Genomic DNA, 57,671 nt, shown 5'->3' with positions numbered 1-57,671 from the left:
TCTGGGTTGGTAACTCGCTATTTTGATGTGTACGAAAGTACCACACCTACTCAACATCAAGCTTTCCTAAGCCAAACAATTCAATACGAAAACACAGTTGATAAGTGGGGAGAGTTCCGTTCGATATTGTTGCCGTATACAACTGAAAGTGGCCGCACTATTTTAATTTGTGCCGATATTAATCTTGCCGAAGTTAAAAACGCAACGTTAAACAGTTTGTACTTTGCACTTATTTCTGGCGTTTACTTTTTAGGATTATCCTTTTTGTACGGCTTAGCTTATGTTTATAAAATGCGCAGCGCTTTAACTTTAGATCCTGCTAGTGGTTTTGCTAATCATGCAGCTTTGTCTGAATTGTTAAAAAAAGCGCGTGGGCAAATGAGTTTGGCTGTTATTGGTTGTAAAGATTTAGCCGATATCGGCAGTTTTTATGGCCAAGATGTATTAGATGCTTGCGTGAGCAATTTATTACAGCAGTTATCGGATAGTTTAGGTAAAGAATACAAATACTTTAGGTTCTCGCCAACCAAGGTAGTTGTGGTCGCCAACAAAGAAATCGCTTATGAAGATGTGTTAGCGTGTTTGACCGAGTTGAATGTTGGTTCGCCGATTTTAGATTCTCCACTCATTTATACCAAAATACATATAGGTTGCGACAATGGTTTGAGTAGCCAAGTGTTGGAAAATGCATTGTTGGCCGAAACCATAGCGCGTAGTGAAGACCTGATGCTACAGTGTTATTCCAGCGCGTTTAACGAGCTCAAATCTAAATATCAATACAACATTGTTATGAGTGCTGAAATTAGCCAAGCATTTACTGAAAATAGGTTTGTGCCATTTTTCCAGCCAATTATAAGTGTGGAGTCTGGTGCAATTGTTAAGTATGAAGCATTGGCTAGGCTAAAAGACAAACAAGGAAATTTTGTACCGCCATTCAAATTTTTACCTGTTATTTATCGCAGCCGTTTGGATAGAGAGTTGGTGAAAACTATGTTTTTGCAATGCGCACAGCGCTTCAATCAGACAAATGTGTGTTGGAGCATCAATATGTCGGCGGCAGATATGATGGACCCAGCTTTGTGTCACTGGCTTTTAGAGCAGCTAGAGTTATATTCTAATCCTAAAAACATTACCTTTGAGTTGTTGGAAACCGAAGGGGTAGACGACTATGCCAGTATTAAAGTCTATATCAATAAATACCAAGCGGCAGGCGTTAAGATATTTATTGATGATTTTGGTGTAGGTTATTCAAATATTTCACACTTTTTGAAACTTAATGTTGATGGTTTGAAAATTGACGGCTCTTTAATTGAGCGTATTTGTGAAGACAAAGACATTCGCCTTTTTATTGAGCACATAGTGCAATTTGCAAATTCTGTCGGTTTTGAAGTGGTTGCAGAATATATAGAAAACGAACAAATTTTAGCTGAAGTAGCTGGACTTGGTGTGCACATGGCACAAGGTTATCACTTCAGTGCGCCAGTTGAGCATATTGAGTTGGATGTAGCAGCTGCGTAATTTTTGCTTTATCGGCTGGCGAAAACTGGAAAAATATTTAGACATAAACCAAACTAATATATCCATGCTGCTTGGGTATAAATCGCGAATGAGTCAGTAGTCCATTCTCATATTGAGTTTAAGAAAAGGATTAGGACTATGTTTAAATATCCACAAATAATTTTACTTTCTTCTGTAGTTTTACTCTCTGCTTGTAAATTAGATATATCTTCAGATGACGATGATGGTACAGGTGGTGATCCTATTGTTACTTTACCAACTGAGTTAATGGATGTGGTTGCAAACATGCAATTTACTCATGCTAACTCAGGCGCGCCATACAATTTAGATCAACTTGCTGATTTCACTTTTTCTAGTTCAGGTACTTTGTTTATTGATACTGATCCAGATGCAGCAAATGGTGATGAGTTACAACTAGACGATGTGGCTATGGTCGGCAGCGAGTATGTGTGGATGGATGAGCAAAACGGTTTCAACTATGCTGTGAGTCTAACCGCAACAGGCATCCACGAAATTAATGTATCAAGTTCGGCTGGTGTGTTTTTAGGCCAGTTCACTCATTATGTTGAACCTGGTTCAGACTTACCAAATGCAGATTTAGTGATCAAATATGCTGGAACCTACAACGTGGTTGCTAGTTCTGGCACACATTCACGCGGTACTGTCACAATAGGCACTGACCTAAGTGTTGATTTTGATACCGGCGTTGCTTTTACTGAAGATGATATCCAAAATATTTCGGATCGCACTTTTATTCAAGATGAACCTAGAGTGCAGTTAAGTTATGGGGCTGATGATGACGCAGATGTAATTAATCTGTATTTAAACGCTGATCTTACTGCGGTTATTCAAATTCAATATCGCAATCGCAATCAGTCGATTGATGTGCGGGCGGATGTTCAATAAAAATTCTTCTAGGATTAAGCTTATTTTCTTGCACCATGCGGGTCTTATTCTGTATGGTGCAAACATGCCGCGGTTTCAATGGATCTATCCATGCAAAATGATTTGTTTTATCAAAACCTACCAGAGTTCTCCCTGTTTAATGAATTTGCTGAAATAAACCATTATCACTCTATTCCCGACGATTGGTTTGTCGTGATCACTGACGTTATTAATTCAACCGCTGCGATTGAGCAAGGAAAATATCGCCAAGTAAATGCCTTAGGTGTGGCCTCTATTGTTGCCATTATGAATAGTATTAAACCACTTAAAGTACCCTATGTATTTGGTGGTGATGGAGCAAGTGCCTGTGTGCCTTCATCTGTTTTAGCCAAGGTGAAGCAAGCTTTGCAAGCTACAGTTAAGCTAGCCAAGGCGCAATTTGGTTTAGAAATTAGAACGGGCATAGTGCCTGTTGCAGATATTCGCGCCAAAGGTAAAGATATTCGAGTTGCTAAGTTCAAACCTAAAGCGCACTTTTCTCAGGCAATGTTTGATGGCAATGGTTTGTCGTTAGCTGACAGTTTAATTAAGCAGCTAAATTCACCTTATCTGTTAACCCCAGATGAGCAAGAAGGCGAAACAGAACAGTCGTTGTTTGAAGGTTTTGAATGTCGTTGGAATGAGATACCCAGTCGTTCAAAAGAGCATGTTGCTTTGTTAGTGCAGGCTTTGCCGGATGCACAGTTTTCGTCGGATCAAATTTATCAAATTGTGTTGATGGCGATTAACGGCTGTTATGGTGATGAGCTGGCTTATCACCCAATTACCCCTGAACAGATGACATTGTCATCCAGCTTTGCCGACTTGCAGAACGAAGCGAAAATTCGTGGTGGTTTTGTTGGCCAATTAGAAAAGTACAAATACTTAGCTAAGTTAAAGCTGCTACGCCATGTTGGTAATTATTTAATGAAAAATAAAGTTAAAACCGATGCAACGGATTGGGGCGTATACAAACAAAGATTGGTCGACAATACTGATTTTCAAAAATTTGATGATATGTTGCGCATGGTCATTTCTGGCAATGCGGAGCAGCGCAATGCTTTGCAAAATCAACTTAAACAACTGCAGCAAAGCGGTTTGTTAGTTTATGGTATACATGCTGCACCTAGCGCTTTAATTACTTGTATGGTGAATGATTACAACCATGACCATGTACATTTTTTAGATACCACTCAAGGTGGTTATGCTATGGCAGCAAAACAACTTAAAAGTCAGTTAGCCGCTTTAAATGCAGAGCAATTGGCGCTAAACTCTAATTAGTTTGGACGAAAGGCGAATATTAATTTGTTATGCGATTGGCTAATTTAAAATCAAAATTGCTGGCTTGTTTTGCTTTACTAACTATGTTGGTAGGCCAAGTTGCAGCTGTTGATATGCAAAATTGCCAAATGCATATGTCGCCAAGTGTAACCCTAGATAAACCCGCAGCTAACCATCAAACTTCAGAACATCAAGGCCACGATCATGCGATGCATGCTGAGCATGATATGCAGATGATGGAAGATACACATCAAGCTGCGGATAGCAGTGCGCATGACTGTTGTAAAACGGCTAAAGCTGAATGCCAATGTCCGCACCAGATTTGTCATAATGCAGGTATCATTTTAACCGAATTGGCAATTGACCATGTTGCGGCCACACCAAACAAAATTACTAAATCTTTCGAATCCTTTATCTCACAACCCTCTGCAAGTTTATATCGCCCACCGATAACTCTATAACCTAGGATAGATCTATCCAAAATTTTCTTAAACTGCCAAGCATCTAGTGTGTTTGTGCTGTGTGTCATTTAAATATGCGATTTTTAAAATGGTTAACAAGTTATTTATTTATCCAGTTCATCTACTGTTTTTATTAGGTTTTACTTTTGTATCAGCGGCTTATGCGAATCAAATTGACTATGCTTCTGCTAACCAACAAGCAAAATTAGCAGCTGAGCCAAAAAACAGTCTCACTTCTATTCATCAACATAAATTGTCATTAGACGCTTTAATTACAAAAGCCATTCAACAAGACTTATGGCTTAAAAGTAATCAATTATCAGAACAGGCCGCTAATGCACAAAGTATCGCGGTTGATAATTGGGCCGACCCAAATTTTTCGCTAGCTTTAGCGAATGTGCCAATTGATAGTTTGTCGCTTAACCAAGAGGGCATGACTCAGGTTAAGTTTGGCGTTAGTCAAATGTTGCCACGAGGCGACTCACAACACATTCAGCACCAGCAGTGGCAAAATGTTGCTGCACAGCACCCAATTCAGCGCCAGCTCCGCCAGTTGCAACTTACCCAGCAAATTAGTTTACTTTGGCTTGAATACACACTGGCACAACAAATTGAGCAGCGCATTAATCAAGACCAAGTATTGTTTGAACAAATGGTTGAATTAGCCAAAGCGCGTTATGCCAGTGCAATAGGGCAAACCCGTCAACAAGACATTATTCGCGCTGAATTAGAGTTATCACAGTTGCATGAAAAACGTTTATTGCAGCAACAAAAACAACAAAATATACAGGCGCAATTAGCTCAATGGCTGCCAGATATTTTTAGCTATCAGGTCGACACTACTGCAGCTGAAATTGTATTAAACCAACCTGACATCAGCACAAGTTGGCGCTTTCAGCAAATGCCAGTAATTAAAAAATTGATGCAGCATCCACAAGTGCAATTATTAGATAATCAATTTAAAAGCCGCGAATTGGATGTGCAGTTAAGCGAACAAGCTTATAAACCGCACTGGATGGTCAATGCCAGTTATGCGTACCGTGCCGATGGTGTACAAATGGATAGAGCGGACTTTGTTTCAGTGGGCGTGAGTTTTGATTGGCCAATTTTTGCCAGCAATAAACAAGATCAAAACAACAAAGCCGCCATAGCTAAAGCTGAAGCGGTAAAAACCGATAAACAACTCTTGTTACAAACCATGTATGGACAAGCATTAGCAGCAGCTGAATCTTATTTGCTATTACAGCAGCGCCATCAGCTCTATCAAGACACCTTACTCGACCAAAGCAAACAGCAAGCACAAGCTGCTATTACCGCATATACAAATGATGACGGTGACTTTGCTGAAGTAGTGCGAGCTCGCATTGGCGAACTCAATACGCATATTCAAAGTTTGCAATTACATACCCAAAAGCTGCAAAAAGTGGTGCAGCTTAATTATTTTTTCCCAGTGCACTCAATTCAGGAGGCTAACTAATGGCTAGCATCTTTTCTCGACCGTTTTTATTTGGCCTTATTTTAGGTGGGCTTGCTGCATTTTTGCTTGCTGCTATTGTTATGCAAACTAGGTCTGCAACACATTCAGATATGGCTCAAACCTCAAGTGCTGAAACAAGCACTGAGAAAAAGCCTTTGTATTGGGTAGCACCTATGGATGCAAATTATCGCCGTGACAAACCGGGTAAATCCCCTATGGGCATGGATTTAGTCCCAGTATATGAAGAAAACGCCAACAGCCAATTTGGCGAAGGGGTTGTGAGTATCTCGCCCGAAGTGGTGAATAATTTAGCCGTTAAAACCACCCAAGCTAAGTTGGATGTTTTAACTTTACCCATTACTGCATCCGCTGTGGTGGAATATGACCAAAATTCAATTGTGCATGTACACCCCAGAGTAGAAGGTTGGTTAGACAAACTTTATGTTAAAGCACAAGGTGAACCAGTTGAAAAAGGCCAGCCGCTTTATACTTTGTATTCGCCGCAATTGGTTAATGCCCAAGAAGAATATTTAATTGCGTTAAAACGTGGGCAAAACCCATTAATAAAAGCTGCTAAAGAGCGTTTGCTTGCATTGCAATTGCCAAAAAAACTCATCGAAAAGCTGAATAACACTCAAGCTGTGCAAGCTTATATTACCTTTAGTGCGCCGCAAACAGGTGTGGTTAATCAACTGCCCATTCGCGAAGGGTTTTATGTACAGCCGGGTACCACTATCATGAGCATAGCGACCTTAGATAAGGTATGGGTAGAAGCGCAATTTTCAGCGAAACAGAGTCCATTGGTTAAAAATAATCTAGCCATTAACTTTGTTGCCGATGCACTACCACAGCAGCAATTTAGTGGGCTTGTTGATTATATTTACCCGCAAGTGGATGAAAAAACGCGTTTAGTTCGCGCGCGTATTGTATTGGATAATGTTAAACATCAATTAAAAGCGGGCATGTACGGCAAGGTAGCAGCTCAAATAAAGAGTGAACAAGCGCAAATTTTGTTGCCTTTACAAGCAGTCATTCAAACCGGAAAACAAAATCGTGTTGTGCTTGAATTAGCCAAAGGTCAGTTTAAGTCGGTCGAAGTAGAGTTAGGGCATCAATCAAATCAGTTTGTTGAAGTTTTATCTGGTGTAATGGAGGGAGATAAAGTTGTTACTTCCGCACAGTTTTTATTGGATTCTGAATCTAGTAAAAGCTCTGACTTTTTACGTATGCAGCCTAGTGAAAATGAGCATTCGGCTCACTCTATGCCAGCTGAACAACAGGTTGCTCACCAAGCCGTGCAATCGGCAACTGTTATGGGCGTGATTAACTCAATAGATGCTCAAAGCCGAATATTAAATATCAGCCGCGATGCAATTGAAAAATGGAACAGGCCGCCAGCAACTATGGATTTTAGGGCAGCCGACTCGATAGATTTAGACCAATTTAACTCTGGTATGTCAGTGCATTTTAATTTTGAAATTCACGATGATTTTATTATCACCAGTATGATGGCAATGGATGTTATGCAGCATGGAGGCCACTAATGATTAGCGCAATTATCCATTGGTCAGTACACAATCGATTTTTAGTGCTGTTATGTACCTTTATTATTGTTGGTGCTGGGATATTTTCATTAAAAAACACTCCAGTTGATGCTATCCCTGATTTATCTGATGTTCAGGTTATCGTTAAAACCACTTATCCGGGGCAGTCACCGCAAGTTGTGCAAGACCAAATAACCTTTCCGTTAACCTCGGCATTTTTAGCAGTGCCGGGGGCAAAAACAGTTAGGGGGTATTCATTTTTTGGCGACTCGTATGTATACATCATTTTTGATGATGACACTGATTTATACTGGGCGCGCAGCCGCGTGCTGGAATATTTAAGCCAAGTTGCACCCAATTTACCCGACAGCGCCAAAGCGCAACTAGGACCAGATGCCACAGGTGTTGGTTGGATTTATTTATATGCCCTGCAAGATAAAACTGGCCAACATGATTTAGCTGAGCTGCGCTCAATTCAAGATTGGTTCTTAAAATACGAATTACAAACAGTTGCTGGTGTTGCCGAAGTTGCGCCAATTGGCGGCATGGTTAAACAGTACCAAGTAGAAGTAGATCCAATCAAACTCGCCAATTATGGTATTCCGCTACAACATGTGCAAATGGCAATAAAACGTGGCAATGGTGAAACAGGTGCTTCAGTTATTGAAATGGCTGAAGCCGAATACATGGTCACCACCACAGGTTACATTCAATCAATTGATGATTTAAAAGCTATTCCATTAGGCATAAACAGCGATGGCCGTCAGTTAACCATTGCAGATGTGGCCAATGTGCAGTTTGGCCCTCAAATGCGCCGCGGTATTGCCGAGCTAAATGGTGAAGGTGAAGTGGTTGGCGGTGTTGTTGTGATGCGTTTTGGCGAAAATGCACAAAAAACCATTGAAGGGGTAAAAGCCAAACTTGCCTCGTTAGAAAAAAGTTTACCCACTGGCGTTGAGCTTGTACCTGTGTACGACAGGTCGCAACTTATCAATAATGCAGTGGATAATTTATGGCACAAACTGATGGAAGAGCTGGCTGTAGTTGCCATTATCTGTGCGGTATTTTTATTCCATTTGCGCTCGTCTATTGTGGCTGTTATCAGTTTACCTTTGGGCATTTTGGTTGCTTTTATCATTATGTATTTTCAAGGTATTAACGCTAATATCATGTCGCTAGGTGGTATTGCGATCGCGATTGGTGCTATGACAGACGGCGCAATCGTTATGATTGAAAATATGCACAAACATATGGAAAAAACGCCGCTAACAGAACACAACCGCTGGCAAATTGTCGCGCAATCAGCCAGTGAAGTAGGGCCTGCACTATTTTTTAGTTTATTGATTATCACGGTCAGTTTTCTGCCAGTGTTTATTTTAGAAGCACAAGAAGGCCGGTTATTTGCGCCATTGGCTTACACCAAAACCTATGCAATGGCTGCAGCCGCTGGTTTGGCGATCACCCTTATTCCCGTGTTAATGGGGTATTTTGTGCGCGGTAAAATATTGCCAGAAAAGAAAAATCCACTAAACCGCTTACTTATAGCAGTATACATGCCGGTATTAAAACGAGTGGTCACTTATCCTAAAACTACTTTGTTGTTAGCGCTGGTCGTGACTGTGGTTGGTTTTTATCCCATCAATAAAATTGGCAGTGAGTTTATGCCACCTTTAGATGAAGGTGATTTAATGTATATGCCAACTACATATCCGGGCATTTCAATTGGTAAAGCAAGGCAAGTTTTACAACAAACCGACAAGCTTATTCGCACCATACCTGAGGTACAAAACGTTTTTGGCAAAATAGGGCGGGCGGAAACTGCGACTGATCCTGCACCACTGACTATGATCGAAACCTTTATTCAGCTTAAACCTCGTAGCGAATGGCGAGCTGGCATGACCACGGATAAATTGATAAAAGAGCTTGATCAAGTGGTTAAATTACCGGGTTTAACTAATGCTTGGGTGATGCCTATTAAAACCCGTATAGATATGTTAGCCACAGGTATTAAGACCCCTGTCGGGATTAAAGTCGCAGGACCTGAGCTTGAAAAAATTCAACAAATAGGCCAACAAATAGAGCAAATTCTAAAACCTGTTGCAGGCACAGCATCTGTTTATTCGGAGCGAGTTGCGGGTGGCCGATATTTAAAATTGGATATTCGCCGCCATGATGCTGCGCGTTATGGCTTGAATATTCAAGATGTGCAGCAAATTGTTGCTAGTGCAATTGGTGGGATGAACTTAAGCTACAGCGTAGAAGGGCAAGAACGTTATCCTATTAATTTGCGTTTACCGCAGGATTATCGCGACTCTCCCTATCAACTGGCGAATATGCCAATTGTCACTGAGCAAGGCAAACAACTGCTTTTATCTGATATTGCAGATATTAAAGTTGAAGATGGCCCACCTGGGATAAAAAGCGAAAACGCTCGTATAAATGGTTGGACATTTATTGATATAGAAAACATAGATATTGGCAGTTATGTTAACCATGCGCAGCAAGTATTAGCCGAGCAACTTAAATTACCTGCAGGTTATTCGATAACTTGGGCTGGCCAATACGAGTATATGCAGCGTGCACAGCAAAAACTCAGTTATGTATTGCCGCTTACGCTTGGCATTATCATAGTCTTGTTGTACCTCAATTTTAGAAATGTCACAGATGTATTATTGATAATAGGTACTTTACCTATGGCTATGATAGGCGGCTTATGGCTGCTGTATTTAGAAGGTTTTAACTTTTCTATTGCGGTTGGCGTTGGTTTTATCGCACTTGCTGGGGTGGCTGTGGAAATCGGCGTCATTATGCTCGTTTACTTAAATCAAGCTGTTGCACAGCTAAAACAAGATACAGCCACTGTATCTGCCGAGCAATTTCAACAAGCTGTTATGCAAGGTGCAGGCTTGCGAGTTCGTCCAGTAATGATGACAGTTGCGACCATAGTTATTGGTTTAATTCCTATTTTATATGGAACTGGTACAGGCTCAGAGGTGATGAGTCGCATTGCCGCACCTATGGTTGGTGGCATGACTAGCGCAGTTATCTTGGCTTTATTGGTATTGCCAGCTGCTTATACTTTGGTTAAACAAAAATCCTTGACCTGTGTGTAACACGCAGGTCTAAGCTGATGTTAGTTTAAAAGTTACAAGTGTATTAGGAGTGACTATGTTACAGGTTAACGAACTAGCGAAAGCACTAAATACGACGGCGGATACAGTCAGGTATTACGCACGTTTAGGCTTAATAACAGCGACAAAATCAGCCAATGGCTACAAATTGTTTAATAGTGAGCAGCAGGCGAGGTTGCGCTTTATTTTATCGGCACGGCAATTAGGATTTTCGGTAGCTGACATCAGCGATATTTTAGATAAAGCCGATTGTGGTCAGTCGGCTTGTCCGACTGTGCGCAAACTTATCGAGCAACGTTTGCATGAAGTTGAAGAAAAAATTAAGCAGATGCAGCAATTGCATCAAAAAATGACGCTGGCGCTGGAGAGCTGGCAAGACCAACAAGATCAATTACCTGATAGTGAACATATTTGTCATCTAATTGGTTCGTTTCAACAATAAACCAAGGGGCGGATGATGACTAAATACAATTTAGCAATTGATGGTGCGTCTTGCGCTTCTTGCGTTAATAAAATTGAAACCACGCTGAATAAACAAGCAGGTGTTGTACAAGCAAAAATGAATTTTGCTGATCGCACAGTTGAAGTTGAAGCTAGTAGCCATGTTGATGAGTTAATTAAGGCTGTCACCCAACTTGGTTACGGCGCGAAATTAATTGCTAGTGAAAACCAAGCTGAACAGCTTGCACAAAATCAGCAGCAAGCCATTGATGAATATAGAAAGAAATATATACAAGCGGCTACTGCTTTGGCATTTGGTACTGGTTTAATGCTGTACGAATGGTTTGGTGGCAGTATGCAAATAACCAATATCTTTGAACAAACAATGTGGTTAGTTGTTGCTGTGACTATTGCGTTAGTCATGTTTATCTCAGGCAAACATTTCTACCTAAGTGCTTGGCAAAACCTCAAGCATAAACAGGCCAATATGCACACCTTAGTTTCGTTAGGCACTTTAACGGCTTGGGGTTATTCATTTTTAGTTGTCGTTTTGCCAGAGCTTTTTCCGTCAAATGCTAGATTTATGTATTTTGAAGCGGCTGTGGTGATATTGGGTTTAGTTAACTTAGGTTTAGCTTTAGAGCTAAAAGCACGCAGTAATGCATCTGATGCCATTAGCCAACTGATTCAATTGCAGAGTAAAACTGCTTGGGTTGAAATAAATGGCAAAACGCAAGCCATAGCACTCGAGCAGGTAAAACAGGGCGACTGTGTTTTGGTTAAACCCGGCGAAAAAATACCTGTTGATGGTGAAGTGCAAAGTGGTGCTAGTTATGTCGATGAATCTATGTTAACTGGCGAGCCAATCGCAGTCAGTAAAATGGCTGGTGATAAGTTAGTTGCTGGCAGTATTAACCAAACAGGTACGCTTAAATTTATTGCCAAACGGGTCGGGCAAGACACTTTACTTGCACAAATTATTGCAACAGTAAAACAAGCACAAAACACCAAACCTCAAATAAGTCGGCTGGTGGACAAAATAGCCAGCGTATTTGTACCCGTGGTGATGTTAATCGCTGTTATCAGCGGTATTGTTTGGTGGCTGCTAGGGCCTGAGCCCCAGCTAGCATATGCTCTAGTGATAACAACCTCGGTATTAATCATTGCTTGCCCCTGTGCTTTAGGTTTGGCGACGCCAATGTCGATTATGGTGGGGGTAGGGCGCGCGGCTAAATTAGGTGTCTTGTATAAAAATGGTGACGCTATTGAGCGTGCTGGTAAAATAACCACTTTAGTTTTAGATAAAACAGGTACCATTACCCAAGGCAAGCCTGAAGTTAGCCAAGTACATTTTATTAAAAGCGACTGTGATACAGATGATTTACAGCGTATTGCTAGCGTTGAGGCTTTATCCGAACATCCATTAGCCCAAGCTATGGTTAATTATTTAACCGGCGAATATGCAGTTAAACCAATAGACGTCAGTGAATTTTCTGCAACTGTTGGCAAAGGTGTGGTCGGTATATGTCAGGGCAAGCAGGTGTTAATTGGTAATATTAGTTGGTTGCAAAATAATGGGGTAGCAACTGACTCCCTTCTTTTGTCTGAGGAGATTCAACAACAAGCAAATACGCTGGTTTATGTCGCGATAAATAAGAAATTGCACAGCGTATTTTGTATAGAAGATAAAATTAGGGACGATAGTTTAATAAGCATTCAAAGCTTGCAGCAACGGGGTATAGATATTGTGATGTTAACTGGCGACAACCGAGCCGTTGCCAATAAAGTTGCGAGCTCTTTGGGGATTAACCTGGTTTATGCAGAATTAAGCCCAGTCGACAAACGCGATAAAATCGCCCAAATTAAACAAACTAAGCCAGAGTCAATTGTTGCTATGGTGGGTGATGGTATCAACGACGCGCCTGCTTTGGCTACGGCTGATATTGGTTTTGCTATGGGGCAAGGTACAGACATCGCCATGCAAAGTGCCGATATAGTGTTGATGCACGGCTCACTAAGCACAGTGATAGAGGCAATTGATGTTAGCCAAGCCACTTATACAAACATCAAACAAAATTTATTTGCGGCATTTGCCTATAACAGCGCGGCAATACCGATTGCTGCAGGTGTGTTATACCCAAGTTTAGGCTTTATCTTAAACCCAATGATAGCTGGGCTTGCAATGGCTTTGTCGTCGGTAACTGTGGTGTTAAATGCCAATAGATTGAGGGTGAAGAGCTAGATTAAAATTTTTGTAAAGAGCACAGGTTTTTCTATTGAATATGCTAAAATCGCCGCAATTTTTTGTAGCAAACCTTTCTCTTTGTTGGAGCATATGTAAGTGGAAAACACCTGTGCAAATATGAGTCGATTTGAAATTATTCAAGATCGTTTTGAGCAGTTAAAAAGCAATAAAGCTTTTGAAATTTTTGTTATATCCGTAATCGTTATTTCTGCGCTTCTGATAGGCGCAAAAACTTATCCATTGCCAGACAGCGTAATCCAATTAACCAACTGGTTAGATTATTTTATAACGGTATTTTTCTTAATTGAAATCAGTATTCGTTTTATTGCCGATAAAAACAAAAAACGTTTCTTTACCTCGTTTTGGAACTGCTTCGACACACTCATTGTATTCGTCAGCTTAATTCCGGTTGATAACTCAGAAATGGCGGTCATAGGTCGGTTAATTCGGGTATTCCGCGTTTTACGTATGGTGTCGATAATTCCCGAATTACGCATCTTATTAACCTCGTTAGTAAAAGCATTACCGCAATTGGGTTATGTTATGTTGCTAATGTTTATTATCTTTTATATATACGCAGCCGTTGGCAGCACTTTGTTTGCCAACATTAATCCAGTTTTATGGGGCGATATCACTATCGCGCTATTAACTCTGTTCAGGGTTATGACTTTTGAAGACTGGACTGATGTAATGTACGAAACTATGGAGGTTTATCCACTCAGCTGGATATATTATTTAACCTTTATCTTTTTATCTGCTTTCGCCTTTTTGAATATGGTGATTGGTATAGTAGTTAGCGTGATGGAGCAAGAGCATGCCAAAGCGCGAGCAGAAAAATACAAAGAGCAAGGCAAAGTTGAACCAACATTAGATGATGTGCAAAGTGAATTACGCATAGTTAAAGAGATGTTGCAGCAACATATACAAGCGCAAAATAAGTCTTCATAATGCGTAGAAATGGTTGGGTATTTGCGGAGGTACCCAACCCCAAATAAATCGATGAGCTTTAGTTGTTATGTGGTTAAAAACCTTAAATAAAATATTTTGTTGTAGCCTGATTTTTTTTGCATTTTTAGGTAAAACGTTTGCATCTGAAAACTGTATCAGTTGCCATAAAGATGTCGCGGATAGCTGGTTAAAGTCCGATCATGCTAAAGCAATGGATATCGTCAGCGACAAAACTGTGTTGGGCGATTTTAACAATGCAAAACTCAGCTATTTTCAACAAAATGTTGAATTTTTTAAAGCTAACAACAAATTCAAAGCAAAAATTACCGACCGATCGACCACGCCAGCAAAAATCACTGAATACCAAATAGATTACGTGTTTGGCCATTATCCATTGCAGCAATATTTAGTCGACATGCCCGACGGCAAAAAGCAGGTTTTTCCATTTACATGGGATAGCCGCAGTAAAGAAGAGGGGGGTCAGCGTTGGTATCACATCCATAGTCAAGAGTATATTCAAGAGCAAGATAGATTGCATTGGTTGCAGCCATTACAAAACTGGAATGGTATGTGCGCTGACTGTCACTCAGATGGATTGAAACGTAACTACAATCCGGTAAATGATGGCTTTGAGAGTACATGGGACAATATAAATATTGGTTGTGTTTCCTGCCATACAGTAGATGCTAAACATGCTGATGATAACTACCAAAGTACTAAAAAAATTGATGGTGTATGGCAGTTTGCAACTGAAGCTAAAATTGCTCAGTGGCATAGTTTAAATGGCAAACCAAGAGACAATCAGTTTATGGATGATTGTTATGCGTGCCATGCACTTCGTAGTCCACTAACCGATGGAATTACGGCTAACAATCCGTTTTTAGACCAATTCTTGCCAGAATTTTTAGTACCACCTTTGTATTATGCTGATGGACAAATTAAAGAAGAAGTTTATGTGCATGGCTCCTTCAAACAAAGCAAAATGTTTGAAGCTGGAGTGAATTGTATCGATTGTCACGACCCGCATACCTATAAAATAAAATCAGATAGCAATGGTTTGTGTTTACAATGTCATGAAGTGAATACCTACAATGTGGAGCTGCATCATAAACACCCTATAGGTAGCGAAGGGGCAGAGTGTGTCAGTTGCCATATGCCAACCACGACTTATATGGGTGTAGATGCTAGGCGCGATCATAGTTTTAGCATTCCGCGACCACATTTGTCAGATGCATTTGCAACACCTAATGCTTGTGTGAGTTGCCATGCAAAGGATGCTGATGGACAAAATAAAACTAACAAATGGGCCGAGAACCAGATAAAAAAATGGTACGGACACAATGCCAAAACACCAGCCGAACTTGTGCAATATATGCAAATTCATGCAGGTCAACCAAGCAGTTTAGACCAACACCTAACCTTGGCTGCTAATTTAGAATTGGATGTTATGAAGCGTGCGACTTTGCTTCGTATGTTGGCTTATTATTTTCCACAAGTAACAGCCAAGCAACTGACTCCTTTTGTTAAAAATGATGATCCGTTAATTCGCATTGCCGCAGCTCAAGTTGCTAGTTTAGTACCAGCTACTGAACGCACGCCACTTATTCAACCTTTGTTGCAAGATAAATTAAAAGCGGTAAGAGTTGCAGCAGCACAAGCTCTGATCGATGCAAAAGTTGACGGAAAAACCTTTAAACAAGCATTTGATGAATACAATCAGTTTATGCAAATAAACAGTTGGCGGGCTGAAGGTAGGCTCAATTATGCCAATGATTTATATCGCCAAGGTGAAGTGAATAAAGCGCTTGAACAGTTTAAACGCACCACAGAAATAGAGCCATATTTTGCTCCTGCTTACGTTAATTTAGCGGATATTTATCGTAATATGCAGCAAGACCCTATGGTTGAAAAAGTGCTTAAACAAGGCTTAACACATAATCCTAATTCGGCCGATATCCACTATAGTTATGCACTGCATTTAATTCGCATTAAACAATACCAACAAGCGCTTACACATGCAGAGCAGGCTTATACTAATTCATTTAATCCAAGCCAATATTTGTATACCTACACTTTATTGATGGATAACTTGGGACAAACCAATCAAGCGTTACAAAAATTGTGGCAGCACAAAAATGATTTAGCGGCAAATCGAGATTTAAAAGATTTAGCTTTATACATGGCACAAAAGCTCAACAACCGCATGATGTATCAGAGAATTAACGCTTTATAAGTCACTCTGACTAGCCATATAAACAAATTGAACTAATCTTAATTTAGGTTAGTTCAATTGTGTTTATTTGATGGTGAAACGGCAACGCGTAGGGTTAATTATTAGTGAGATAGTCCGCAACAACAACATGCGGATTTTCAAATCCTTAAAACAAGAATGTTTGGCCAACAAGGCTTTGTTGGTTGCGTTTGAAGGCAGGTGTTTAACCTCGTTGAGTTATGGTCATCAGCAGCAAAATTTTATTTATAGGTTTGTCTCAAAAAACTCAGTTGATGGGCTAATTGTAACAACCGCAGCGGCGCCAGATGAATATCCAACAGATTTGTATCAAAAACACTTTTTAACACCGCTCGACAACAATGTGGTTAATTATTATTTCGACCGCACTCTTTGCCACACAATTCGCCTGCGTAGTGAAAATGGTTCAGCTGAGTTGGCCGAACATTTAATTAGTGTTCATGGCTACAAAAAATTTGCGCTAATGCGTGGCCCACTCAATTCTGATGAAGCGACGCGTCGTTTTGAAGCATCTAAACAAGTATTAGAAAAACACAACTTGTTTGCACAAGCACAAATATATCAACTCAGTTGGAATTCAACCGAAGCTCTCAATGTTGCCAAACAGATATTTGCTCAAGATTGTTTACCCGATGCGATTATTTTTCCAAACGATGAATCAGCGATTGCGGTACTAGATTACATCAATAATTTTAAACCTGAATTAGTTGGTAAAATTGCTGTTGTTGGCTTTGATAACTCAACCAATGCAAAACTAGTTTCGCCGCAACTGACCACAGTGGAGCATCCGCATGAAAAAATGTCGGCTGATGCTGTGCGGTTATTAAAAGAGGGCGATCCAAACAAACCTCAGCTAATTCTGCACGATACACCACTTATTTATCGCCAGTCTTGTGGCTGTCATTATCAAAGTAAAGTCGAAAGTTCTTCGCAAAAACTCTTCACTGAAGACTTTAATTTATACGACAATACTCAGTCTTTGAGCTATCAAGATTTTTTCGCCAAACTCACTACTGCACTGCAGTTTAGAGGCATATCAGGCTGTTATATAAGTTGTTATTTAGATGATGCATTTGAAGTAACTGAAACAACCGAGCCACCGCAGTACTCTGAACTTATTTATTGTTATCACAAAGGGCAAAGAAAAGAGTTTGAATCGCGCTGTATGTTTCCAACATTAGAATTATTGCCAAGTGAGCAATTTTCTAGTGATGAATTTTCTTGTTTGGTTGTACGTAATCTGTTTTATGCCAGCAGCCACTTTGGATTTGTTGTATTTGATATGGAGCAGGGGCGTTTACAAGACTTACAAGAAATTAGTGTAAATATTGCGACTACATTAAACACTATTCGTATTCTCGAAAAAATGCAGAAAATGGCACATAAAAATGAATATTTATTGGATGTGCTGCAGCAAAAAAATGCCCAATTAGCCACGCATAATAAATCTTTGCAGCGCATGTCTACTATAGATGATATGACGCAAGTGCATAACCGCAGAGGCTTTTACCAAAATTTTGATTACCTGTTTAAGCACTCAGACGCGAATCAATTTACCTTTTTTTACGCAGACTTAGACAACTTAAAATCCATTAATGACACCTTAAGCCATGCAGCCGGTGACAGTGCAATAAAACTCGCCGCAGACAGTTTAAAACATGTATTTAGAGATGCAGATATAGTTGCGCGTATGGGCGGTGATGAATTTGTAATAGCCGCCGACATAGACGCATTTACCGCACAAAATATTATTAATCGGCTGCAACAAAAATTGGAAGCGATAAACCAGCAACAAAATTTAGCCTTTCATTTTGGCATTAGCATTGGTTATTACAGCTTTGCGCGAGACGATTTTGTTGATATAGATTATGCGATAAAACGCGCTGATGAAGTGCTGTACGACAACAAACGTAAACGCAAAGCAAAATATGCTAAGCGTAAAAGTTGAACTTGGTTTTTAGCAGGTTTTTTGTTAGAAACAGGGTTAGTGTTAGACTTTATGCAAAATTAAAATAGGGTTAAAGGAAATGAAAAAATTTATAACAAGTATGCTATTGGTAAATGGTATCTTATTTTCTGCGACAGTAGTACAGGCTGCACCTAGCCAAGGATATACAGCTACTCAGCAGTTAGGCACTTGTCTGGTTGATTCTCTCAATGGGCGCGAGCGTAAAGATTTAGCCAAATGGATATTTTTTGCTATGTCAGCTCACCCAGAAATTATGCCGTTTTCGAAAATTACTGATAAAGATCACGATAGTTCGAATCAATTCGTTGGTGGTTTAATAACGCGTTTATTAACCAGTGACTGCCCAGCACAAGCTAAAGCTGCACTTAAAGAAAGTGGCTCGTTGGCAATTGAAGGTGCGTTTAGATTAGTTGGTGAAGTTGCGATGCAAGAGCTTATGAGTAATCAAAACGTATCACAGACCATTGGGGCATTTGAGAAATACCTCGACCAAGCAAAAATTGCGCAGTTGAGTCAGTAATTTACTCGTGTTTTAAAGTATGTGATATTTTAACCACCAAGCTTGTTGGATTACTCAGGTTATTGGACTGCTATGCCTTTGATATTTAATTTTTTAAAATACCTTAGGTACCATAAAAGGAATTTATCTTATGTGGTGCTTTTCCTTATATTAGAGAGTTTAGCAGGCATTTTGACGCCACTTCTTGCTGGAAAGTTTTCCGCAGCAATGTTGGACGGGCTGCATTTTTTTGGGTTGCAATATTCTGAGATCGCGATTTTGTGGATCGCTTTGTTTTTTATTCAAGCTATATTTCGTTTTATCTCAACCTATCGGAGTAACTTTGTTGGAGCTGAAGTTCTAACGGATTTAAGCTGTCGTTTATACGATCATATTCAACACTTGCCCATCAGTTATTTTGCTGAAAATAAAAAAGGCGCAACACTCTCTTTACTGAGTAACGATGCGGCAATTGTGGCAAATTTTCTAACTGGTGTAATAACCACTAGTATTCCAATTGTGCTGATTGGTGGTGGTTGTTTAATACTGATGGCATCGATAAATATAACAGTGACCTTGTTGATAGCCGCTATGGTGCCAGTGTTTTTTCTGTTAGTTAAATTGTTGGCGCGATATTTAAAACCTTTAAGCGAAAACGTGTTGGAACGTCAGTCGAGCGCAATGGCGATTGCATCCGAAAACATATCGAGCATTCAGCTAATTAAAGCTTTTGCTAGAGAGCAGTACGAGTCCGCTAAATACAGAAACAATGCATACGCCTTGCAGTCGCTTAGGCAAAAACAACTCAAAACTCAGGCCGTATTATCTCCTTTGGTTCAATTTTTATTCTCTGCAGGTATTTTAGTGACTGTATTGGTTTGTGCCATTGGCTACAAACAGGGATTAATCACTATCCCTGAGTTAGTGACTTTATTGATGTATGGTTTGTTATTTTCTCGCCCTGTTAGCGCATTAGCCAATATGTATGGGCAAACTATTCAGGCGTTAGCTGCGATGAGGCGTATCGACAATATATTTGCGATTGAAAAGGAGTATGCTCAAGATGAAGATAATGATGAGTTAGTTGATGTCAGTGACATAGCCAATTTTGATATCCGTTTAGAAAATCTTACCTTTGCTTTTTCCCCGCAACAAAAACTCTATTCACAAGTAAATCTGTCTGTTCCATACAAGACGACGATAATTATAAAAGGCAACAATGGCACAGGAAAATCCACCTTGTTAAACTTGTTGCTAAGGTTTCTGCAACCTACTAACGGAAATATCTATGTTGGCGACACCAATATAAATGTGGCTAGTTTGCCTAGTTTAAGGCGCTGTATAGGCTATGTTCCACAGAATGTAAGTCTGTGTGACGGAAGCATATTTGAAAATATTTGTTATGGCTTACCGCAGGCGAGTATGGAGCAGGTAATACAAGCGAGTATAGAGGCAGGTGCGCATGACTTTATCCAACAATTACCTGAGCAATATCAAACACGTGTTGGTGAAGGTGGCACCAAATTATCTGGTGGGCAAAAACAGAAAATAGCCTTGGCACGTGCTTTGTTACTAAAACCTAAAATATTATTATTAGATGAGCCCACTTCTATGTTAGATGAGCACAGCAGGCAATTATATGTGCAAAAACTAGCAAAAATTTTTCAGCAGTACACTGTTATTATGGTGACGCATGCTAATGAGTTTGATAATTTAGCTAAGGTTATATACCGTATACATGAGCAAAAACTGCTGGTGGAAGTAGACAACTCAGCTTAAGCGAGGGTATTTATGGATAAAAGCAAGGCATTCACATTATCAACTAGCGCATTGTTTCAAAGTGTCGATGATGAAATGGTGATCTTAGATTCTGTGTCTGGGCAATATTATACGTTAAATGATGTTGGCACTTTTATTATTGATGCGGTTAATGCCGGTTTACCATTCGGCGAAATTATTCAATTAGCAATTCGAACTTATGATGTCTCAGAGCAAGAGTTTACAGTTGATTGTACTGAGATCATTGAAGAAATGCTGCATCATGGTTTAGTAGTACCAGCTTAGATGCGGCTAACCAGTTTAAACTCGTACCTTTTTACCATATTAAACAACTTCGGCTTATTGTTTGAAATTTGGCTCACCTATCTAATTGTTGATTTTAGAGTGAGTAACACTTCGTTTAACCGCTGGCGTAGCTGGCTTGATTGCGATAGAGCCAAGTTACAGAATGCATTGAGTGAGCAAGCTATTCGCCAAATTATAGAGTTATCCGAAAAGGTCGGGCGCAACCATTATAAAAAAATGAATTGTTTACGGCGTAGCTTGACACAGAAGTTGTTATTGGAGAAAAGGGGAGTCAGTAGCGAATTAAAATTAGGTGTCAGATTAGAAAATAGCAACTTAGCTGCGCATGCTTGGCTAGTCTGCGGTGAAATTTGCCTGAATGATACTGCGGAAAACATTAAAAGCTACCAGGTACTCGACTTAGGCGATATGAGCTTGAAACCATTGCTGAGTTAAAATTGCGTAGAGCATATCAACATTTAGTGCCGGTTTTTCACTGTGAAGTACCTTATCAAATTCGCGCAAAATCGTTTTATTACATATGAGCCCTAAATCTTGCAACCCTGGATGTGATAATAGCCGATATATTTCAGCAGCATTCGAACGAATGATATTGGCAAAGTGTTGATCAAAAGTGGTTTTGTGAAGGTTCCAGCAAACCTGCTCCGGCAACCAATCTGACATAGATTGTCTTAGGAGCCATTTCGGATAAGCACCACGTATCAGCATTTTTTGTGGTATAGCAAAACTAAATTCAATTAAATCTTGATCAAAAAATGGGTGTTGTACGTCAATCCCATGCTGATTTGCAATGCTTTGGTATGAGCGCATTGAATTATAGGTTGAGGTGGTTTTGATGCTTTGGTAGCGGTAGTATTTGTCAGGCTGACAGAGGTAATTAAATGGGTTGGCTTTTCGGGCGTCCTGTGTTCGTTTTTTCGCACTCTCCGACAGCCAACTAGGCAGGGGCAATTTTGCGTGCGTTTGCTTAGGTCCTCTAATTAATTGCAATAAGTCGGATAGGCTGGGTTTTATAAAGACATTTTTTAAAGCGGCTGCTTTGCTATAACTTAAAGTATCGCAGGCCTTTAATACTTCACGGACAACTTTTAAGTCGCCTTTGAATAATCGGCTTCTGTAAGTTGCACTATGGCCCCAACATACTTCGTCACCACCATTACCGGTTAATAACAGTGAGCAATCTAAAGCTTTTAATGCTTTAATTTCCTCTATGTATTTAGGTGACAAGACAATACCTGGGTTGTTAAAAGAACAGGGATACAACTGGGCAAAGGTAAGAGATTGGTATTTGTCGAGCTCTACAAAAATGTTTGAATTAGTTGTTAATCTTTTTAACATCGCTTGAATGTTATCTATTTCATTGCAGGATGCTGTATTTTTGTAAGTGTGAGACACGCAGTAGTGTTGCTTTGAATACCTTTGGCTTAGTTGATTGGCAATGGCACTAATAGATGTTGAATCTAACCCTCCACTCAATTGACTGGCAACAACTTGATGTTGATTGAGTCGACTCTCAACACTTTTGTTTAATAGCTCATAAAATTGTTCGGCGTATTGTTCGTCACTATTGAAGCTGAGTTGTTTAGCCGGATCAATATCCCATAACTTAGTGATATCTGTGCTTGTTATGGTGGATGACTGGTTATAACTAATACAGACTTCATGGCCGTTCGGAACTGTTGCGATTTGCTCGAACATTGAGCACATAGGATCTGGTTGGCCACTAAGCCAAAGTGCTACCGAGTCGATATTGAGCTGTTGCTTATTTATAGCTGCTAGGGCGGTGAGGCGTGCGCAATTACTACTTATATTTATGGTGTCTCGCTCAATAACGTAAAACAGCTGATTGGCGTTAAAACTGTCAATACCTACTCGCAGTTCTTTATTATTGTCATCCAAGATAAAGTAGATGAAATTACCTTTAATTAGCGAAGATATGTTTGAACCTAGCGCTAGATAAAGCTGGTGGAAAAATTGGTTAATGTCTTCATAAGCTAAGTTATATTTTGCAGAGAGTTCATCAATATTATCGATTCTTCCAGTGATAAAGGTGGCAACTGCAGGTGGGTTACAAATTTTCGCGTGTGCAGCTATATAACTATTTGCAACCAATTTTTGATTGTCGCTATCAAGTAAAATTGAACCATCTTGGGTCGTTATTTTATTGTTCTGTTGGTCATTTAGGTTGATTACAGCAAAAAAGAGTTCTTCCATGTGTTTTACCCCTGTTGAGCGTCATTTAACTTTACAGTAATTATGACTCCAAGCAAATTTTAGACTGGATAGCTTCATTAATATTTTATATTTGTTAAATACTTGTTTTTTAGGTGTTTCTAATAAGTTTTATTTGCTCTATTTGGTGCATTTTGCGCCATTTTGGCCGTTGATTTTTAATGACTTTTGGCCATTCGTCAGCTTTTTTTACATGGATTTCTTGCATGTTGTTACTTTTACAATTTGTAATGTCTTAAGTGTTTGACTTTATTGTACTAAAGGTTTCTGGCTCAAAATTTGCTGATTAACTTTTGCACGAATTCTTCACAGCGGTTACGGATTTAAGCAATCAACTAGGGGATAGCGATATGTTTAAGAAATGGGCCTTGGGAATGTTATTGATGTCATCAAGTTTGACATCAAACGCAGCATTAATGTCTTTTGATACCACGTTAACTGGTGCTGATATGGCCGGTTTGGAAGTTGTGGCGACGTTTAATGATCTAACAACTGAAACATTAGAGTGGCAAACTATTTCCACTATATTAGGGACTAGTGGTAACGACATAATTGACCACGAAGGTTATGTCGGTGGTGTTTCAGGTGCTAACTGGAGTTTAACCCAACAGGGCTACACTGGAGGGAACTTTGACGGTGCAGGTGGCTTCTTTGGTGCTTGGTCGTTTGTTGACTCTAGCCAACTAGGTATCACTAAATTAGAAATATTTTCTAATGACACCAATATCTTTTTTGATACGAGCTTTTTAACCGATTTAAGTGACGACTCAAACGGTAGTGGGCAAGGACGAGAGTTCATTGCTTATAAAGACGGTGCGGAATTTTTCGGTTACTCATTGTCGTATGGCGATAATCTGGTTGACGAATTATACGGCAGCCTAACATTGGATTTAACCACCCCAGGCACTTCGTTTAACTTCCTAATTGATACTGATAAGTTGATTGACGTACCAGAGCCAAGCTCACTTGTTACGCTAGTGTCTGCAGTAATAGGCTTAATGGTTATTCGAAGACGCAAGATTGTAGGTAAGGAGTAAACTCATGAAAACATTAGCGCAAGCAAATACGCACGCAAACGAATTGAAACCGTATAAAAAGCCAGAACTTAAAAATCCAGGCTCTTTAGCAGAATTGACGCAAGGTTTTGCCGGCAGTATTCCTGATGAACAGGGTGGACATACTAAGCGTAATCCATTCCAAGGCTAATACTTTAGCCATGGGAGTTACGTTTGGTCATGGAGTCGATATATAGTACTCCCCTGCACGGGGTTGGATGTAAGCCATTTTGTGATGATACTGAAACCAGGTTTGATTTAAACGTAAGTTTTGGCGCGATTGAACCCTTTTTAGCAAATCAGCAATCAGTATGGCGATTAACAGACAAAGGACAAAGGTATCTAACGGATTTAGAAATTGTCAGGCGTATTATGCCAGACTCTAAGGATTTCAATTACCTACTTAAGGTAAATTGTGAAGGCCGTGGTACTTTCTGTATCCAGCCTTCCTCAATCAATGTCGATTGGGAGCTAGCAGGGACAGATTCAGCACATTATTTCCAAAGTTTAGCTATCGCTCTATGGTTAGAGTTGCATGCAGTGCCTTGCATCCATGCAAATGCTTTGTGTTATCAAAACAATACAATTGCACTTATTGCACCAAGCAAAACTGGAAAAACAACGCTGACGCTGGCCTTGATTAAACAAGGATTTGTCGCGCTGACAGACGATATGGTGGCATTGCATAAAAATGCAGATACGGCCAATTTTGAAGTTTATCCTAGCTGGCCTTATATGCGGTTATGGCCGGATAGCGTGAAAACAGTTTTGCAGTCAGATCCTGAGTCTTTTAATAAGGTGCATGAGCGTTTCGAAAAACGCGTATTTCAGTTTGCAACAGGTCAGTGTGCAGCTAGCGGTAGACAACTGAATACTATTTATTTACTGAATCGTGTCGATGACCAAGAGTTAGCTGAAAAACTGTGTCACATAGAAGTTGTTAGCTCGGCAAGGGCACTTATTTTATTATTACAAAACAGTATGTTAGCTAGCGCTTATAAAAATTTAGGTATAGAGCAACAAAGGCTAAATTTATTAGCTGAGCTTCTTAAAAGTGTAAAGTTTAAGTGCATTAATTATGCGAGTGGTTTGCAACATTTAGACGATATTAGTCAGTATATTAGAGAAGATGTAGTAGGTATGTAGTAGACGTATTTTTGATTCGTTCAGACGAGTAGGGAGTGGACTATGGTTCAGCAAAATGATGGAATGATTAAAAACAATATCAATAAATTTGCGACATTTTATCGCTTGATAGATTTAGCATTTTTAATGTTGGCTTTGTTAATCTCGACCTATTTATATGATGTACGTCTGACCGACGATATTCTTATTTTATCTTTGGTAAAAATCATTCTCTTTTCGATTGTTGCTGAAATGTTTGCTTTATACCGCTCATGGCGCAACGGTTATTTCAACGAAATTGTTTTTTATACCATATTATCTATTAGCTTCTCGTTTTTGTTTGTGTTTATTTATTTGTTCTTTTCCAAAACAAGTGAAGAATACTCGCGAGTGTCTATTGCTCTGTGGTATTTGTTTTCAATTGTGTTTTTGGTCGGCTGGCGCGCAGCATTTGGGGTATTTCTGCGAAAAATTCGCAAGAAGGGTTACAACACCCGTACGGTTGCAATAATCGGCTTAACAGATATTGGTAAAACTTTGGCGCAACAAATATTAGACCATCCTGAAACTGGTTATCGACTTAAAGCTGTGTTTGATGACAGAGGGCCGGAGCGCATTGAAAAAACTTATCACGCTTGGTTAAAAGGAGACGTTGTTTCAGGTGTTGAGCGCGCGAAACTAAATGAATTTGATTGTGTGTACATAGCGCTGCCTTTGACTGCGGAAAAACGAATTTCGCAAATGTTACATCTGTTAGGTGATACAACCGCCAATGTTGAATTGGTGCCAAATTTATTTATGTATTCTTTTATGAATGCCACTATGTCGCACGTTGGCAATGTACAAACCATTAGTATTTATAATAATCCGATGAAAGGCTCTTATGCGTTAATTAAGCGCCTAGAAGACATAGTTTTATCATTGACTATTTTAACTCTAATATCTATGCCACTTATATTAATTGCTATAGCGGTTAAGTGCTCTTCTAAAGGCCCAATTATTTTTATGCAAGACAGATACGGCTTGGACGGGCGCAAGATCAAAGTTTATAAATTTCGCAGTATGACAGTAACTGAAAACACTGATGTTGTGACACAAGCAACTAAGGGTGACAAGCGTATCACCAAAGTTGGCGCCTTTTTGCGCCGAACTTCACTAGATGAATTACCGCAGTTTTTTAATGTGCTGCAAGGCCGAATGTCGGTTGTTGGACCTAGACCTCATGCTGTTGCACACAACGAAACTTACCGCAAAGAAGTTGACTACTACATGCTGCGCCACAAAGTAAAACCTGGTATTACCGGCTGGGCACAAATTAACGGTTGGCGCGGTGAAACGGATACACTAGATAAAATGGAGATGCGTATTCAATACGACATTGAATATATACGTAAGTGGTCGCTGTGGATGGATTTTAAAATTGTTTTATTCACTATTTTTAAATCATTTAATGACAAGAATGCCTATTGATAATGAAAAAGCTTTTATATCAGAACAAGCATAGTTTTATAGAACACGACCAAACGAATCGTGAGCTATTAGCTTTAGCATCTATGACAGACGCGACTGATTACGACAGCGATAATTTGTTGAAAGCTAAGTTATTATTGGAGCAATTACCCAAGTATTGGGATAGTCATTTTCGCATTTTGCCTTTGTTGCACCGCAAAGCGAAAAAGCTCAATTTGCTTGGCGCATTGTCGCCCGACATTCACAGTCATCTTAAAATTAAAACAAAAAATGCATTAGTTAGACAGCTGGCTATTAGGCAACAATTGTCGTTATTAATTGAATTATTTTCGCAAAATGAAATACCTATTATCTTACTAAAAGGCTCAGCACTTAATGGGTCAGTTTATAGTTTAGATGTACCTCGGGACTCCACCGACATTGACATTTTAGTCCGCCACTCTGATTGGTCAAAAGCGGTAGAGCTCGTGAGTGATATTATGTATTACCAACAAAAGGATAATCCGGACGTATTTGGTGATATATATGAGCTTTCGTTTAGGCCCAAATCATGCACTGGAGGTGTTTTAGATTTACATAAATCTCTGACTCATCCGATTTTATTCAATATTTGTGAACAAGAGCTGTGGCAAGCTAGCCTAGTGCACCCAGTATTTGCCAATCCATTAGTACGAATGCTTTCTGCAGAGCAGGCGTTAGTACATCAAGCTTTACATGCTTATAAAGATATGAATTTTTGTAAGTACAACCTAGTTGATACTCACGAGATTATTTGCCAGCTTAAGGTTGACTTAACTTTGGCTGTTAAGATTGCCAAAAAATGGGGGGCTTTAGTTGCACTTAAAAAATTATTAAACAATTGTCGGTATGTTATGCATACGCCAATTCCAGCAGGGGTGGATAAAGAATTACAGCTATCGCCCATTCAGCAAGTGCTGACAACTCGATTGTTGTCGTCGAAATTTGCACGACCGGTTAATCAAAAAAAGAGTGTTTTATACAGATTAAATCAGTGTTGCGCGCAATTCGTTTTTTGTTCTAGTTTGATACGGCCTATCAAGTTGCAATTGTTGTTTATTAAGCACTATTTACAAAGGGGTTATGTCCAATGAGTGTGTCCGAGAGTCAAAATATGGTCGACGGATTGAATACGCAGTAATTTGCTTTTTAATTTACTGGATAAGGAAAAATTATCATGAGCTTAAAAATCAATAGCCTTTTGTATTTACTGTTTAGCTTTGCGTTCATAAGTGTGTTGGGCAAGAGTTTGAATTTACCTTTTTGGGGAACACATGCAAATAAAATTGATTTTTTGATCTTGATTTTTTTCCTAGCTATATCAATTCCATTTATTTATAAATTAAAACAGAGTAGTTCAGTTAAACGGGTTACTTGGCCATTTATTGCATATTTATTGATTTCATTTGTATCTAGCTTTCGAGAACTTAGTCTGTTTTCGGTTGGACAGGCTTTGCTTAACCTAAAATTCCCATTGATGATAGTTTTTGTATATATGCTTGATTTTGAAAAGTTCAACTTGGCAAGTTTTCAAAAACTATTAATGCGAATGATGGCGGTGAACCTTTTGTTTATTGCCTTAGAAATCTTGTTCCCAAACATTCATAAATCCATCTTCAACGGTGCGATTAGCGATACTATTATACAAGGTACCAATTTAGTGAGATTTACAGGATATTTCGTACATCCTGCTGCTATGGGGGTGTTCTCTTCAGTGTGCTTGCTTTGGGGAGCCGCTTATCTGATCTCTGGTTACAATAACAGACATAGTTATTTGTTGGTGTTATTTTCACTTACTTCATTATTATTTTCGGGCCAAAGACTAGAGTTGGCTGCCTGTATAATGATTGTCTCCTGGGTTTTAATTGTAAAATATACTAACCCAATGTTTGTCCGAACTGTTTTCATCGCGGCTGTTTTATGGGGGGGAGTGACTATGGTCGTACAGATGAATTCTGTCAATGATTTTTCCAACCAATTGATTGATGAAGGGCACGCTAGAGTTGTTTTATATGCTGGCTCTATTAGTTTGGCGAACGAGTATTTTCCCTTGGGGAGTGGCTTAGGGACATTTGGTAGTAGCATGTCATTGAGTAATAAAAATTCAATGTATCATCACCTAGGGATAAGTGACTATTGGTGGTTCGAAGGAGCTAGCTATTTAACTGACACCCACTGGGCAATGATAGTTGGTGAGTCCGGCTATTTTGGAATGCTTGCTTATCTAGCGTTTTTAATTGTGCAGTTCAAAATTTGTTACAGAAATTACCGACAGCTTAGTGATTATAATTATGTCCCAATATTAGGTTGTATGTTGGTCTGTTTTGGATTTGTAAGTAGCTTGGCGACTCCAATTTACGCGGGGACTTTATTACCTATTCTGTGTATCTCATTGGTGGTTGCAGCTAACTTGAAGTTATCAGACTCTATAGTTGCAACTACAAATACACGGGTGTTTCAGCTTTCTAAAACAAAAAGTTATCATTCACAGGGAAAATTCAATGTCGCACACAAAACCTAAATTTTATTTGAATGCGGTAACCTTATATCGCTTTTATAGTCACCCGTCTATTCGAAAAATCCCGTTAATTCCAAAAATAATGGAGTCGATAAATTATTTTATTTTTAATTGCTCTATTCCTGCGTCAGCCGTTATTGGTAAAGGTACTTACTTTTCCCATAGAGGGATGGCTGTGGTGATTCATAAAAATGCGATTATTGGTGACGATTGTGTAATAGGTACATGTGTCACCTTGGGCGGTCGGGGTAAAGGAATTGCTGGGGCCCCTGTTGTTGGTAACTGTGTGGTTATTTCAACTGGCGCAAAAGTTTTGGGAGATGTACGGATAGGAAATTTTGCAACTGTAGGCGCAAATAGTGTTGTGTTAAAAGATGTTCCGGAAAATATGACTGCTGTCGGTGTACCTGCAAAAAATATATAAGGATCCATATGAAATTTTTTATTATTGGTGGAACGGAAAAGGCGGGGACTACGTCTTTGTTTGAGTATTTTGTCAATCATCCACAGATAGTTGCTTCTAAACGAAAAGAAACAGATTTTTTCCGTAGTAACAATTGCGAGCTTGAAGACTATGTTAATTGTTTCACCCAACGAGCAGGCGAGCATCAAACCTATATGGAAGCTTCGCCAGCTTATTTAGGTTTATCCGCTAGTGTAGCAGAGCAAATTAACCAGGTTGCGCCACAAGCCCAAATGGTTTTTCTAGTTCGAGATCCAATAAGCCGGTTACGCTCAAGTTACTTGTTTCATCGTAGCAAGTTATATATCCCAGAAAATATCGACATTAACACCTACGTTCAATATTGCTTAGCGTATCAACGAGGCCAGTTATCCTTGGCAGACAGCCCATTTAAAAATCCATGGTTTTTAAATGTACTTGCTGCTGGTTCATACCAACAGCATATTAATCGATATACCGAGCTATTTGGTGACAATGTCAAAGTCATTAACTTCGAGCACTTCTGCAAAAATACAGGTCAGGTTGTTAGGGATATCGCTAGGTTTTTGCAAATAGATGCTGATTATTTTAATGATTACGACTTCTTCACAGCAAACAAAACGTTTCAAAGCAGTAATCACACACTACATAAATTAGGTATGTACGTGAACAATCGTATGGAGCCATTTTTCAGGAAAAACCCTAGCTTAAAGCGCAAAGTTGTAACTATGTATCAAAAAGTTAATGGCAAAAAAGGTATTACTGGTGGAGAGTTCAGTGCCGAGACAAAAGCTTTGTTACGCGAATTTTATAACCCAGATTTTAATTGGGCCAAAAATTATTTTGCGAATAATCAACTTGAGTTGGAATGGACAAACTTCAATGAATAATCGGATTATTACTATTAGCACTATGGCAAATGGTGGCATTAAAAGTGTGGTTGAGAACTACAATCAAGCTAATTTATTTGCTGAGTTTGAGCATAGTTGGTTGTGCGCTCACAAAGAAGGCTCGGTGTTTTTTCGTTGCAGGTTATTTATTAAATGCATCTTTGAACTGATTGCAGCTTTGTTTAACGGTGTTGGGTTGTTCCACGTTCATATGGCGATGAGAGGCAGTTTTTTTCGTAAAATGTTTTTGATAAGCCTGATCAAGCTATTTAAGCGCAAGGTGATACTGCACTTACATGGTTCGGAATTCGAAGTGTTTTATAAAAATAGTAAACCGAGTATCCAGCAATTAATTGTAAAAACTTTTGAAAAAGCGGATGTCGTGATTGTTTTATCGGAATCTTGGAAAAAGTTTGTTGCCAATTTATCAGGCGAGATCCACGTTGAGGTTGTGCCTAATTTTGTCCAGCCCATTAAATCTCTCTGTTTAAATCAACTTGATACTGGCACTAAATTTATTTTTTTAGGCGCTTTGGGAAAGCGAAAAGGTATTTACGACTTACTTCCTGCTTTCCAAAAACTGCTGAATATCGAGCCAACAGCTAAATTAATAATTGGTGGTGATGGGGAGTTAACCCAGGCACAACAATTGGCGCAGCGATTAGGTATAGGCCATGCAGTTGAGTTTGTAGGTTGGGTAAGCGGTGAAGAAAAAACTAAGTGGTTAAATCAAGCAGATGTATTTATTTTGCCTTCTTACAACGAAGGTTTACCTATGGCTATTTTAGAAGCTATGAGTTTAGGTAAATGTGTAATATCCACATATGTGGGTGGAATTCCCGAAGCTATTTCTACTAATGACAATGGTTTGTTGGTGGCCGCAGGCAATGTTGAACAGATATTTTTAGCGATGAAACAAGCGTGCGATAAGGACGTCAGAACTCGTTTAGGTGATGCGGCTAAGAATGCGTTTGAAGCGAATTTTTCACCTACGGTTATTACGCCGAAAATTAAACACATTTATAGGTCTTTATTATGAAAAAAAAAGTTTTAGCTGTAGCTTCAAATGGTGGCCACTTAGTTCAATTATTGCGATTGTTTCCAGCATTTTCTGAACATGACGTAACATTAGTTTCTACTTCTGAAGATGGTCCTGACGAACGCTACAAGTCGTATTACATGGTCACTGATAGTAATTTTGATCAAAAAATTAAATTGCTTAAAACGGCTGCTGACACTTTCGCGGTTTATTTGAAAGTAAGACCGGACATTGTTATTTCAACAGGTGCTGCGCCTGGACTATTTTGTATTTTGTATGCGCGAATGTTTGGCAAAAAAGCAATTTGGGTAGATAGCATTGCCAATACTGAAAAATTGTCGATGGCAGGCCGAGTCGCGCTTAAGTTTACTAAACATTGTTATACCCAATGGCCTGCAGTGTCCAAGGAGTCAGGGCCATTTTATCTAGGGGCTGTTGTATGATTTTTTTAACTGTTGGAACCCAATTGCCTTTTGATCGTCTTGTTGAATGTGTTGATCAATTGTGCGGAAAATACCCAGACTTGTCTGTGTTTGGCCAGATAGGTGAATCTAAATATCAACCTAAGAACTTTGATTATCAGACCAGTTTATCTATTCAAGAGTTTAATAAACGTTTCTGCTCAGCACAGCTGATCATTTCGCACGCGGGAATGGGCTCAATTATAACTGCATTATCCAATAATAAGCCAATATTAATGATGCCCAGAGAAACACAGTTTGCGGAGCATAGAAATGATCATCAATTAGGTACAGCTAAAAATTTTTCCGCAAAACAGGGGTGTTTTGTGTTTAAGTCTTTTGCTGAACTCGAACTTCATTACAAAAATATTCAGCGCGGCAAGGCAAAAACCAGTCAAGTATCTAAATATGCGCCAGAACAAATGATAACCAATTTAAAACAAATTATTGCTTAAGGTAATTTAATGGGTCTTAAACAAGCTAAACCTGGTTTGGTTGGGGTTGGTGTAACTGCTATACAATCAATTTTTCAATTTTTAGTTTTGTCCGTTTTAGCTTTATCTTTTGGCGTTGAGCAAGTAGGTGCTTTTAGCTTTATTAATGCAATACTAATAGTTGTTTTTATGCTGTTTTCGTTAGGGCTAAGGCAGGGGTATGTACTTGAACATAATAGCTTTGGATACCGCACTTTTTATTATTTGCGCTTAATTAGTTTGTTAATTGCAAGTTTAGTGAGTTGGCTGATTGTTTCGTTGATTAATCCTGAATATTTAATGCTGTTTTTTCCCCTATGTTTATATCGCTTAACTGAGTTGATGTCTGAACTACAATGGGCAGAATATCAAACTAAGCACAAATTTGAGCTGATTTTCTATTCGCAAGGCGGTCGATATTTAGTTTGCTCAATTGTCTTTATTGTACTGAGTTTTCTGTTTCAAGATTTCTCTTCGGCTATTTGGGCTTATGCTATTTCAGGTTGTATATATATTGTGCTGCTGGATGGACGAAACATTTATCGAAAAATTCAGCAAGATCAGCAGAAGTTGCAGTTAGTCGCTTGTTTTAACAAATTTTGGCCGCTGAGTATTGGTCTTACCGCTATGAGTTTTCAAAATAACGGTAGCCGGTTTTTTCTTGGATTATTTGCCGGTGACTATGTATTAGGTTTGTTTTCGATTGCTTACCAGTTATTCAATATGCCTTATATGGCATTTATGTCTGCGGCTAATTTTTACCTAAAAAAAATGCCGAAAAACCTTGCAGAAAAACGCTTTGGTTTGAAAAAGCTTTACGTAATTTCATTTATATTTACTGGCGTGTGTTTGTTGTTGTGGGCTCTGTTGGGTAACTTTCTTATCGAGATATTTTTTGGTGAAGCCTTTAAAGTTATTTATATTCCGGTCGTTATTGTGTTGACTGCAGCGCTGTTTAGGTACTTAGCTTATTGTCATCAATGGCGGATGATGAGTGAAGGGCTGTACAGCAATATCGCTAAGCACCAAGTGGTATTGTCTATATTTATAACCTTAATCTCTTTTTACGCAATTTATGTATATGGTTACCATGGTGCATACAGTGCGCTGGTGTTCTCTTGTTTTTGTTATTATGGTTATTTCGCATATTTAGATCGGCATGAAAAACGTTCGTAAAATATTAATTGTCGTATCAATAGTAAGTTTAATTGCTGCTGGTTATTTCTATTTCAATAGGGCATCCACATCAGCATGTATTAATATTATTGAAGCTTTGTATCAAAATCATAGCCAAGTCATTCTTCAAAAACAAACAAAGGGGGGATGGTCATGGAAAGTTGATATGTTAAACCCTAATCTTGTGGCTTTCGCATTTAATACAGAACAAGTGGTTGACTTAGGCGGTGTTAACGAGCCGCAACGCATACAAGCAAACATGTATGCGTTCACTATTAAGCCTTCCTATATTTCCAATTCTTTTACACTAAAACTAAATGAGAGCATGACACCTGCTATCCAGTCGAATATCGAGTTTGAATGGTTTACTATATTTGAGTTATGGAATGATCCAGGATGGGTCGATAGTGAATATCCTTTCAGGATCGCTATTAACTTGATTAAACGACCTGAGAATAAATATTTAACTCCAGTGCTTTGGGGGCAGTACAAAGTGAAGGAAACGGCTAGTTGGGAAACACTATGGCAACAAGCTTTGGAAATGCAGATTACACCACATTATGCGTATAAATTTTACATGGAGTTTGATTTATTTGGCGTTCCGTCGATGTTTGTTTCAATCACGAATATGGAAATACAGCACGAAGTAACTTTTACAAGTTCGGAAAATTTAGTTCACCCGAAGCAGGCAAATAAAGACGGCTTCTGGGGAGTTAACCCTATTAAGTTGTATACTGGCACTAACGTATTAAACTCAATGAAGCAACAATCTTCACCTGTATCAGTCACTTTTTCAAATGCGCGACTCTGTTATAGATAACAAACGGTTTATTTCTAGAAAGATCGTTGGTCAAAATTATGCAATTAATTTGGCTGGGTTGAGCTGAGTTATAGTTTCGGACTGAGTTTGACCAAGCACCTCTGCTGCTTTATTGAAGCCAGACAATAAGTCGGGTTTTCGCCCTTTTAAGTTATGGCAATCACTGGCTATTGCGCTGACCTGATTATTGACTAATAAGTCTTCTGCCAATTTTTGTGCTTCAGCACCAAATTTTCCGGTTATGCTGCTGGCAGTAATTTGCAATGGGCAACCTAAATCAATAAAAGTTTGGAGTTTATGCCTCTGTGTTAAAAAGGTGTTGTTGCGCTCTGGATGAACTATCACTGGCAAACAGTTTTTTGAGATTAACCATCTGACCAGGTTGTCGCTACCGTAGGGGACGTCAGTCCGAGGAAATTCCAACAAAAATGTTCGTTTTTGCTGATATTCTCCCAACCAAGGGATGGCCTGTTGTGCTACTAATTGCATGAGTTCAGGGCCGATACGACATTCAGCTGCTAACAAGAGGTTAATCTGTAAATCTTTTTTATCGACAGCCTCTTTAAATTTGTTGAACGTATTAAGTAGTTGCTGTTTATTGTTGTTGTAACGTCCAAAATGTATATGTGGGGTTAACACTTGTGTCGTTACCCCTTGGTCTATCGCCATTTTGAGCATATCTAGCGCCTCAGTCAGCGTTTGCGCACCGTCGTCGACCCCTGGCAATATGTGACTGTGAATATCGATCATATTACTATGCAACCGCCTGTGGTTTTGTGCCGTAATATTCGCCTGAATAATAATGGCTACCGTAATAACTCATTTTATTAGGTTCTGCGATTGTAAGCACTGCTCCTATTACATTCGCATTGAGCCGTAGTAACCTTTGAACGGCTTCTTTGGCAACGTTGACCCGAGTATCTTCGGCTTTTACAGCAAAAATTACACCATCTACTTTATTGGCAAGTATACATGAATCACTGACAGGTAAAGTTGGTGGCCCATCTAGAATAATGTATTCAAATTTATTTCTGAGAGACGCTAACAGTTGTTCAAACTTCTTGGATGAGAGTAATTCAATTGGGTTTCTAGCTATTGTTCCACAAGTTAGTATACTCAGTTGATTATTGTTAATGCGGTAGAAAATTTCTTCGTTGTCAGGCACGCTCCCAGAAAGTAAATCTGTTAAACCGTATTTACTTGAAATATTTAAGTTTCTGGCAGCAGTTGGTTTGCGTAAATCTACTTCTAACAGCAAAGTTTTACCCAATTGGCTATATGCAGCTGCAAGATTTAAAGCCATGGTTGATTTACCTTCACTGCCAGTCGCTGAAGTAACTAAAATGGTTTTTGGTGGGTTATCTATATTGGAAAATAACAAACCAGTGCGTATGGTATTTACACTTTCGGCAAAAGGGGATTGCGTATCGGTTAGATATTGTCGCTCAGGTGGTGCCGATTTTTTATTACCTTTCACCACTGGAATAATACCTAATGAAGGTAATTTGAGTTTTTCTTCAATTGAATCAGGTGTTTTTAATGTATTGTTGAGTGCTTCACGCACAAACGCCATAATAATGCCAAAAAATAACCCGAGGACAATTGAGAGAATCAGGAGCAATTTAATATTGGGTTTAAAAGGGGCTTTAGGTATGGTTGCCCTGTCTATTATATGAATATTGGTGTCGGTAAATTGAGTTTTGCCACTTGTTTCCATCAAACTCATGTTAAAGTTTTCGTAAATTCTACGGTTGTTTTCAACTTCTCGCTCTAAGCTAACTAAGGCAAAGTTTTTGTTGGTCAGCGACTGAATATCATTGCGTTTAGTGCTAATCAGTTCTTCAATATTTTTAACTTGAAACTGCGCAGATTGGTAAGTTTTTTCTATATTATTTACTACTTTACTGATTTCATTGTTTAAGTTTTCACGTGCGGTTTTTAGTTCAGAGCGTGCGGCGATCATTTTTGGGTGTTTCTCGCCATAACGTTCAAACAACTCATTTACTCTTTGCAAAGCTTGCGCTTCAATTTTAACTAAGTCACTGGTGATCCTATTCTCTAAAACAGGACCAATTGAGTATAGCTCTCTTGAATCAGCTGTAATATTTTTGATTGCGAGGTATTGCTCCGCGGCTGTACTTAATTGCGTTTTGGCTCGAATCAATTCAGTGTTTAACGAATGCAGTTGCGAGTTGGCTATGCGTTGTTCTTGTTCTGTATCCACTAACCCTTGCGAAGCTCGGTAAGCTGTTAGTCGCTCTTCTGAATCTCGTAGTTTTTCTTTTAATTGTACTGCCTGTTCACCTAACCAAGCTTCGGTATTTTTTACATCTCCCAAACGCGCTTCTAAGCCAAATTGGATGTAAGCATCAGACAAGGCGTTCACTATGTCAGCCGTTTCTTTAGGATCGTCAGAAGTATAACTTACATTGATAATTTGGCTTTGTTTTCCGCCAGAAACACTGACATTCGCTTGAATTTGCGTAGCGAGCATTTCACGTATTTGCTCGTCTGAAACTTGAGTATTCTGCACATGAGCCTCGGGATCACCTTTGAGTAACGATTTTAATTCTACTTTAACGTTTTGTAGCGCCACTTGAACAGAGGAGGGCGGCTGTTGTTTTAGCTGTGCTTGCTCTTGTTTATATTTTTCAACCAAGTCTAGTTTGTCGACAACTGTTTCAGCAATTTTGCGTGACTGGATTATCTCGTATTGAGTTTCGTAAAACAGGAATACCAAGGCGGTTGCGATATATTGTTCGTTTCTGTCTGCATTTGGTTTTTGTGGATCGGCTAAAATTTTTGTAGACGCCTGATAAATCGGTGTTGCAATTGAGACCAAATAACCACCTAAAAATAAAAATATCAACATAGTCGCTATAATTGACCATTTGGCTCGTTTTATAGTTCGCCAGTACTGACCAATATCAATAGCATCATCACGATTGTTTTCTATTTGTCTATAAGGTTGTAATGCAGTGTCTTGCGATATCAATGTCGAGTTCATAAAGTACCCCTTAGAAAAAACTTTCACTTACGGTAATCACATCACCTGGTTTCACTGCTTCAGAAAGTTGTACTGATTTTATTTGCCGACTGTTATTTTCGCCTACAAGTGATACAGCGCTTTTTGAAGCGCGTTCTGTGAACCCCCCTGCGAGTGTTATGGCTTTTTCAACAGTTAGGTCTTTACGAAACGGGTAGCTTCCCGGTTTTTTAACTTCTCCATTGATATAAAAGGGGCGATATTCGGTAATTGTGATCGTGACGTCAGGCTTTTTTAAGTAACCTTTTAGTAGCTCTGTATGTATTTGGTTTTCTAGTTGTTTGACCGTGAGCCCATTGGCATTTATTTGTCCAATCAGTGGTAGCTTTATCGAACCACTAGCGGATATTCTGGTATCTTTAATGCTGAGTTCTGGTTCATTAAAGACCAATACACTGATTTGATCGTCAACAGACAAAACATAATCACTTACTTGGTCGGCTTGCGCAAAACTCAACAAGCCACTGCATGCAATTAAAACAAAACTAATTATATGTTGAGTAACTTTCATTATTTCCCTGCCATTTTAGTGAGTTAAACTGCTAATCTGTTGCAATTAATCGATTTCGATTTTTATACCTAGCTCGGTAATCCCTGCTGAGTATTGGTAAAAAATCGATTCAGAGCCTCGTGTTTGTTTTGCATAACCTAAGCTAACTTCTAGCCAGTTTGCTAACGAATGATTAACACTAAGTTTGTATAATTGCCGCTTGTCACTTCTACCTTGACTTGTAATTAAGTTGTCGTTATTGATGCGGTAGTGACCTAAAACAGATATTTTGCTGGTTAGCTTGTGTTGCAGTTTTATGCTTGCGCCAGTTGATACGTACGCTGCTGCATCTGCTAATTGAGCTGACTCTTGGGTAGAGCGCTCTGCTGATAAGGTCATTTTGCTATAACTATTCGGCTGCCAGATAACATCAAGAAAATACGATAGGCCATTAATGTCAGTAAAATTTTTATCTACATGGTCTTTGGAAAAATAACCAAGTTTAAATATTCCGGTGGTTTTCGCTGATGCAGCCCATTCTACCCCCGTTAAATAGAGGTTGAGGTCACTAGACTGGTTATAAGTTGTATCGTTTGCTGCAACTTGATCTAGGTAATCAAGTTTTGCCAAACTTGTTTGAAATAACATTCTTGTTTTTGGTGCTAACCGATAAAAAAATGTGCCGGTTAATTTGTTGGCATCAAAGTCTCGATAATCCTGCAGATTATTAGTGTAGTTGTAATTGTTGTATTCGTAGGCAACAACGATTTGACCAATACTGTCTTTATTGCCATAGTGCAAATCAATTTTGCCTGTGCTTTTGTTGAGCGTATTAAATTGAGTAAGTAGCTCTGTAGAAGCACTTGTTGTACCTGGCTCTTCGGTGATTTGCTCATAGCCTAACTCAATATTAGCCGTGAACTTTGCGGTTAAATCTAAGTTGGCTATTAATTGGGTTTTATGTTGGTTTTGGTTTAATTGACTGTTTTGGTTAAATTTGTGGTAATCGCCTTTGTAACTGACTTGATAAGTGTGTTTACCGCTTTTACCTGTTAGCGCCAAATTGGGTGATAGTGTGAGTAGAGTATCGCTAGTTTGAGAGTTTTGTCTGAGTACGTTGTTGTCATGCGCAATTGATGAATAAACATCAATTGTTAAACCATTAGTTGCGTGTGCTTGCATTGAAACAAACAGCAGCAATAAATAAGATGGTTTTACACGCTTAATTTCTTCCACAAAACAATCCATTATTTAAGTGTCACTCTAACATCAATGCGTTGAATCTTTTCCCACTATAGAGCACAAACTTTGACTTTTTATTGCACTAAAATTAACCAAAACATTTTTTGGTAACTTTAGTTAAAAATTGAGCAAATTATATGCCACTGTATGTTTTATCACCTTTTGCTTTATAGTTATTTTTGCATTAACTCTTTAAACCAGCTCCATATACCAAACGAATAGTTGTCAAAAATATTAATGCCAAGTGCAGATTTAATTAGGTATAACCCTAATACCCCTAGGAGCAAGCTAAACAGGACAAATGCGCTGATTGCAGCTGTGACACCCAGCGCAGAGATACTACGCTCACTGCGAGATAAATCCCGTCTGTTTTGGCCAAAAAGTAAGACAAAGTAATATCGTTTAGGTATGAGTGGTATTTTGAAGGTACCGCGACAATCTAACGAGTGATTGCCCCAGCTTCGTGTACCAATTGCAGTATAAAGGTGCGATAGCTGTAACTCGTCGAAGGAATTTGCCACTTTATCGGGCATTTTGTCCAATAAGGTTTTTATTGCTTCTTCGTTGCGTATTTCTTTTTGCATGATCATCCAATGAATAAACGCCAAAGATAAACAGAGCATAAGTTGATTGGCTGTGCGTGTAAATAGTATTTCGCCTTTCAATGTTTAATTGTATTCAATCATAATGTGTTATCATTGACCTTTGTTTTAAATTCTAATATCTACAAACTGCATGTTTAAACAAATTCATATCGTAGCTTGCTCACCTCGTACCGGCACAACTTTATTGCACGAGGCAATGGTGACTTGCTTTAAAGTTGATAAAAAATACGATCACGAAATTCGTTTCCATTTAACTGATGGGAATGATGGTGATGTGTTGATTAGTAAAAGACCAAAAGACACTTATTACATGTCGCAAATACTTGATCAAACACCCGATTTTTACGTGATTTATTTGTTGCGTGATCCGCGTGATTCGATTTGTAGTCGTCACGGGAAAGACATGTCCAAGTATTACTCAAATTTAACGCTATGGCGTGATTTACATGCACACGGTAAGGCGTTGCGTAATTTCAATAACTTTTTAGAAATTCGCTACGAAGATTTTGTTTCTGATCCAAACGCAGTGCAGCAACAAATAATGCAACGTTTCCCTTGGTTAGAAAAATTGCACGATTTCACTGACTACCATTTACATGCCAAAGTATCTGAAGGTTCATCAAAAGCTTTAAAAGGACTTCGCCCAATAAGCCCAGCAAGCATCGGCTTATGGAAAAAGAATTTACAACGTATTAAAGGTCAAACATTGCGCCATGGCTCAATGACCCCAGATTTAATTGATTGTGGTTATGAAAATGACGACAGTTGGGAATCTATTCTGGATGGTGTCGAGCCAGATTTTTCCAAAAGCCGTTATCCAGAAACAATTTCAGTTTTTAAGAGGCTGTCACTAAAACTTCATGGCTTTTTGAAAGTGAGAGAGTTTAAGCGTAAGCGCGGTAAACGCTTTTCTAGCTAATTAACTAAGTAGATGAATAAGTCAGATGAGTAAGGGGTTATATCAACCCCTTATAAACAACCTTTCCATGTAAAATATTCACTCCATTATTTAACCCCACATCTTCAGCCAAAGCTTTTTCTAAACCTAGTTCAGCGATACGTTTTACATAGGGCAGGGTGGCATTATTTAAAGCTATAGTTGAGGTAACAGGCACTGCACCTGGCATATTGGTGACGCAATAATGCACTATGCCATCAACTTCATAAGTTGGCTCGCTGTGCGTTGTTGGTCGCGATGTTTCGAAACAGCCTCCTTGGTCAATTGCTACATCCACCAACACAGAGTGTTTTTCCATTTGGCTTAACCAGTCTTTTTTCACAAGTTTTGGTGAGCTAGCGCCGGTAACTAATACTGCACCTATCACTAAATCTGCTTCTAGTACCGCGGCTTTAATGGTGTTTTCTGAGGCGATTACACAATCTAAATTACCAGCATATTTGTTTTTTAGTTGGTCGAGCCGGTCGATATTGGTATCGAGCATGGTTACTTTTGCTTGCATGCCCATGGCAATTAGCGCTGCTTGTTTTCCAACATTACCAGCACCGATAACCACTACATGTGCAGGGGGCACCCCAGGTAGTCCTCCCAATAATTTACCTTTACCACCTTGCGATTTTAATAAAGATTGTGCGCCTACTTGGGTGGCTAATCGCCCAGCAATTTGTGACATAGGTTGCAATAGCGGCAGTTGGCCTAATTCATTGGTCACTGTTTCGTAAGCTATAAAAGTTGCCCCTGTAGCGGCTAATGCTTGGGTGAGTTTTTTATCAGCCGCTAAATGTAAATAGGTAAATAACACGTGTTCAGGTTTAAAAAAGCCAACTTCTTCTAATAAAGGTTCTTTTACTTTTACAATTAAATTGGCGTGCTCAAACACCTGTTGTTTAGTGCCAACAATAGCGCCTGCTTGTTGATACATTTGGTCGGTAAAATTTGCGCCTAAACCTGCACCAGATTCCACCCATACCCAATGGTTGTTTTTTACCAATTCGGCAACACTGTCTGGGGTTAAGCCAACGCGATATTCATGAACTTTTATTTCTTTTATCACACCAATATTCATATTAAGCTGCTCATTTGCCAACACTGTCTCTATTCAGTATAGGTAATAATTTATTAAGATGTTAAATCACGTTAGAATGACACGCGGAAATAACTATAACAGGTGAGTATGATTTTGACCGAAAACACCCAAGCTAAATCGTTAACTGGTATTCAACGCCTTCTTGAAGTTGGATTGTTAGCCTGTGGCTGTTGTGCTTTGTATCTTATGTTGGCACTCGTTTCTTTTGACCCGTTAGACCCAAGTTGGAGCCAATCTGGCTACGATATGCCTGTTCGCAATATGGCTGGCGCGATAGGCGCGTGGCTTGCCGATATTCTTTTATTCTTTTTTGGCGCAGTTGCTTATTTAGTGCCAGTGGCTGTAAGTTATTTGGGTTGGGTGTTATTTCAAAAGAAACCGAATTTCTTTGAAGTTGATTTTTTAGCGCTTGGATTGCGTATTATAGGTTTTGTTTTATTGCTGGTTTCAACCACAGCACTGTCTAGCATGAATTTTGCGGATGTATTTGTGTATTCATCTGGTGGTTTGTTAGGTGATGTCGTCAGTAAATCTATGCTGCCATATTTCAATTTTGTTGGCTCAACCTTGTTGTTACTGTGCTTTTTCTGCACCGGTGTTACTTTGTTATTTGGTGTTTCTTGGCTGTTTTTAATCGACAAAACCGGTGAGTACGTTATTTTTGCCGGTGATTGGTTATGGCAGCAATTTAATCAATTAAAAGAAAAGCTTGCAGCCAAAAGACAACAAGCAGACTCTGATGATTCGGACTTTGCTAAATCGGACTTAAATATCACTGAAGAGAAATCGACCAGTGTTAAAGGGCTTGAAGACAGTTCTGATAAACCGCAAACCCGTTTGTTAGGCACAAATAAATTGCCTTGGCAACAAGATAAAGTTGCACAAGACTCTGAATTGGACGAAGAAGAAGCTGAACCGCAAACCGAGACAGTTAAAAAACGTTTAATGCCTAGTTTAGATTCCATTTTTGGTAACAAAGAGTCAGATACCTCAACTGAAGACAAACTAGAATTGCCAAAAATTGCTGATGTTGCCAAGTCGCCAGAGTTAGCAGCAGAAACTTCAACAAGCTCAGAAAGAAAAGAACCAGAATTAGGAAGTCTTGAGCAAATTCAAGCAGACGATTTCAGTCACGGCGAATTTAAAGAATTGGCTGAGATGGATGAAGACACCTTACAAACTTTATTACCTTTGCCAGAAGAGCAAGCAGATGCCAAGGCTCAAGTAGCAGATAAACCGCAAAAAGCGCATATTCGTGTGTCGTCTGATCAAACTTCTTATGCTGATTTTATGGCAGAGCAAGAAAAAATAGCGGCGGAAGAGGCTGCTCGTCCACCACTGACACCTTTACCATCATTTGATTTGCTAGACAGAGCAGACAAAAAAGAAAACCCAATTACTCAAGAGCAAATGGATGCTGTAGCACGTTTAGTTGAAGCTAAATTGCTTGAATACAAAATTAAAGCTGACGTAGTTGGGGTTTATCCAGGCCCGGTTATTACTATGTTAGAGCTTGATTTGGCACCTGGGGTGAAAGTTTCAGCCATTACTAACTTGTCAAAAGATTTGGCGCGGTCATTGTCTACAGCTTCTGTGCGTGTGGTTGAGGTTATTCCTGGTAAACCTTTCATCGGCTTAGAACTTCCGAATAAAAACCGTGAAACCGTGCGCTTAAGTGAAGTAATTGAAACGGATGCATTTGAAAAGTCGAAATCACCGCTAACTATGGTGTTAGGTTGCGACACTATGGGCAAACCTGTTATTGCTGATTTGGCGAAAATGCCGCATGTATTAGTGGCGGGTACTACAGGCTCGGGTAAGTCGGTATTGGTAAATACCATGATTTTAAGCTTTTTATATAAAGCGACTCCGGCTGAGCTACGCATGATAATGATAGATCCAAAAATGTTGGAGCTTGCGATTTACGAAGACATTCCACATTTATTGTGTGAAGTTGTCACCGACATGAAAGATGCATCAAACGCGCTACGTTGGTGTGTAGGTGAAATGGAACGTCGTTATAAATTGATGGCTGCCGTTGGGGTGCGTAACCTCAAAGGTTTTAACGCCAAAGTTGAAGAAAATATTGAAGCTGGCACACCATTAACTGATCCATTATGGAAGCCGGGCGATAGCATGGCAGAAAGTGCCCCTGAGCTTGAAAAACTGCCGAGTATAGTTGTGGTGATTGACGAATTTGCCGACATGATGATGATTGTCGGTAAAAAAGTTGAAGAACTTATTGCACGTATTGCACAAAAAGCACGTGCCGCTGGTATTCACTTAATTTTGGCGACACAAAGACCGTCAGTTGATGTTATTACAGGTTTAATTAAAGCAAACATTCCAACTCGTATTGGTTTATCGGTTTCATCAAAAATTGACTCTCGAACGATTTTAGACCAACAAGGTGCGGAAAGTTTGTTAGGTATGGGTGATATGCTTTATCAACCTTCGGGTACAAATATCCCAACTCGTGCGCACGGTGCATTTGTGGATGATCACGAAGTACATGCGGTTGTTGCAGAGTGGAAGCTGCGTGGTAAACCAGATTATATTGAAGAAGTATTAAGTGGCGAAGAAGAAATTTTATTACCAGGTGAGCAGCCAGAAATGGCAGAGGGTGAAGAGGTTGATGCTTTATACGACGAAGCAGTTGCTTTTGTAACCGAAACTCGCAAAGTATCGGTTTCTAGCGTACAACGTAAATTTAGAATTGGTTATAATCGTGCGGCTCGCATTGTGGAACAAATGGAAATGTCTGGGGTCGTAACCAGTGCAGGCCACAACGGGGCACGTGAAGTATTGGCGGCAGCGCCACCAAAATTGGATGATTAATATATGCAGTTTATAAAAAAAATGGTTTTAGGCGCGTCGTTAGTGATGATGACGTGTGGTTTACAAGCAAACGAAGCAGTAAAAGAATTACAACAAAAATTACAAACCTTATCAGGGTTTAGCGCGCAGTTCTCGCAAAAAGTGACGGATAGTCAAGGTAAAGTGGTGCAAACCACGCAAGGTCAAGTTGATATAGTTCAACCAAATAAATTTCGTTGGCAAACTTATGAGCCGAACGAAAATTTATTAGTGTCAGATGGCCAAAGCGTGTGGTTTTTTGACCCGTTTGTTGAGCAAGTATCAATTTATAACTACATCAGTTTAGTTGATTCAAACCCAATTTTATTATTATTACAGCCAACATCAGATGCATGGCAGGCGTATGAAATATCTAAGGTCACAGATAAAACTTATCGAATCAAAGCTAAATCACAAGAGCAGCAAATTGATTATGTGGATTTAGCTTTTTCTGCAACCGACCAAGTGACAGCATTAAATATTAAAGACAGACAGAACCAATTAAGCGAATACTCATTTACTGCATTTAACCTACGTAACAGCAGCGATTATGCAGCGAACTACTTCAAATTTGCCATTGAAGATGGCATTGAAGTAGACGATCAAAGATAACAAGTTAAGCTAATTTTTAACCATGTTATTTGATGAGTTGAATAAACCTTTAGCTGCGCGTATGCGCGCGCAGACTATTGAACAGTACATTGGTCAGTCGCATATACTAGGGCCAGATAAACCCTTATTTAAAGCGATTAAGTCTGGCCGTGTGCATTCACTTATTTTGTGGGGGCCGCCAGGTACTGGCAAAACCACTCTCGCAGAATTAATTGCTCAATACGCAAATGCACACATTGAACGTATCTCAGCTGTTACCTCTGGTGTAAAGGATATTCGCCAAGCCATCGACAATGCAAAAAATGTCGCCCAAGCGCAAGGACAAAAAACTGTCTTGTTTGTCGATGAGGTACATAGATTCAACAAATCACAACAAGATGCATTTTTGCCTTATATCGAAGATGGCACTGTTATTTTTGTTGGCGCAACTACCGAAAATCCAGGTTTTGAACTAAACAGAGCTTTGTTATCACGTGCACGTGTTTATCTACTTAAAAAGCACAACAAAGACGATTTATTGCAGTTAATCGCTCAAGTTAAAAATCGTCCGCAACATAGTGGTGAGTCAGCCACGTTAGAAATTCCAGCCGATATTCAAAATGCGTTAGTTGACTACAGTGATGGTGATGCACGTAAGCTGCTTAATTTGTTAGAAATTCTCACAGATATGTCGGAAGCTGATGAAAACGGCCTGCGGGTTATTTCCGATGAACATGTACAAACTCTGTTAGAGCATAAAGTGGTTGCGGGTGATAAAGGCGGCGATCTGTTTTATGACATGATCTCAGCTTTTCACAAATCTGTTCGTGGTTCATCGCCAGATGGTGCTTTGTATTGGTATGCACGCATGTTGAAATCGGGTGTTGATCCTTTATATGTTGCACGTAGATTATTAGCTATTGCCTCTGAAGATATTGGCAATGCAGACCCAAGAGCTATGCAGGTTGCTTTAAATGCATGGGACTGTTATACCCGCGTAGGCCCAGCTGAAGGTGAAAGGGCGATTGCTCAAGCGGCTGTTTACTTGGCATGTGCTGCAAAAAGTAATGCTGTGTATACTGCGTTTAAAGCGGCATTGCGTGATGCTGAAAATTTACCTAGCTTTGATGTGCCGTTTCATTTGCGCAACGCACCAACTCAAATTAATAAATCGCTTGGCCATGGCGCAGAATATAGATACGCACATAACGAAGCCAACGCATACGCGGCGGGTGAGTGTTATATGCCAGAAGAAATTAAAGATACACAATATTATTTTCCAACCGAACGTGGCATTGAAAGTAAAATTCAACAAAAACTAGATTACCTCGCCAATCTTGACCAACAAAGCACAAATAAGAGGTATGAATAACCGTGACTTATGTGTTTATTGCCATTGGTGGCGCTTTGGGCGCGTGTTTAAGATATTTTCTTTCACAACAAGCGTTAATCTGGTTTGGTAAAGAGTTTCCTTTTGGTACACTGTTGGTCAATGTTTTGGGCTCGCTGATAATTGGCTTTTTGTATACCTTAATCGCTCAAGGATATGTGCAATTAATTCCTTGGCGTACATTTATTGGTATTGGCTTTTTAGGGGCGTTAACTACCTTCTCAACATTTTCTATGGACACCTTGTTGTTATTACAGCAAGGGGCGTGGATTAAAGCGAGTCTGAATATATTATTAAACGTTTTTGTTTGTCTGTTTGCTGCTTGGATAGGCAGTAAATTAGTCGGGATTAAATTTTAAAAAAGAACTGGTTATAGAATGTTAGATCCTAAAATTTTACGTAGCGACTTAGAGCAAGTTGCCGCACGATTAGAAACTCGTGGTTTTAAGTTAGATGTTGATGCGTTAGTTCAATTAGAAGAAAAACGTAAAGCCATTCAAGTTAAAACTGAAAACTTACAAAACGAGCGAAATGCCCGTTCTAAAAACATAGGTAAAGCCAAAGCGGCTGGTGAAGACATTGCGCCTTTGTTAGCACAAGTAGGTGAGTTAGGCTCAGCATTAGATGCAGCTAAAACTGAGCTTGCAGAAGTTATGCAACAATGGGATAGCTTAACTTTGGGTATCCCTAATTTACCTGATGAATCAGTGCCAGTTGGTGCAGACGAAGCTGATAATGTTGAAGTGCGCACATGGGGTACAGTGCCGAGCTTTGATTTTGCTGTAAAAGACCATGTAGATTTAGCCGAAGCTTTAGGTAAAGGTTTAGATTTTGAAAGTGGTGTTAAATTGTCAGCAGCACGTTTTGTGGTGATGCGTGGTCAAATAGCGCGTATGCATCGTGCCTTGTCGCAGTTTATGCTGGATTTACATACCCAAGAGCATGGTTATAGCGAAACTTATGTGCCTTACATTGTTAACTCTGACAGCTTATATGGTACAGGCCAGTTACCAAAATTTGGTGAAGATTTATTCCATACTCAGCCTTTATCTGCTGACGGCGCGGGTATGTCACTCATCCCAACAGCGGAAGTGCCATTAACTAACTTAGCGCGTGATGAGATTTTTGATGAAGAACATCTGCCGGTTAAATTAACTGCACATACCCCTTGTTTTCGTTCTGAAGCTGGCTCATCAGGTCGCGATACTCGTGGATTAATTCGTCAACATCAGTTTGATAAAGTTGAATTAGTTCAGCTGGTTAAACCAGAAGATTCAATGCAAGCGCTTGAAGATTTAACCGGCCATGCCGAAAAAGTATTGCAGCTATTGAACTTACCTTACCGTGTAATGGCGTTATGTACTGGTGATATGGGCTTTGGTGCAGCTAAAACTTACGATTTAGAAGTTTGGTTACCAGCGCAAGATTGTTATCGTGAAATTTCATCTTGTTCTAATATGCAAGACTTCCAAGCACGTCGTATGCAGGCTAGATTACGTAGAAAAGGTGCGAAAAAGCCAGAATTGTTACATACTCTAAATGGTTCGGGTCTAGCAGTAGGCCGTACTTTAGTGGCAATTTTAGAGAATTATCAGCAAGCTGACGGCTCTATTAAAGTGCCTGAAGTATTACAGCCTTATATGGGCGGCTTAACGGTTATTTCTGCCTAATTTTGTATTGGAGTTGATATGGCGAAAAGATCACAACCATCACCGGTTAAATTGTTTTTAAAAGCAGTCTATTGGTTGCTTATTATCGCCATATTTGGCTCTGTGTTAGTACTGGCTTTTGACGCTTACCTAACATGGAAATCAGCTAAGGGCTAAAACTACCCTTTGTGATGATTAGATGCATTTAGCGGGTTTTGGTAAACCCGCTATTTTTGTTGCTTGTTTAGCTGGGCCTTTGGGAAATAACTTGTATAAATACGGACTGTTACCTTTGTCTTTACCTAACTTTTGCCCAATTGCTTTCACCAAAATCCGAATTGCAGGGCTGGTTTTAAACTCCAAATAGAAGTTACGCACAAACCAAATCACTTCCCAGTGAGACTCAGTTAACTCAATATTTTCTTGCTCTGCTAACACAGGGGCGAGCGCTTCACTCCAGTCTAAATAGTTTTGTAAATATCCATGTTTGTCTACAGCAATAGCTTGCTGATTAAATACAAGTTCACTCATACGATTCGTTAATTACCAATTTGAATAATAGGCTGGTGTTTAATGGTTAATTCTACCCATTCTTGCTTGGATAACCAAATTTGGCTTGGTTGTGTACAAGATAAACCTCGGGCTGATGCATCATCTGCGAGCACATGGCATTGTTCAAATTGCTGTATTTCACTTTTGAGTAAGTTATAGCAGCCATCTTCAGTAAATAAGATGGCTTTGTTTTTAAGTTGTTGTGCTAGCTCGGATAATCTAGTCGAACTTAAAATGCTTTTAACCGTATACAATGGTTTTGGCATAGTTATCCCCTTAAAACTCTAGTACAACATCAAATTCACTTAATTTAGCCAAAAAAGCCTCGGCTGACAGCAGTTGAGCTTCAATCGCTAAATTATCTTCCTGCAGTTGCAATTCCTCCATCGCCGTTTGCTCAAGGTATACCTCTTCAATATCGTATAAGTCTAATGCTTTAAATCCTTGGCTGTAGTTTTTGCGATTAAGCTTGTCTGCAGCTATTTGTGTGCTAAGTTGCAACGGCGCATTACCAGTAAAAAATAATGCAACAGACTGCTCGTAAGTAGCTAAGGTTAGTGCTAACTCTAAGCCTTCTTTACCTTTATCATTGGTAAAAGGGGAGTGATTAAATATTATGGCGTGTTTGTGATTATTCATTAAAACTGTACCACTCTGTCAGCTTGCATTTGTAGTTCTACATATTCACCTAATCCACCAATGCGGAAATGTTGCGCTAGGCTATCACCGACTAAACCATGATAATCGGCTTCACTAGCATCTAGAATTCCACGTCTTTGTGCGGCAGCTGAACAGACAATGAGCTCCACAGCATGTTGCTGACTTAGGGTTTGCCAGCCTTGTGTTATATTTATTTCGTCTGATGGCGGTGTACGCAGCTTATTTGCAACGTAAACAGCATCGGAATAAAAGAATACGCCTGCTAGTGAGTGGTGTTTTACAGCTTGCTCAGCGTAGCTCAGCGCGCTTTGGCCACTATCTGTTTCAGGACCGCTGGTAATAAAAAGTAAAATTTTTGCCATGATAGATAATGCTAATAACTTGCTATTTTATCATTAGAAATAAAAAAGGCCTCTACAGAGGCCTTTTTTGACGTTTATCTAGTTAAAGATTAATCGTCGTTGCCAGCAAATGCCATTAATAATTGCAATAAGCTAACAAAAATATTGTAGATAGAAACATATAAGCTAATAGTTGCTAATATGTAGTTACGCTCACCACCGTGAATAATCGCACTGGTTTGCATTAAAATCGCACCAGATGAAAATAAGATGAACATTGCACTAATTGCTAAAGATATCGCTGGAATTTGCAAGAAGATATTAGCGAGCATTGCTACGATAAGTACTACAAAGCCAGCCATCATCATGCCACCCAAGAACGACATATCTTTCTTAGTTGTTAACACGTACGCAGACAAACCAAAGAAGGTTAGGGCTGTACCACCTAATGCTAGTACGATTAAGTCGCTCGCACCTGCTGCTACTACCATAGAAAGCATTGGACCTAAGGTGTAACCCATAAAGCCAGTGAACGCGAAGCAGCTTACAATACCCATAGAAGAGTTAGCTGTTTTGTGGACTAAGAACATTAAACCGTATGCACCTACCAAGAAAACAATCCAGTGTGGCATTGGTAAGTTCATTGCACCAGTAATGCCTGCTACAGCAGCACTGAATGCTAATGTCATAGCTAATAGTGAATAGGTATTACGTAATACCTTGTTGGTTTCTAGTACGGATGAACTGGCATGATCAACGTAAGTTGTGCGGTTTTCCATATTACACCTCTTTGTTAAGTGAAATTGTTTATTAAATAAGTTCTATGGTTAGAACGATTATTTTTAATTTGGTTGCATTTAATGTTACAGAATATTGTGGTGCAGTCTAGTACTTTCAAGGGAATTTTTGACATATTTTGTCAAAAGCAGAGAATTTTGGCGGGCAGGGTAGAAGTATCAAATAAGAACTTTGCAAAACGCTAATTTCGCAAAGTTCTCAATCAATAAAACTTATTTCGCTTTCTTTAACGCTTTTTTAAGTTTTTTGATTTTTGACTCTTGCTTCGCAACTTTAGCTTTGCGTGCTTTCAACTATTTTTTAAGTGCTTTTACTTTTTTAGCCATAGTTTTTTCCTCTATGTATAGTTAAATCAGCCTCGCGGCTGTTGTGGATAACCAACAAATATTATTGGTTATAATGAAGCTTCGTCATCTGCTGACGAAGCCGAATGCTTTTCCATAAACTTTCTAATAAACCTTCTAACTTCTCTCGCTGCTGTAGTGTCTAGTTGCTCACAGAGTTCGACAAAAGCGTCACGCTCAGCACCATTTATCCTAATTAATAACTGACTGTCTTTTTTATTGGTTTTTTTACGTGTTGATTTGCTTGTCATAAGGGTGATATGCAAAGTATATGCTATGTATATACAAAATAGCGAAAGCGATTTTATTTGTCAAATGAAGGTCAGTTAATCAATCTAGTTTTTTCGGAGAAAATTGAAAAAGCCTTAAATATGACTGTGAATTTATACCCAGTGTTGAATAGATTGTTCTGGGGAATATTCATCAATTCACAGTTTTTAACCATCAAATTATATGTTTTTGCTGCTTATTTGCTCTGATTGGTTGATATATAACCGAACGATCAAAAAAATTAAAAAAAGTTTGTTTTAGTGCTTTACAAAGGTTCGATATGCCCTTAATATTCGCCGCGTTCCCAAGGGAACAGTCCAGAACTGCGGTGAGGTGGCTGAGTGGTTGAAAGCACCGGTCTTGAAAACCGGCGTACGTTAATAGCGTACCCAGGGTTCAAATCCCTGCCTCACCGCCACTCTCTGCTTGGGTTAGTCAACTCACAGTCCAAGATTTAAAAACTCCATAAAATACAAAAATCAATTTTGAATTATACTAGATTCATAACGCTCTGACTTTTCGTAATCATTAATTTTTTCTTCAATACAATACCCTTAATCCGAACCAATATTCTTCTTACCTTCGTAGCTTTATCATCCCCTAAACTTGCTGATTAGACGCAGGATTGATTATATCTATTCTCAAAGGTATTCGACTGTCAAATTGAATTCAGTGTGCCTGCTGTTATCTGCAATTCAGAGGAGGAGCTATTAGGAGTGTAGTCAAGTAACCTGAATTCTGGTTAACTACTTATTTTCTATGGGCTATTTGCCCTTAAAAATTATTGAGAGATTTTTAAATTACCATGCATTAGCTAACTTGTTAGCTCTAGTTTAGGTTAAGCGCTGTATTTAGTTAAACTTTTAAAGGCGAGTGGGGGCATTGTCCAGTAGATACAAAAAAGCCCTCAGAAGAGGGCTTTAGAAGCTTTATAACTAACTGATATTCAATTAGCTTTTATAAGAGTCATTGTGTACAGAAGAAACTGCACGGCCTGAAGGATCAGCCATTTTGCTGAAGCTCTCATCCCAAGCTAGTGCTTCAGGAGTACTACAAGCTACTGACTTACCACCAGGTACACATTCTGCACAACTTGGGTGTGGGAAGAATTCTTCAAAAATGCTTCTGTAGTAGTAAGCTTCTTTGGTGTCAGGTGTGTTGTAAGTGAACTTGTGCTCAGCATTCGCCAACTGGTCATCTGAAACTTGCTCAGCAGCATGTGCTTTTAAGCTATCAATCCAGCTATAACCAACACCATCACTGAATTGTTCTTTCTGACGCCATAAAACTTCTTCTGGTAAATAACCATCAAATGCTTCACGTAAGATGTGTTTTTCAATCTTACCGTCTTTACACATTTTCGCTTCAGGGTTGATAGACATAGCAATGTCCATAAAGTCTTTGTCCAAGAATGGAACACGAGACTCAACACCCCAAGCTGACATAGCTTTGTTTGCACGCGCACAGTCAAACATGTGAAGTTTATTTAATTTACGTAAAGTTTCTTCATGGAACTCTTTAGCATTTGGTGCTTTATGGAAATATAAATAACCACCGAATACTTCGTCTGAACCTTCACCTGACAGTACCATCTTGATACCCATGGCTTTGATCTTGCGCGCCATTAAGTACATAGGGGTAGAAGCACGAATTGTTGTAACATCGTAGGTTTCTAGGTGATAGATTACATCACGTACTGCATCAATACCGTCTTGCACTGTATAGTGAATTTCGTGGTGAACAGTACCAATTGCATCAGCTACTTTTTTCGCAGCGATTAAATCAGGAGCACCTTCTAAACCTACTGCAAATGAATGAAGTTTTGGCCACCAAGCATCAGATTGATCGTTGTCTTCAACACGTTTTGCTGCAAATTTTTGTGTAATAGCTGAAATCACAGATGAATCTAAACCACCAGACAATAACACACCGTAAGGTACGTCAGACATTAAGTGAGTTTTAACTGCTTTTTCTAACGCGTCGTGAATATCTTTTGGATCAGCTTCTGCGTCTTTTACCGCGTCATAACTCATCCAGTCACGTGCGTAATATTTAGTTAACTCGCCAGTTGAACTATGTAAATAGTGTCCTGGAGGGAATTCTTTAATTGAACGACATACAGGTACTAAAGCTTTCATTTCTGAAGCTACGTAGAAGTTACCGTGTTCATCCCAACCCATATATAGTGGGATAATACCCATGTGGTCACGAGCAATTAGATATTCGTTTTTAGTTTCATCATAAAGGATGAAAGCAAACATACCTTTTAACTCGTCAATGAAGTCGATACCTTTTTCTTCGTATTTAGCTAAGATTACTTCACAGTCAGATTTAGTCTGAAGTTTGTAATCAATGGTTAAACCCGCTTCTAATTCTTTGTGATTGTAGATTTCACCGTTCACAGCCAATACGTGATTTCGATTTTGATTGAAGAGCGGCTGTGCACCATTGTCTACATCTACAATAGCAAGTCTTTCATGAGCAAGAATAGCGTTTTCACCAGCATAAATACCTGACCAATCAGGACCGCGGTGACGTAATAATTTAGACAGCTCTAAAGCTTGCTGTCTAAGTTCAGCTCGATCTGTTTTTAAATCGAGAATACCAAAAATTGAGCACATAGAGTTAATTACTCCCTCTTCAACCTTAATCTAACTTTTAATTCGAAATCACAAATGGGAAATTCATCCCAAAAATCGGGTAAGCCAGCATATTCATTATTTTGCAGAATACAAGTGTCAGGCACGAGAATTATTCATTTTTGTACAAGTTGATGTGATTCTGATGACAATATTATGAAGCTGGGCTCGTCAAAGCGGGCGATTATAACAAAGCTTATATACCCAAGCTACTTGAAATTGAATGTTTCAAGCTGTGTTCAATTTTCTGAACGATCTAAAGGTGAATATCCACATCAAACAAAGTTAATGTCGAGTAGCTAACAATTCTAGGATAAACACTCGGCCAAGCAGGCAGTATATCTTTGAAATATTATACCTTTAGGCTAGACTGGAACCATAGGTTGTCAAGTTAGAAAAAGTTTGGAGTGAGTCGCTCCAAGTGAGGGTTGTATGGCGAGTGAAGTAGTATTAAAAGAGTCGGGTAGAATTTCGGATATACAAGGTTTGGTATATCGAATGGTTGATGGTCAACTAATTCCTGTATCTATAGGTGAATCCGTTTTTGCAGGGCAAATATTGGTGTTGGAAGCCGGTGCAAAAATCAAGTTTATCAAAGCCGATGGCGAAGAGGCTGAAATAGTTGCTGCAGAAAGCCAAACAACTGAAGTTGAAATTACTGGCGAGATCGAAAACCCAAACGATGACTTAGACGACGCAACTTTATCGGAAATTGAACAAATTCAGCAAGCTGTGGCTGAAGGGGACTTGTCGAATGTAGGCGCAACAGCGGCAGGTGGTTCAAGTAGTAGTGAAGGCGGTGCAACCGTTACTTCGGTAGAACGAAATGATCAGCAAACAATTGCTGGTGCTGGCTTTGATACCAATGCTGCTACTATCACAACAAGCAATGGCAATACCTTTACCCCTCCTCAACCTGTAGCTACAATTTTAATCGACACAACCGCGCCAGAAGCTTCATTTGACGATTTATTAACTAATACGTTAACGCCAACATTGACGGGTAGTGTAGATGACCCTAATGCAACAATCTCTGCGACGGTAAATGGGCAAGCTATCGCTGTAACTAATAATGGTGATGGTAGTTTTTCAATTGCTGATGCATTCACCCTAATTGAAGGTAGCAATCAAATCACTATCACGCTAGTGGATCAAAGTGGCAACCAAACTGTTTTAAATGCTACTATTACAGCTGACGTGACGCTACCCCAAGGCACTATTAATAGTATAGTTACTGATGATACAACGCCCGCGATCACTGGTACTGTGGACGATCCCGACGCATTAATTTTGGTCTCAATTAATGGTCAAACCTTTGAAGCAACCAATAATGGTGACGGTAGTTGGATTTTAGCTGACGACGTTATTGCTGAATTAACTGAACAACAACATGATGTCTCTGTTACTTTCTTCGACTTAGCTGGGAACACGAATAACGCGCAAGGTACGGTAACTGTTGACATTAACGAAGCCCCACAGGTGGCAATTCAAAGCATTAATTTATCAGAAAATAATGTATTTGTGGGACAAGCTGTGGCGACATTTGAAGCGGTTGATCCTGATGGCGACAGCTTATCTATTTCATTACAGAACAATCAAAATGGCTTTTTTGAAATATCCGGTAGCCAAATTGTTTTAACTCAAGCAGGTGTTGATGCAATTCAAAATGATGAATTGGCATTAACTTCAATCGATTACACGCTTTCAGCTAGTGATGGTGAATTCACTACGCTTGCAAATGGTGATAGTTTAATTGCGCGAGGGGATAACTCTGCTGTTTTATCTATTCAGGTTGATGGTGATGTTACTGAACTCGGTGGCTCAGTTCAGTATACTGCTGTGTTGTCTCAGGTTACACAAAGCGATATTAGTGTAACTTTAGCAAGCGGTATTGAGATAGTTATATCTGCAGGACAAATTTTTGGAACCGCCCAAAGAATCATTGCGGCTGATGAGGATGTTTATATTGACCCTCAGGTATTAACAGATTCAATTTTATCTGTATCAGGTGGTAGTTTTGACAACCTAGTGATTGATTCTGCGCCGCTATCAATTAATGTTTCCGATACGATTAATGAAACCAGTTTAACTTTAAGTGCATCTGAATCTGTATCTGAAGCAGGTGGACAAATCACCTACACAGCTACACTTTCAAATCCTGCTCAAACTCAAGTCACCGTAACTTTGGCTTCCGGTCATGTCATAACCATAGAAGCAGAACAAACGCAAGGACAGATTGTCGTTGATTTTGCAGCTGCAGATGACGTTTATTCAGAATCCGATTCAATTAATGACAGCATTATTGATGTAAGCGGTGGAAACTTTGAACGTTTATCCTTTGCTTTGGACCCTGTTTCGACAGGAATTGTCGACACTATCGATGTCACTCGCTTAACCTTGAATGCCGACGCAACTATCAATGAAGGCCAAGAGATAGAATATACTGCAGTACTTTCGAATCCGGCAGCTTCTGATATGACAATAAATCTTACTAATGGTGAGACTATTGTGATAAATGCAGGGCAAACTTCTGGTAGTGTTTTAGTTGCTATAGAAAATTCACCAGTAATTGATGCAACTACTATTATCAATCAGATAGACGTTAATTCTGTGATCGGTGGTGGATTTGAGCAATTAGACATTTCTAGCGAATCAGTTACAACGCAAGTTGTAGATGTGGTTGAAACAACGCAACTAACTTTGACCGCAGACAGCGAGGTTAATGAAGGTACCAACATCAATTATACAGTTTCGACGACTTCGCCAACAGCCACGGATTTGACTGTGCAACTGACTAATGGTTTGACTATAACTATTTTAGCCGGTCAGTCTTCAGCAACAGCCGCATTTGTAACTCAAGATTCTGTATATCAAGACGCGCGCGTATTTAATGTTTCAATTGACTCAGGCTCAGTAAGTGGTGGTGGTTTTGAAGATTTACAAGTAGATACGACAAGTGTTGTGACTAACGTTGCAGACGTAGTTTCTGATGTATCATTAACTTTTAATGCTGATATTGATGTGTCAGCTGGCGAGAGTATAAATTATCAAGTCAGCCTAACTCAGCCTGCAGCAACTGATTTGTCTATCCCTTTGTCAAACGGTCAAATTATAGTTGTATTGGCGGGGCAAACATCTGCCTCTGTTGAGGTAACAGCGCCTTCTGAGCAAAGTACACTTTCAGTTAGCATTGACGAAGCGAATATTACGGGTGGTAATTTTGAAAACTTGGTATTGGGTAACTCAAGTGTAACTACTAATGTTTCAGGTGTAGTTGAAGAGGTATCTTTAAGCTTAAGTGGCACCCCAAGTGTCAGCGAAGGTGGCAGCATTACTTATACCGCAAGCTTAACGGCAGCGGCAGAAACGGATATGACCATTACTTTAAGTAATGGCGCAGAGATTAGCATTGCGGCCGGGCAAAGCTCAGGTACAGTCAGTGTCTCTGTTGGTAATGATGTTTACACTGGTGCAGACAATGTGGTCACCACATTAAGCTTAGACAATGTGTCTGGTGGCAACTTCGAAAACCTAGTGCTGGGTAACAGCTCAGTGACCACCACAGTGGCAGATGTATTAGACCAAACCACCTTAAGTTTAAGTGGTACGCCAAGTGTCAGCGAACGTGGCAGCATTATTTATACCGCCAGCTTAACGGCG

General features: G+C 39.3%; 51 protein-coding genes and 1 tRNA gene (1 of these 52 running past the window's edge). 38 read left to right on the top strand and 14 right to left on the bottom strand.

Features of this window, described 5'->3' with window-relative positions; all coding sequences use genetic code 11:
* The 16 genes from WSC_RS0107705 to WSC_RS25580 all read left to right on the top strand — a co-directional run.
* On the top strand, positions 1-1,518 hold the 3' portion of the coding sequence (locus WSC_RS0107705; protein WP_082196140.1) for an EAL domain-containing protein. It extends 375 nt beyond the left edge of the window; only the last 1,518 of its 1,893 coding nucleotides appear in the window; the start codon falls outside the window, past its left edge; its stop codon occupies positions 1,516-1,518.
* A 138-nt stretch (positions 1,519-1,656) separates the two neighbouring features.
* Positions 1,657-2,424 carry a hypothetical protein gene (locus WSC_RS0107700; RefSeq protein ID WP_016955341.1) on the top strand — a complete coding sequence of 256 codons (768 nt, stop codon included), beginning with the start codon at positions 1,657-1,659 and terminating at the stop codon, positions 2,422-2,424.
* Between the two features lie 90 nt (positions 2,425-2,514).
* Positions 2,515-3,723 (top strand): DUF3095 domain-containing protein, encoded by a 1,209-nt coding sequence (locus tag WSC_RS22175; RefSeq protein ID WP_016955340.1) that lies wholly within the window; start codon positions 2,515-2,517, stop codon positions 3,721-3,723.
* A gap of 29 nt (positions 3,724-3,752) precedes the next feature.
* Entirely contained in the window at positions 3,753-4,184 is a 432-nt protein-coding gene (locus WSC_RS0107690) for a hypothetical protein (protein WP_016955339.1), read from the top strand.
* An 88-nt stretch (positions 4,185-4,272) separates the two neighbouring features.
* Positions 4,273-5,661 carry a TolC family protein gene (locus WSC_RS22170; protein WP_016955338.1) on the top strand — a complete coding sequence of 463 codons (1,389 nt, stop codon included), beginning with the start codon at positions 4,273-4,275 and terminating at the stop codon, positions 5,659-5,661.
* Positions 5,661-7,205 carry an efflux RND transporter periplasmic adaptor subunit gene (locus WSC_RS0107680; RefSeq protein ID WP_016955337.1) on the top strand — a complete coding sequence of 515 codons (1,545 nt, stop codon included), beginning with the start codon at positions 5,661-5,663 and terminating at the stop codon, positions 7,203-7,205. Before WSC_RS22170 ends, WSC_RS0107680 begins: the two co-directional genes overlap by 1 nt.
* The gene (locus WSC_RS0107675) at positions 7,205-10,318 is read left to right on the top strand and encodes an efflux RND transporter permease subunit (RefSeq protein WP_016955336.1); all 3,114 of its coding nucleotides are present in this window, start codon (positions 7,205-7,207) and stop codon (positions 10,316-10,318) included. The genes WSC_RS0107680 and WSC_RS0107675 overlap by 1 nt, the downstream gene beginning before the upstream one ends.
* Before the next feature lie 55 nt (positions 10,319-10,373).
* Positions 10,374-10,778, top strand: coding sequence for a MerR family DNA-binding protein (locus WSC_RS0107670; RefSeq protein WP_016955335.1), 405 nt, complete (start codon positions 10,374-10,376; stop codon positions 10,776-10,778).
* 15 nt (positions 10,779-10,793) lie between these two features.
* Positions 10,794-13,019: a heavy metal translocating P-type ATPase gene (locus WSC_RS0107665; RefSeq protein ID WP_016955334.1), complete on the top strand. Its 2,226-nt coding sequence runs from the start codon at positions 10,794-10,796 to the stop codon at positions 13,017-13,019.
* A 120-nt stretch (positions 13,020-13,139) separates the two neighbouring features.
* Entirely contained in the window at positions 13,140-13,970 is an 831-nt protein-coding gene (locus WSC_RS0107660) for an ion transporter (RefSeq protein WP_026016724.1), read from the top strand.
* A 67-nt stretch (positions 13,971-14,037) separates the two neighbouring features.
* On the top strand, positions 14,038-16,203 hold the full coding sequence (locus tag WSC_RS0107655; RefSeq protein ID WP_016955332.1) for a multiheme c-type cytochrome: 2,166 nt from the start codon (positions 14,038-14,040) through the stop codon (positions 16,201-16,203).
* Positions 16,204-16,330: 127 nt separating this feature from the next.
* The gene (locus WSC_RS24025; protein ID WP_169315470.1) at positions 16,331-18,169 is read left to right on the top strand and encodes a diguanylate cyclase; all 1,839 of its coding nucleotides are present in this window, start codon (positions 16,331-16,333) and stop codon (positions 18,167-18,169) included.
* A 79-nt stretch (positions 18,170-18,248) separates the two neighbouring features.
* Positions 18,249-18,710, top strand: a complete 462-nt coding sequence (locus WSC_RS0107645) for a hypothetical protein (RefSeq protein ID WP_016955330.1) — start codon at positions 18,249-18,251, stop codon at positions 18,708-18,710.
* 72 nt (positions 18,711-18,782) lie between these two features.
* Positions 18,783-20,468: an ABC transporter ATP-binding protein gene (locus tag WSC_RS0107640; protein ID WP_082196138.1), complete on the top strand. Its 1,686-nt coding sequence runs from the start codon at positions 18,783-18,785 to the stop codon at positions 20,466-20,468.
* A gap of 12 nt (positions 20,469-20,480) precedes the next feature.
* A complete protein-coding gene (locus WSC_RS0107635) occupies positions 20,481-20,753 on the top strand; it encodes a PqqD family protein (RefSeq protein WP_016955328.1) in 273 nt (90 codons plus the stop codon).
* The gene (locus tag WSC_RS25580; RefSeq protein ID WP_016955327.1) at positions 20,754-21,209 is read left to right on the top strand and encodes a lasso peptide biosynthesis B2 protein; all 456 of its coding nucleotides are present in this window, start codon (positions 20,754-20,756) and stop codon (positions 21,207-21,209) included. It begins immediately after the preceding gene.
* Here WSC_RS25580 and WSC_RS0107625 read toward each other — a convergent pair.
* Positions 21,174-22,988 (bottom strand): asparagine synthase-related protein, encoded by a 1,815-nt coding sequence (locus WSC_RS0107625; protein ID WP_016955326.1) that lies wholly within the window; start codon positions 22,986-22,988, stop codon positions 21,174-21,176. The two genes, WSC_RS25580 and WSC_RS0107625, sit on opposite strands and share 36 nt — an antisense overlap.
* Positions 22,989-23,356: 368 nt before the next feature.
* Here WSC_RS0107625 and WSC_RS0107615 point away from each other — a divergent pair, with 368 nt between their 5' ends.
* The 13 genes from WSC_RS0107615 to WSC_RS0107555 all read left to right on the top strand — a co-directional run bounded on the left by WSC_RS0107615 (position 23,357) and on the right by WSC_RS0107555 (position 34,493).
* Entirely contained in the window at positions 23,357-24,043 is a 687-nt protein-coding gene (locus WSC_RS0107615) for a PEP-CTERM sorting domain-containing protein (RefSeq protein WP_157447224.1), read from the top strand.
* Positions 24,044-24,047: 4 nt separating this feature from the next.
* A complete protein-coding gene (locus WSC_RS24840) occupies positions 24,048-24,212 on the top strand; it encodes a lasso RiPP family leader peptide-containing protein (RefSeq protein WP_016955323.1) in 165 nt (54 codons plus the stop codon).
* A 29-nt stretch (positions 24,213-24,241) separates the two neighbouring features.
* On the top strand, positions 24,242-25,207 hold the full coding sequence (locus WSC_RS0107605; protein WP_016955322.1) for a phosphoenolpyruvate carboxykinase (ATP): 966 nt from the start codon (positions 24,242-24,244) through the stop codon (positions 25,205-25,207).
* Positions 25,208-25,249: 42 nt separating this feature from the next.
* On the top strand, positions 25,250-26,656 hold the full coding sequence (locus WSC_RS0107600) for an undecaprenyl-phosphate glucose phosphotransferase (protein WP_016955321.1): 1,407 nt from the start codon (positions 25,250-25,252) through the stop codon (positions 26,654-26,656).
* A gap of 2 nt (positions 26,657-26,658) precedes the next feature.
* Positions 26,659-27,768, top strand: coding sequence for a nucleotidyltransferase family protein (locus WSC_RS0107595; RefSeq protein ID WP_016955320.1), 1,110 nt, complete (start codon positions 26,659-26,661; stop codon positions 27,766-27,768).
* An 83-nt stretch (positions 27,769-27,851) separates the two neighbouring features.
* The gene (locus WSC_RS0107590; protein ID WP_016955319.1) at positions 27,852-29,195 is read left to right on the top strand and encodes a hypothetical protein; all 1,344 of its coding nucleotides are present in this window, start codon (positions 27,852-27,854) and stop codon (positions 29,193-29,195) included.
* On the top strand, positions 29,176-29,616 hold the full coding sequence (locus WSC_RS0107585; RefSeq protein ID WP_016955318.1) for a serine O-acetyltransferase: 441 nt from the start codon (positions 29,176-29,178) through the stop codon (positions 29,614-29,616). Before WSC_RS0107590 ends, WSC_RS0107585 begins: the two co-directional genes overlap by 20 nt.
* 8 nt (positions 29,617-29,624) lie before the next feature.
* Entirely contained in the window at positions 29,625-30,524 is a 900-nt protein-coding gene (locus WSC_RS0107580) for a sulfotransferase domain-containing protein (RefSeq protein ID WP_016955317.1), read from the top strand.
* Positions 30,517-31,563, top strand: a complete 1,047-nt coding sequence (locus WSC_RS0107575; protein ID WP_016955316.1) for a glycosyltransferase family 4 protein — start codon at positions 30,517-30,519, stop codon at positions 31,561-31,563. The genes WSC_RS0107580 and WSC_RS0107575 overlap by 8 nt, the downstream gene beginning before the upstream one ends.
* Positions 31,560-32,006, top strand: coding sequence for a glycosyltransferase family 28 protein (locus WSC_RS0107570; RefSeq protein WP_016955315.1), 447 nt, complete (start codon positions 31,560-31,562; stop codon positions 32,004-32,006). The genes WSC_RS0107575 and WSC_RS0107570 overlap by 4 nt, the downstream gene beginning before the upstream one ends.
* Positions 32,003-32,479, top strand: a complete 477-nt coding sequence (locus WSC_RS0107565) for a glycosyltransferase (RefSeq protein WP_016955314.1) — start codon at positions 32,003-32,005, stop codon at positions 32,477-32,479. The genes WSC_RS0107570 and WSC_RS0107565 overlap by 4 nt, the downstream gene beginning before the upstream one ends.
* Before the next feature lie 9 nt (positions 32,480-32,488).
* On the top strand, positions 32,489-33,673 hold the full coding sequence (locus WSC_RS0107560; RefSeq protein ID WP_016955313.1) for an MATE family efflux transporter: 1,185 nt from the start codon (positions 32,489-32,491) through the stop codon (positions 33,671-33,673).
* Positions 33,657-34,493 carry a hypothetical protein gene (locus WSC_RS0107555; RefSeq protein ID WP_016955312.1) on the top strand — a complete coding sequence of 279 codons (837 nt, stop codon included), beginning with the start codon at positions 33,657-33,659 and terminating at the stop codon, positions 34,491-34,493. Before WSC_RS0107560 ends, WSC_RS0107555 begins: the two co-directional genes overlap by 17 nt.
* Positions 34,494-34,529: 36 nt before the next feature.
* On the opposite strand, the gene WSC_RS0107550 is transcribed toward WSC_RS0107555, so the two are convergent.
* The 5 genes from WSC_RS0107550 to WSC_RS0107530 all read right to left on the bottom strand — a co-directional run bounded on the left by WSC_RS0107550 (position 34,530) and on the right by WSC_RS0107530 (position 39,855).
* Positions 34,530-35,243 (bottom strand): tyrosine-protein phosphatase, encoded by a 714-nt coding sequence (locus WSC_RS0107550; protein WP_016955311.1) that lies wholly within the window; start codon positions 35,241-35,243, stop codon positions 34,530-34,532.
* 4 nt (positions 35,244-35,247) lie between these two features.
* A complete protein-coding gene (locus WSC_RS0107545; protein WP_016955310.1) occupies positions 35,248-37,500 on the bottom strand; it encodes a GumC family protein in 2,253 nt (750 codons plus the stop codon).
* A 10-nt stretch (positions 37,501-37,510) separates the two neighbouring features.
* The gene (locus WSC_RS0107540) at positions 37,511-38,050 is read right to left on the bottom strand and encodes a polysaccharide biosynthesis/export family protein (RefSeq protein WP_016955309.1); all 540 of its coding nucleotides are present in this window, start codon (positions 38,048-38,050) and stop codon (positions 37,511-37,513) included.
* A gap of 45 nt (positions 38,051-38,095) precedes the next feature.
* The gene (locus WSC_RS0107535) at positions 38,096-39,265 is read right to left on the bottom strand and encodes an outer membrane beta-barrel protein (RefSeq protein WP_157447223.1); all 1,170 of its coding nucleotides are present in this window, start codon (positions 39,263-39,265) and stop codon (positions 38,096-38,098) included.
* A gap of 179 nt (positions 39,266-39,444) precedes the next feature.
* Positions 39,445-39,855, bottom strand: coding sequence for a hypothetical protein (locus WSC_RS0107530; RefSeq protein WP_016955307.1), 411 nt, complete (start codon positions 39,853-39,855; stop codon positions 39,445-39,447).
* Positions 39,856-40,006: 151 nt separating this feature from the next.
* Here WSC_RS0107530 and WSC_RS22160 point away from each other — a divergent pair, with 151 nt between their 5' ends.
* A complete protein-coding gene (locus WSC_RS22160; RefSeq protein ID WP_016955306.1) occupies positions 40,007-40,795 on the top strand; it encodes a sulfotransferase family protein in 789 nt (262 codons plus the stop codon).
* A gap of 37 nt (positions 40,796-40,832) precedes the next feature.
* On the opposite strand, the gene ald is transcribed toward WSC_RS22160, so the two are convergent.
* Positions 40,833-41,900, bottom strand: a complete 1,068-nt coding sequence (ald, locus tag WSC_RS0107520; protein WP_016955305.1) for an alanine dehydrogenase — start codon at positions 41,898-41,900, stop codon at positions 40,833-40,835.
* A 108-nt stretch (positions 41,901-42,008) separates the two neighbouring features.
* Between ald and WSC_RS0107515 the strand changes: the two genes are divergently transcribed.
* From WSC_RS0107515 to WSC_RS24835, 6 genes are read left to right on the top strand one after another with little or no spacing between them, the layout of a single operon-like run.
* Positions 42,009-44,759, top strand: a complete 2,751-nt coding sequence (locus WSC_RS0107515; RefSeq protein ID WP_016955304.1) for a DNA translocase FtsK — start codon at positions 42,009-42,011, stop codon at positions 44,757-44,759.
* A gap of 3 nt (positions 44,760-44,762) precedes the next feature.
* Positions 44,763-45,389 (top strand): outer membrane lipoprotein periplasmic chaperone LolA, encoded by a 627-nt coding sequence (lolA, locus tag WSC_RS0107510; RefSeq protein WP_016955303.1) that lies wholly within the window; start codon positions 44,763-44,765, stop codon positions 45,387-45,389.
* Positions 45,390-45,411: 22 nt separating this feature from the next.
* The gene (locus WSC_RS0107505) at positions 45,412-46,740 is read left to right on the top strand and encodes a replication-associated recombination protein A (protein ID WP_016955302.1); all 1,329 of its coding nucleotides are present in this window, start codon (positions 45,412-45,414) and stop codon (positions 46,738-46,740) included.
* Between the two features lie 2 nt (positions 46,741-46,742).
* Positions 46,743-47,117 (top strand): fluoride efflux transporter CrcB, encoded by a 375-nt coding sequence (crcB, locus tag WSC_RS0107500; RefSeq protein ID WP_016955301.1) that lies wholly within the window; start codon positions 46,743-46,745, stop codon positions 47,115-47,117.
* 18 nt (positions 47,118-47,135) lie between these two features.
* Entirely contained in the window at positions 47,136-48,428 is a 1,293-nt protein-coding gene (gene serS / locus WSC_RS0107495) for a serine--tRNA ligase (RefSeq protein ID WP_016955300.1), read from the top strand.
* An 18-nt stretch (positions 48,429-48,446) separates the two neighbouring features.
* Positions 48,447-48,584, top strand: a complete 138-nt coding sequence (locus tag WSC_RS24835) for a hypothetical protein (protein ID WP_016955299.1) — start codon at positions 48,447-48,449, stop codon at positions 48,582-48,584.
* 18 nt (positions 48,585-48,602) lie between these two features.
* Here WSC_RS24835 and WSC_RS0107485 read toward each other — a convergent pair whose 3' ends face one another.
* The 6 genes from WSC_RS0107485 to WSC_RS0107460 form a co-directional block, all read right to left on the bottom strand.
* Positions 48,603-48,938 (bottom strand): TusE/DsrC/DsvC family sulfur relay protein, encoded by a 336-nt coding sequence (locus WSC_RS0107485; protein ID WP_016955298.1) that lies wholly within the window; start codon positions 48,936-48,938, stop codon positions 48,603-48,605.
* Between the two features lie 8 nt (positions 48,939-48,946).
* Positions 48,947-49,225, bottom strand: a complete 279-nt coding sequence (locus WSC_RS0107480; protein ID WP_016955297.1) for a DsrH/TusB family sulfur metabolism protein — start codon at positions 49,223-49,225, stop codon at positions 48,947-48,949.
* 10 nt (positions 49,226-49,235) lie between these two features.
* Positions 49,236-49,598, bottom strand: coding sequence for a sulfurtransferase complex subunit TusC (gene tusC / locus WSC_RS0107475; RefSeq protein ID WP_016955296.1), 363 nt, complete (start codon positions 49,596-49,598; stop codon positions 49,236-49,238).
* The gene (gene tusD, locus WSC_RS0107470; RefSeq protein ID WP_016955295.1) at positions 49,598-49,981 is read right to left on the bottom strand and encodes a sulfurtransferase complex subunit TusD; all 384 of its coding nucleotides are present in this window, start codon (positions 49,979-49,981) and stop codon (positions 49,598-49,600) included. Before tusD ends, tusC begins: the two co-directional genes overlap by 1 nt.
* 89 nt (positions 49,982-50,070) lie before the next feature.
* Positions 50,071-50,739: a Bax inhibitor-1/YccA family protein gene (locus tag WSC_RS0107465; RefSeq protein ID WP_016955294.1), complete on the bottom strand. Its 669-nt coding sequence runs from the start codon at positions 50,737-50,739 to the stop codon at positions 50,071-50,073.
* 413 nt (positions 50,740-51,152) lie between these two features.
* Entirely contained in the window at positions 51,153-51,353 is a 201-nt protein-coding gene (locus tag WSC_RS0107460) for a hypothetical protein (RefSeq protein WP_016955293.1), read from the bottom strand.
* A 346-nt stretch (positions 51,354-51,699) separates the two neighbouring features.
* On the opposite strand from WSC_RS0107460, the gene WSC_RS0107455 reads away from it, so the two are divergent.
* Positions 51,700-51,790: transfer RNA gene (locus WSC_RS0107455), tRNA-Ser, on the top strand.
* A 532-nt stretch (positions 51,791-52,322) separates the two neighbouring features.
* On the opposite strand, the gene asnB is transcribed toward WSC_RS0107455, so the two are convergent.
* Entirely contained in the window at positions 52,323-53,993 is a 1,671-nt protein-coding gene (gene asnB / locus WSC_RS0107450) for an asparagine synthase B (protein WP_016955292.1), read from the bottom strand.
* 450 nt (positions 53,994-54,443) lie between these two features.
* Here asnB and WSC_RS22155 point away from each other — a divergent pair.
* On the top strand, positions 54,444-57,671 hold a 3,228-nt coding region (locus WSC_RS22155), incomplete at its 3' end, for an immunoglobulin-like domain-containing protein (protein ID WP_040394094.1).

Source organism: Catenovulum agarivorans YM01 (genome assembly GCF_000281085.1).
GTDB classification, from domain to species: Bacteria; Pseudomonadota; Gammaproteobacteria; order Enterobacterales; family Alteromonadaceae; genus Catenovulum; species Catenovulum agarivorans.
The sequence above is the reverse complement of the archived record's forward strand: the minus strand, read 5'-3'. Positions and strand labels throughout refer to the sequence as shown.

What these genes read in the sequence shown, in the direction of transcription:
- WSC_RS0107700 (WP_016955341.1), top strand. Translation starts at nt 1,657, where the DNA reads ATGTTTAAATATCCACAAATAATTTTACTTTCTTCTGTAGTTTTACTC.
- WSC_RS22175 (WP_016955340.1), top strand. Translation starts at nt 2,515, where the DNA reads ATGCAAAATGATTTGTTTTATCAAAACCTACCAGAGTTCTCCCTGTTT.
- WSC_RS0107690 (WP_016955339.1), top strand. Translation starts at nt 3,753, where the DNA reads ATGCGATTGGCTAATTTAAAATCAAAATTGCTGGCTTGTTTTGCTTTA.
- WSC_RS22170 (WP_016955338.1), top strand. Translation starts at nt 4,273, where the DNA reads ATGGTTAACAAGTTATTTATTTATCCAGTTCATCTACTGTTTTTATTA.
- WSC_RS0107680 (WP_016955337.1), top strand. Translation starts at nt 5,661, where the DNA reads ATGGCTAGCATCTTTTCTCGACCGTTTTTATTTGGCCTTATTTTAGGT.
- WSC_RS0107675 (WP_016955336.1), top strand. Translation starts at nt 7,205, where the DNA reads ATGATTAGCGCAATTATCCATTGGTCAGTACACAATCGATTTTTAGTG.
- WSC_RS0107670 (WP_016955335.1), top strand. Translation starts at nt 10,374, where the DNA reads ATGTTACAGGTTAACGAACTAGCGAAAGCACTAAATACGACGGCGGAT.
- WSC_RS0107665 (WP_016955334.1), top strand. Translation starts at nt 10,794, where the DNA reads ATGACTAAATACAATTTAGCAATTGATGGTGCGTCTTGCGCTTCTTGC.
- WSC_RS0107660 (WP_026016724.1), top strand. Translation starts at nt 13,140, where the DNA reads ATGAGTCGATTTGAAATTATTCAAGATCGTTTTGAGCAGTTAAAAAGC.
- WSC_RS0107655 (WP_016955332.1), top strand. Translation starts at nt 14,038, where the DNA reads ATGTGGTTAAAAACCTTAAATAAAATATTTTGTTGTAGCCTGATTTTT.
- WSC_RS24025 (WP_169315470.1), top strand. Translation starts at nt 16,331, where the DNA reads ATGCGGATTTTCAAATCCTTAAAACAAGAATGTTTGGCCAACAAGGCT.
- WSC_RS0107645 (WP_016955330.1), top strand. Translation starts at nt 18,249, where the DNA reads ATGAAAAAATTTATAACAAGTATGCTATTGGTAAATGGTATCTTATTT.
- WSC_RS0107640 (WP_082196138.1), top strand. Translation starts at nt 18,783, where the DNA reads ATGCCTTTGATATTTAATTTTTTAAAATACCTTAGGTACCATAAAAGG.
- WSC_RS0107635 (WP_016955328.1), top strand. Translation starts at nt 20,481, where the DNA reads ATGGATAAAAGCAAGGCATTCACATTATCAACTAGCGCATTGTTTCAA.
- WSC_RS25580 (WP_016955327.1), top strand. Translation starts at nt 20,754, where the DNA reads ATGCGGCTAACCAGTTTAAACTCGTACCTTTTTACCATATTAAACAAC.
- WSC_RS0107625 (WP_016955326.1), bottom strand. Translation starts at nt 22,988, where the DNA reads ATGGAAGAACTCTTTTTTGCTGTAATCAACCTAAATGACCAACAGAAC.
- WSC_RS0107615 (WP_157447224.1), top strand. Translation starts at nt 23,357, where the DNA reads ATGTTTAAGAAATGGGCCTTGGGAATGTTATTGATGTCATCAAGTTTG.
- WSC_RS24840 (WP_016955323.1), top strand. Translation starts at nt 24,048, where the DNA reads ATGAAAACATTAGCGCAAGCAAATACGCACGCAAACGAATTGAAACCG.
- WSC_RS0107605 (WP_016955322.1), top strand. Translation starts at nt 24,242, where the DNA reads ATGGAGTCGATATATAGTACTCCCCTGCACGGGGTTGGATGTAAGCCA.
- WSC_RS0107600 (WP_016955321.1), top strand. Translation starts at nt 25,250, where the DNA reads ATGGTTCAGCAAAATGATGGAATGATTAAAAACAATATCAATAAATTT.
- WSC_RS0107595 (WP_016955320.1), top strand. Translation starts at nt 26,659, where the DNA reads ATGAAAAAGCTTTTATATCAGAACAAGCATAGTTTTATAGAACACGAC.
- WSC_RS0107590 (WP_016955319.1), top strand. Translation starts at nt 27,852, where the DNA reads ATGAGCTTAAAAATCAATAGCCTTTTGTATTTACTGTTTAGCTTTGCG.
- WSC_RS0107585 (WP_016955318.1), top strand. Translation starts at nt 29,176, where the DNA reads ATGTCGCACACAAAACCTAAATTTTATTTGAATGCGGTAACCTTATAT.
- WSC_RS0107580 (WP_016955317.1), top strand. Translation starts at nt 29,625, where the DNA reads ATGAAATTTTTTATTATTGGTGGAACGGAAAAGGCGGGGACTACGTCT.
- WSC_RS0107575 (WP_016955316.1), top strand. Translation starts at nt 30,517, where the DNA reads ATGAATAATCGGATTATTACTATTAGCACTATGGCAAATGGTGGCATT.
- WSC_RS0107570 (WP_016955315.1), top strand. Translation starts at nt 31,560, where the DNA reads ATGAAAAAAAAAGTTTTAGCTGTAGCTTCAAATGGTGGCCACTTAGTT.
- WSC_RS0107565 (WP_016955314.1), top strand. Translation starts at nt 32,003, where the DNA reads ATGATTTTTTTAACTGTTGGAACCCAATTGCCTTTTGATCGTCTTGTT.
- WSC_RS0107560 (WP_016955313.1), top strand. Translation starts at nt 32,489, where the DNA reads ATGGGTCTTAAACAAGCTAAACCTGGTTTGGTTGGGGTTGGTGTAACT.
- WSC_RS0107555 (WP_016955312.1), top strand. Translation starts at nt 33,657, where the DNA reads ATGAAAAACGTTCGTAAAATATTAATTGTCGTATCAATAGTAAGTTTA.
- WSC_RS0107550 (WP_016955311.1), bottom strand. Translation starts at nt 35,243, where the DNA reads ATGATCGATATTCACAGTCACATATTGCCAGGGGTCGACGACGGTGCG.
- WSC_RS0107545 (WP_016955310.1), bottom strand. Translation starts at nt 37,500, where the DNA reads ATGAACTCGACATTGATATCGCAAGACACTGCATTACAACCTTATAGA.
- WSC_RS0107540 (WP_016955309.1), bottom strand. Translation starts at nt 38,050, where the DNA reads ATGAAAGTTACTCAACATATAATTAGTTTTGTTTTAATTGCATGCAGT.
- WSC_RS0107530 (WP_016955307.1), bottom strand. Translation starts at nt 39,855, where the DNA reads ATGCAAAAAGAAATACGCAACGAAGAAGCAATAAAAACCTTATTGGAC.
- WSC_RS22160 (WP_016955306.1), top strand. Translation starts at nt 40,007, where the DNA reads ATGTTTAAACAAATTCATATCGTAGCTTGCTCACCTCGTACCGGCACA.
- ald (WP_016955305.1), bottom strand. Translation starts at nt 41,900, where the DNA reads ATGAATATTGGTGTGATAAAAGAAATAAAAGTTCATGAATATCGCGTT.
- WSC_RS0107515 (WP_016955304.1), top strand. Translation starts at nt 42,009, where the DNA reads ATGATTTTGACCGAAAACACCCAAGCTAAATCGTTAACTGGTATTCAA.
- lolA (WP_016955303.1), top strand. Translation starts at nt 44,763, where the DNA reads ATGCAGTTTATAAAAAAAATGGTTTTAGGCGCGTCGTTAGTGATGATG.
- WSC_RS0107505 (WP_016955302.1), top strand. Translation starts at nt 45,412, where the DNA reads ATGTTATTTGATGAGTTGAATAAACCTTTAGCTGCGCGTATGCGCGCG.
- serS (WP_016955300.1), top strand. Translation starts at nt 47,136, where the DNA reads ATGTTAGATCCTAAAATTTTACGTAGCGACTTAGAGCAAGTTGCCGCA.
- WSC_RS24835 (WP_016955299.1), top strand. Translation starts at nt 48,447, where the DNA reads ATGGCGAAAAGATCACAACCATCACCGGTTAAATTGTTTTTAAAAGCA.
- WSC_RS0107485 (WP_016955298.1), bottom strand. Translation starts at nt 48,938, where the DNA reads ATGAGTGAACTTGTATTTAATCAGCAAGCTATTGCTGTAGACAAACAT.
- WSC_RS0107480 (WP_016955297.1), bottom strand. Translation starts at nt 49,225, where the DNA reads ATGCCAAAACCATTGTATACGGTTAAAAGCATTTTAAGTTCGACTAGA.
- tusC (WP_016955296.1), bottom strand. Translation starts at nt 49,598, where the DNA reads ATGAATAATCACAAACACGCCATAATATTTAATCACTCCCCTTTTACC.
- tusD (WP_016955295.1), bottom strand. Translation starts at nt 49,981, where the DNA reads ATGGCAAAAATTTTACTTTTTATTACCAGCGGTCCTGAAACAGATAGT.
- WSC_RS0107465 (WP_016955294.1), bottom strand. Translation starts at nt 50,739, where the DNA reads ATGGAAAACCGCACAACTTACGTTGATCATGCCAGTTCATCCGTACTA.
- WSC_RS0107460 (WP_016955293.1), bottom strand. Translation starts at nt 51,353, where the DNA reads ATGACAAGCAAATCAACACGTAAAAAAACCAATAAAAAAGACAGTCAG.
- asnB (WP_016955292.1), bottom strand. Translation starts at nt 53,993, where the DNA reads ATGTGCTCAATTTTTGGTATTCTCGATTTAAAAACAGATCGAGCTGAA.